We start from the raw sequence: 56847 nt of genomic DNA, 5'->3' as shown, positions 1-56847 counted from the left end.
TGGCCATCGTCGCGCTGCGCAACCGCTTTGCCCGTGCCATGGGCTATCGCGACTACTTCGATTACAAGGTGCACAAGAACGAGCAGATGAGCCCGGAGCAGCTGTTTGCCATTCTTGACGACTTCATCGCCCGCACCGATGCCCGCTTGCACCAGAGTCTGGCGGAGCTGAAAGCGGCCAAGGGGGAAGCAGCCCTGCTGCCCCACAACCTGCGCTACAGCGTGAGTGGTGACGTGACCCGCCAGCTCGACCCTTACGTGCCCTTCTCCCGGGCGCTGAAGGATTGGGTCGAGAGTTTCCGCCGGCTCGGCATCCAGTACCGCGGTGCCACCCTCACCCTGGATCTGCTGACCCGGGAGGGAAAATACGAGAACGGCTTCTGTCACGGCCCGGTGCCGAGCTTCTGGCAGGATGGGGAGTGGGTGCCGGCGGTGGTCAATTTCACCAGCCTGGCCAATCCGGCCCAGGTGGGCAGCGGCTGGAGCGGGCTCAACACCCTGTTCCACGAGGGAGGCCACGCGGCGCACTTTGCCAACGTCACCGGCAACGCGCCCTGCTTCTCCCAGGAGTTTCCGCCCACCTCCATGGCCTATGCCGAGACCCAGTCCATGTTCTGCGACAGCCTGCTGGACGACGCGGACTGGCTCAAGCGCTACGCCAGAAACGCGGCGGGAGAACCCATCCCCGATGCGCTTATCCAGGCCATGATTGAAGCGCGCCAGCCATTTCGCGCCTTCAACGAGCGCCAGATCGCGCTGGTGGCCTACTTCGAGCGGGATCTCTATGCCATGACAGAGAACGAGCGCACCCCGGCAGCCGTGCTGGCCCTGGCCCGCAGGTGGGAGCGCAAGATCCTGGGGGTGGATAGCCCGCGCCCGCTGCTGGCCATCCCGCACCTTCTGAACCAGGAGTCGGCCTGCGCCTATCACGGCTATCTGCTGGCGCTGATGGCGGTGGAGCAGACCCGCGCCTATTTCCTGAGGCGCGACGGCTATCTCACCGACAACCCGCGCATCGGGCCGGATCTGGCCGCCCACTACTGGGGACCGGGCAACGGCATGACCCACGACGAGACACTGCAGAGCCTCACCGGCGAGGGGTTCAGTGCGGTGCCGCTGGCAGAGGCGTGCAACCGGAGTGCCGCCGAGGCGTGGCAACAGGCGCAAGCATGCATGGCGGCCGCGCGGCAGCGCCCACCGGCAGGGGAGGGAACGCCCCTCGACGCCCATATCCGGGTGGTACACGGGGCCGAGCTCATCGCCGACAACAGCGAGTCCGAGGCGCGCATGCTGGCAGAGTTCGAGGCCTGGATCCGGCGCCTTGAGACCGCTGAACCAGTGACCCTGGCCTGAGCCCTGTGTCGCACCATGAAAAGAGCCCCATCAGGGGCTCTTTTTTGTGGGTTGAGATGACCTGACCCCATGGCGCCAGCCTTGGATTGGCTGGTGGACAGGCTCAAGTGTCCTTGACGGCGCTGCCCGCTGGTTTTTCTTCCTGCGCCATCTTCCTGGCCTTGACGACCTGCGCTGAGGCGCCCGGTTGCTGGCAAGAGGCGACGCCCTGCCCTTGGCAGGGTGTCTGCATGGCGGGCTGACGGCCATTTCCCCCTGCTGGCCACAGATATGTTTCTCCCGATATATTGAGTATTCACGGCGATCCCATATCATGGCGCTCGCTCGCCACCAGAGGGTGGCGGCATTCAGATGATTTGCTAACAAGAGAGCCCAGAAGGCTCGCAGAGGGATGGATAGTGAGAGCCGTATTGCTGTGTTTGCTGGGGCTGTGGCCCGCGTTGAGTTTTGCCACTCTGTCCGCCGATATGGTGGTGGTGAAGAAGTCGAGTTACAGCCTGACCCTGATGAAGGATGGCAAGGAAGTGAAGCGCTACTGGATTGCCCTGGGCCCGGCTCCCAAGGGACACAAGCAGCGTGAAGGGGATCAGCGTACCCCGGAAGGTCGCTATACCCTGGACTACAAGAAGAGCAACTCCGGTTTCTACAAGGCCATTCACATCAACTACCCGAATCTGGACGACATCAAGCGCGCCAACGAGCTGGGTGTGAACCCGGGCGGCATGATCATGATCCACGGCCAGCGCAACAGCCTGGGGGATCGCAGGGTGCAGCCGTCCAACTGGACCAATGGCTGCATCGCGGTGCTGAACCACGAGATGGACGAGATCTGGAACGCCATCGAGCCCGGCACCCCCATCATCATCGAGCCCTGATCCTGTCTGCCAACGCCCGCTCTCATGCGGGCGTTGCATTTGTCGCAGACCATGACGTGACACTGCCTCCTGCGCCGTGTTAGTTTTTCCGGTTCGCATTGGCTGTGACAAGGATGATCCCATGATGTCGGAAACCCGCCTCCCTGTGCCCGAGCGCACGGGGGCGCTCTGGTGGCGTGCCACCCTGGATATGCTCCCGCTCTCCATTTCCGTCATCCCCTGGGGAATACTGTGTGGCGCCCTGGCGCTTCAGGCGGGTATGAGCCCGCTCCAGGCACAGCTGATGTCGCTGCTGGTCTATGCGGGGGCGGCCCAGCTCTCGGCCACCACCTTGTTCGGGGCGGGGACGCCGCTGCTGCCCATCATGGGCTCCACCATGGTGATCACCTCCCAGCATCTGCTCTATGGCTTCACCTTCCGGCGCGACGTGCTGCCGCTCTCCCTGCGCTGGCGGGCCAGTCTCGCCTTCTTCCTGACCGACGAGATGTTTGCGGTGGCGCTGAAAGACAGGGAGCGCAGCGGCGCCTTCAATCCCGCCTATGCGCTCATCGCGGGCTTTGTCTTCTATCTGTTCTGGAACCTGGCGACCCTGCTCGGCATCGCCGCCGGCCAGTACATTGACGGGCTGGACAAGATGGGGCTGGATTTTGCCATCGCCGCCACCTTTATCGCCATGACGCTCCCCGCCATGAAGAACCTGCCCATGGTGGCGGCCACCCTGGTGAGCGGCGGGACGGCGCTCGTCACCAAGCCGCTGCTGGCGGAGATCCACATCATCGTCTCGGCCCTGGCCGGCATGGTGGTGGGCTATGTGCTGCACCGGATGAGGAGGTGATCATGGGCTGGCTGATGATAGGGCTGCTGGCTCTGATCACTTTCTTCAACCGTTTTGCCTTCTTCTCGCGGTTGACCCGCTATCAGCCGGGGGCCGAAATGGGGGCTTTCCTCAGCTTCTCGGCCCAGTCGGTGCTGACCGCCATCTGGCTGCCCATCGTCTTCAGCTATGAGCCCGGCCGCGGGCTGGACTGGGATCCGGACTACCTGGCCGCCACCCTGCTGGTGACGGTGCTGACCCTGCTGCGCCTGCCTACCCTGGTGGTGGTGGTCGTCGGCATGGGGGGCTTCTTCCTGCTGCGCTGGCTGGGGGGCGTGGCCCTGTTCTGGCCCTGGTGAAGGGCGTGCCCTGATCCGGCATGGCGGATGTCTTGATGGGATATCCGCCCTGTTGGGAATGTCACTTCAAAAAAGACCTCCCAAGTGTGAGGATTTTGGTTCCACCCGCCACGGAGTGAACCATGTCCTTCACCGAAACCTGCCAGCGCATCGTGCGCGACCCTCTGCTCTCACCGGCCCAGAAGGGTCGGGCCCTGGCGCTCGCCGCCGAAAACGCGTTGCCTTACCCCGAGTTGCCTGCCGCCGTGCAGGATGCCATGGCACAAGGGGTGCTGTGCGACATGTTCGAGGGACACGCTCCCCACAAACCGCGCTACGTGCTGCCGGATTACGCGCGGTTTCTGCGACAGGGCTCGGCCTGGCTGGAGCTGGCGCCACCCCTGGACTTCGACGAGGCCCTCGATGCCCTGCGCATCCTCTACCATCACGTGCCCTCCGTCACCGGCATGCCGGTCTGGCTGGGGCGCCTCGATCACCTGCTGCTGCCCTTCGTCGGTGAGCTGGATGATGAAACGCTCCATCGCAAGCTGAAGGCCTTCTGGATCTACCTGGATCGAGTGCTGCCGGATGCCTTCATGCACGTCAACATCGGCCCCGATGACAACCGGATCTGCCGGCTGATCCTGCACATTGACAGGGAACTCCAGCAGGTGACGCCGAATCTCAGCCTGTTCCACGACCCGGTGCAGACCCCGGACAGCCTGTTGCTGCAAGGAGTCGAGAACATCTCGGCCTGCAGCAAGCCCCACATTGTCAACTATCCGCTTCACAGGGACACCTTCGACGAACGCGGCTTTGGCATCGTCAGTTGCTACAACGCTCTGCCCCTGGGGGGCGGTGCCAATACCCTGGTGCGCCTCTCCCTCAAGGGCGTGGCCGGGCAGAGCGCAGGGGTTGAGGATTTCATGGCGCGCACACTGCCTCACTACTGCGAGCAGGCCTCGCGGCTCATCGAGGCGCGCGCCGCTTTCCTGCACCGGGAGTCGGGTTTCTTCGACAGCTTCCTGGTGGAGGAGGGGCTGATAGAGGAGGCGCGTTTCGTCCCCATGTTCGGCATCTTTGGCATGGCGGAGGCGGTGAACCTGCTGATGGAGAAGGGAGGCTTGCCGTGGCGCTATGGCCATGACGATGAGGCCAACCAGCTTGGCTATCGCATCTCGGCTCGCCTCTCCGAATGGGTGGCCAGGAGGGGCCAGACCCATGCCTGGGGCGGCCGCGCCCTGCTCCACTCCCAGGGGGGACTCAGCGTGGACAGGGGCGTGACTCCGGGGGTTCGGATCCCCTATGGCGAGGAGCCGGATCCCGCCAGTCACCTGCTGGCTCTGGCGCCCCACCACGACTTTTATCACTCCGGGATCAGCGAGATCCTGACCCTGGATCCCACCATACGCCAGAACCCTCAGGCGCTGCTGCAGCTCTGCAAGGGGGCCTTCGCCCTCGGCATGCGCGAATTCAGTGCCAACGTGGCGGACAGCGATCTGGTGCGGGTGACCGGCTATATGATCCGCAAGAGCGACGTGGCCCGCTTCGCGGCAGAAGGCTCGCGGCTGCAGACCACCTGCCTCGGCGCCGAGGCGAGCGAGCTGACCGAGATCCGCCAGCGGGCACCGCGGGTGGTGGCTATCGAGACCCTCTTGAATGAACACTGAGAACGGCAGGCAGAAGGGGGCCGAGTTCAGGGCGACGGTGAGCCGCTGGCTGCCCTTCTCCTGCGTGGACGGCCCCGGCAACCGGCTGGTGCTGTTTTTGCAGGGCTGCAACTTCCGCTGCCCCGGCTGCCACAACCCCCACACCATGGGGTTGTGCGATCACTGCGGTGACTGCGTGCCCGGTTGCCCGGGCAGAGCCCTGGCGATGCAGGAGGGGCGGGTGAGCTGGCAAGCCGAGCTTTGTACCCACTGCGACCGTTGCCTCGATGTCTGCCCTCGCCACGCCAGCCCCAAGACGCGCCAGATGTCGGTGGCCGAGGTGCTGGCCCTGCTGCGCCGTTATGGCCCGCTGCTCACCGGCATCACCGTCTCCGGCGGGGAGGCGACCACCCAGTTGCCCTTCGTGATCGCCCTGTTCACGGCCATCAAGGCTGCGCCGGATCTGGCCCGTCTCACCTGCCTGCTCGACAGCAACGGATCCCTGGGTGAAACGGGTTGGCAGCGGCTGTTGCCGGTGCTGGACGGCGCCATGATAGACCTCAAGGGGTGGCACGAGCCCGTGCATCTGGCCCTGACCGGGCGGGGCCGCGAGCGGGTGCTGGTATCGCTGCAACTGCTGGCGCAGGCGGGCAAGCTGGCGGAGGTGCGGCTGCTGATGGTGCCGGGGCGGAGCGATTTTCTCGATGCCACCGGCGCGCTGGAGGAGGCGTTGACGACCTTTTTGCTGTCGCTGGGGCCCGTGCCCATCCGCCTCAACGGCTTTCGCCACCACGGGGTGCGAGGGGAGGCGCTGTCATGGCCAGAAGCCGGGTCGGCTGACCTGACAGTGCTGGCCAACGCATTGAAGGCCAAGGGGTTTGGGTCGGTGATGCTGCCTGCGATCTGAGCTCTGCGGCACGTAGGGATGCTGTGACCCGATATGACGCAACTGTGAACTCTGTCTATAGGGGCTGTCCGAGGGGACGGCTAGAATGGGCAAACCGTCCATCACCAACAGATACCCATGAGTGAATCCAACGCCCTTTATCGAGTGCAGTTCATTTGTCACAGCGAGCGTTACGAAGTCTATGTAAGAGAGGTGAATCAGGGCCAGCTGTTCGGCTTCATCGAGATCGCCCACTTCGTGTGGGACAACCACACGGCACTCATCGTCGACCCCAGCCACGAGAAGCTGAAGAGCGAATTTGCCGACGTCACCCGCACCCTTATTCCCATGCACCACGTGCTGCGGGTCGATCAGGTGCGCAAGCAGGGGGCCGCCCGCATCACCGAGCTGGGCAACAACGTCACCTCTTTCCCAGGCCCCATCTATACCAAGAAGCCCTGATTCCTGCGGCCAGGCATCATTTTGGGGCGTCCAGCTCCCGGGCCAGTTGCAGGATGCGCTGACGGAACCAGCGCAGTGCGGGATCTTCCCCCAGGGGGCCATACCACACCAGGCTGTGGGTCACGGCGCCGTAATCGAAGGGGACAGGGCGGCTCACCAGCCCCTGGGTACAAGCCCGGGTAGCCCAGCCCTTCACGGCCGTGAGAATGAGATCGCTCTGGCGCAGCAGGGCGGCGGCGCTGCCAAAATCCGGCAGGGTGACCCCCAGTCTGCGCCGTACCTGGCGCTGGGCCAGACTCTGCTCGAAGAAGGGGTCGGCCAGCTCCTGATCGCGAATGGCGATATGGCGCCAGCTCAGGTAGGCATCGAGATCCCAGGGGCGCGTCAACGCCGGATGATCCGCGCGCATCAGGCAGACCAGCTCGTCCTCCCGCAAGGTTTCCCAGACGAGGCCGGGCTGATTGACCCCGGGCTGGCTCTGATCGTGGGGCAGGATCACGAAGTCGAGCTTGCCCGCCGCCAGAGCAGCCAGTCCCTGCTCGTCCTTGTTACGCACGACGGGCATCAGCCCCGGCACCTCCTGCATCAACTGACCCAGTACGGCTCCCATGGGCCAGATCATGCTGCTCTCCCGCATCGCCAGGTTCAGCTCCCCCTGCCAGTTGGCAGGGGCAAATCCTTCCTGGCTGGTGAGGCCGTTGAGCTCCCCCAGCAGGCGGCGCAGCGTCGGGCCGAGGCGCTCGGCAAACGGGGTCAGCAGCAACTGGTTGCCCTGGCGGTAGAGCAGTTGATCCCCCAGCAGTTCGCGCAACTGGTTGAGGGTCTTGCTGACGGTGGAGGGGGTGGTGCAGAGGCGCTCGGCGCTGCGGGTCACGCTGCGGGTGTCGAGCAGCAGATGCAGGGTCACCAGGTGGCGACCGCCGAGGCGGGAGAGGGCAATGAGATCCATCACGGTTCCACGGGCAAGGGGACAAATGAAAAGCCCCGCCTGAGCGGGGCTTGCGGGCTTAGCCCTTGAGCACGGCGGCCATGGCGTCGGCCACGTAGTCGACGTTGCGGCTGTTGAGGCCCGCCACGCACATGCGACCGGAGCGCACCAGATAGACGGCGAACTCTTCCCGAAGGCGGTCCACCTGCTCCGGCGTGAAGCCGGTGTAGCTGAACATGCCGCGTTGGTTGATGAAGTAGCCAAAATCGCGGCCCGGCACCTTGGCACTCAGCACCTCGAACAGCTTCTGGCGCATGGCCTTGATGCGGGTGCGCATCTCGGTCACCTCACCGACCCACATGGCGTGCAGTTCGGGCTGGCTCATTACCGCCGCAGTGATCTGACCGCCGTGGGTGGGGGGGCTGGAGTAGTTGCGGCGCACGGTGGCCTTCATCTGGCCCAACACCCGGCCCGCCTCTTCGGCATCCTGGCAGATGACCGACAGGCCGCCGCAGCGCTCGCCGTAGAAGGAGAGGTTCTTGGAGAAGGAGTTGCTGACGAAGAAGCTGACGCCGGCGGCCACCATGGCACGAATGGCGTAGGCATCCTCTTCCAGCCCGTCACCGAAGCCCTGATAGGCGATGTCCATGAAGGGGATCAGGTTCTTCTCGACCACCAGGGCGATCACCTGGTCCCACTGGGCACGGGAGAGATCCACCCCGGTCGGGTTGTGGCAGCAGGGGTGCAGCAGCACGATGCTTTTCGCTGGCAGGCTGCTCAGGCAGTCGATCATGGCGTCGAACTGCACGCCGCCGGTGGCCGCATCGTAATAGGGGTAGTCGTGCACCTTGATGCCGGCCCCCTCGAACATCGCCTTGTGGTTGTCCCAGGTGGGATTGCTGACCCACACCTCGGAGGTCGGGAAGTAGCGCTTGAGCAGATCGGCGCCGATCTTCAGCGCGCCGGAGCCGCCGATGGTCTGGATGGTGGCGATGCGACCCGCCTTGACCGCTTCGTGGTCGGCACCGAACAGCAGGTGCTGCACCGCGGTACGGTAGTTGGCGGCGCCTTCCATCGGCTGGTAGGGGCGCGGGGCCGGGGCGGCGGCGCGCTGCGCTTCGGCCTGCTGCACCGACGGCAGCAGCGGAATGCGGCCCTGCTCGTCGTAATAGAGGCCGATCCCCAGGTTGACCTTCTGCTCGCGGGTATCTTTGTGGAAGGTTTCGACTAGCGTCAGTATGGGGTCGCCAGCATAGGCATCGACGTGTTCAAACATGGGGGGTCCTTGAAGTTGACTGTCCAATTCGGCCGGCCATCAGCCGGGCCGATATGATGGCGCAATCCAGAGGTGGCCTCAAGTTGTTCGAGATGGCGACAGGGCTGACAAAGTCTGTCGCAGTGGTGAATGCGGGGCCCTTGCCAGGATCCTGCATCCCGTCTGCACGTTCCCCCCATTTTGTCAGAGAAGGCTGCCTTATCGGCATCGTTTGGATAATATATGGATGCATACGGCCCCTCTCATTCCCCTCCCACCCATCCGGGGGAGCCAGGTTCGGCGCCGCCTGAGACAAAAGAAATAGTTGCATAATAGTCAGGCTATTCTTTTGACAACCATTGCAGTGTGCCCGGCCCCTTCTGGGGGCCCACGATAACAGGTGACTCATCGCCGATGACCCGACATGTTTCTGATGCCGATTCCCCCTGGCTGGACTGGCACGGCCTGGGTGGCTGGAATGTCTATTTTCTTGCCAAGTTCGCCCTGCTCTGGGGGGGATATCTCAACTTCCACCCCCTGATCAACCTGGTGTTTGCCGCCTTCCTGATCTTTCCCCTGCCAAGGGCCGGGTGGCGCCGTGCGCGGCACTGGCTGGCGTTGCCGGTGGGGGCGGGGATCTTCTATCACGATACCTGGTTGCCGGGGATAGAGAGCATTCGTGCCCAGGGTAGCCAGGTCTTCTCCTTCACCCTGGATTACTGGGCTGAGCTGCTCGGGCGTTTCATCAATTGGGAGATGGTCGGCGCGGGGTTCGTGCTGCTGACGCTCTATCTGTTCATCGCCCAGTGGTTGCGCTTCACCCCCTGTATCCTGCTGGCGCTGCTCTGGCTCTGGGTCTCGCCCCAGGTGAGCAATCCCTTCGCGAGCAGCAAGGGGACGAGCGAGCACGCCCTGAACACGCCCCGGGAGGAGACCCGCCCCTCAGTGCTGCCCATGGAGGAGCAGCTTGACCAGAGTGCCCCGCCGCCCAACGAGAACCTCAACGCCTATCTCGATGACTTCTATCGGGAGGAGCAGGAGAGGCTGGTGCACTTCCCGGAGAGCCTGCCAGCCCAGGCGACCCCCTTCGATGTGCTCATCATCAATGTCTGCTCCCTGGCCTGGCGTGACGTGGAGGCGAGCGGCCTGACCGGGCACCCGGTCTGGTCCCACTTCGACATTCGCTTCAACCGCTTCAACTCCGCCACCTCCTACAGCGGCCCGAGCTCCATTCGCCTGCTGCGGGCCAGTTGCGGGCAGACCAGCCACCAGGGGCTCTATGTGACGGCGCCGAAGCAGTGTCTGCTGTTCGAGAACCTGGCCCAGCTCGGCTTTGCCAAACAGGTGGCCATGGATCACTCGGGGGATTTTGGCAACTACCTGACCGGCCTGCAGCAGTATGCCGGGCTGGATGTGACCCCCATGGACAAGAAGGGGCTGGCCCATGACCTCGCCTCCTTCGATGGCGAGCCCATCTATCGCGGGGATGCCCTGTTCGGCCGCTGGCTGAACGAGCGGACACAGAGTCAGGCGGCACGCAACGTCACCTTCTTCAACCTCATCGCCCTGCACGATGGCAACCGCTATGTGGCGAGCCGCCAGATAGCGCCCTACAAGGCGAGGCTCAAGACCCTGCTGGATCAGCTGGACGACTTCATGACGACGTTGGAGCAATCCGGCCGCAAGGTGGCCGTGGTGATGGTGCCTGAGCACGGCGCCGCTCTCACCGGCGACAAGATGCAGATGGCCGGGCTGCGGGACATTCCCAGCCCGAGCATCACCCAGGTGCTGGTGGGGGTTGCCCTGCTCGGTACCAAGGCGCCCCACGAGGCGACCCGCAGCGTGGACACCCCCAGCAGCTTCCTGGCGGTATCAGAACTGGTCTCCAGGCTGGTGGGGAAGGATGTGTTCGGGAGCGAGACCATCGATTGGGATGCCCTGCTGGGCGACCTGCCGCAGACCCCGTCGGTGTCCGAGAACCAGGGCTCGGTGGTGATCGAATATCAGGGCAAGTACCACATCAAGCTGGGGCAGGGGGACTGGGTCCCCTATCCCCAATGAGACCGGAGGTGACGATGCGCAGCGAACGGCAATCAGACATGCAGACCCCCTTCGGCGTCCCGGTGGAGGGCACGGTAATCAATGACGTGGCCATGGTCCAGCAGGCCTTTGGTGTCAGCCTCTCCTACCAGGATATTGCCGCCAGGGAGCGGCTCGCCGCCTTGTGCGCACGCTTCCCCCTGCTGGCGGAGGTGGCGGTGAAAGGGCCCGAGGGGACTGGCGAGGGGAGGTCTGCATGAAGGTGATCGCCCTGCAGGGGATCCGGGGAGGTGTGGGGACCACCGCCATCGTGGCGGGGCTTGCCCAGGCTGCCCATGAGCAGGGGGCAAGGGTGCTGGCGGTGGATCTCTGCCCGGACAACCAGCTTGGCATCCACCTTGGCCTGCCCCATGACGATCCAGGAGGCTGGAGTCGGCTGACCCAGCCGGCGCGGGAGTGGCGAGGTGCGCTTCACCGCCGGGAGGAGGGACTGGATCTGCTCTCCCATGGCGGGGGGGAGGGGGCGTCGGCCGAGTGGCTGGCGGGGATCGATGGCTATGATCTGGTGCTGCTGGATCTGCCCCGGGGCATGGCCCCCGTCATCCCCTGCAGGCGCTTGCTGGTGGTCAATGCGGATGCCAACTGCCATGTGCGGCTTCACCGCCACTCCTGGGCGGACGATGAGCGTCTGCTGGTGACCCAGTTCTCCAGCCAGCGGGCCCTGCAGCAGGGGTTGCTGGATCTCTGGCTGGCAGGGGGGCTCCCTCTGCTCAATCTTCATCTGCACAGGGACGAAGCCATGGCGGAGGCCATGGCCGCCAAGCTGCCGGTCGGCCGCTATGCGCCCACCAGTCTGGTTGCCCACGAGCTGGCCGCCCTGGCGACCTGGTGTCTGGCAGAGGGGGAGGCCCCCCGATGAGAGTGCGGCTGCTGACGCCGGCTGCGGGCCTCTGGTGCTCGCAGCGCTATCGCGCACTGCGTGAGCGGGGGGCTTCCCGCCCGGGGGCGGCCGCATTGACCCTGGGCTGGCTGCTGGCCTGGGCTCTCTTCCCCCTCGAGCGTCATGGCTGGCAATGGGTGCTGGGCCATGCCCGGGGGCTCTATCCCCAGCTGACGCACCCCCGGGTGGGGGATCCCCTGCGCGTTCTGTTGCAGAGCCTCTGGATGATAGTGCGTCGCCCACAGCCCATCCCCCTGCGCTGGCCTGCCTCCTGGCAGCGGATCTGGCACTGGGGCACACAGACTCTCGGCGCCTTCCTGGCCCGCCAGGAGGAGAAAGGGCTGGCCGCCGCCAGGGCCACGCCCCGCGAGGCACGCTGGAAGAGCGTGCTGCTCTGCGTGGTGGCCGGGAGCCTCTCCCTGCTCTGCGTCACCCAGCCGTTCACCCTGCAGGCGCAGCTGGTGTTCGTCCTCCTGCTGGCGGCCATGGCCTTCATCCTGCGCGCCGTGCCGGGCCGTTATCCCATGCTGATGATGATGGTGCTCTCCCTCACCATCTCCTGCCGCTACATCTGGTGGCGCTACACCTCGACCCTCGACTGGTTCGATCCCGTCAGCCTGGCCTGTGGCCTGCTGCTGCTGGCCGCCGAGACCTATGCCTGGCTGGTGCTGCTGCTCGGCTACTGGCAGACCGCATGGCCCCTGCACCGCCCCCCGGCACAACTGCCGGCGGATCCGGCCCAGTGGCCCAGCGTGGATCTGATGATCCCCACCTACAACGAGGATCTCGCCATCGTGAAGGGGACTGTCTACGCCGCCATAGGGCTCGACTGGCCCGCCGACAAGCTGACCATCTGGCTGCTTGACGACGGGGGGCGGGCGGCGTTTCGCGATTTCGCCGAGGAGGCGGGGATCCGCTATGTGGCCCGGTCGACCCATGAGCACGCCAAGGCGGGCAACATCAATCACGCCCTCAAGATGGCCACCGGGGATCTGGTCGCCATCTTCGACTGTGACCACCTGCCGACCCGCTCCTTCCTGCAGATGACGGTGGGCTGGTTCTACCGGGATCCCCGTCTGGGCGTGGTCCAGACCCCCCACCACTTCTTCTCCGCCGATCCGTTCGAACACAACCTGCAACGGTTTCGCAAGATGCCGAACGAGGGGGCTCTCTTCTACGGCCTGGTGCAGGATGGCAACGACATGTGGGACGCCAGCTTCTTCTGCGGCTCTTGCGCCGTCATCAAGCGCACTGCCCTTGACGAGATCGGTGGCATCGCGGTGGAGACGGTCACCGAGGATGCCCACACCTCCCTGCGGCTGCACCGCCTCGGCTACACCTCGGCCTATATCCGGATCCCGCTGGCGGCGGGACTGGCCACCGAAAGCCTCTCTGCCCACATCGGTCAGCGCATCCGGTGGGCGCGCGGCATGGTGCAGATCCTGCGTCTGGACAACCCCCTCTTCGGCAAGGGGCTCAAGCTGGGGCAGCGGCTGTGCTACTTCAATGCCATGCTGCACTTCCTCTCGGGCATACCGAGGCTCATCTTCCTGACGGCGCCGCTCGCCTTCCTGATCCTGCACGCCTACATCATCTATGCCCCGGCGGCGGCCATCGCCCTCTACATGTTGCCTCACATCTTCCACAGCGCCCTGACCAACTCCCGGTTGCAGGGCAAGGTGCGCCACTCCTTCTGGGGCGAGGTCTATGAGACGGTGCTGGCCTGGTACATTGCCAGGCCGACCACGGTGGCGCTCTTTGCACCCCACAAGGGGACGTTCAACGTGACCGCCAAGGGGGGGATGACGGAGGAGGTGTTCCTCGATCTGTCGGTCTCCCGCCCCTATCTGCTGCTGATCCTGCTCAATCTGTGCGGGCTGGGGTTCGGCCTCTGGCGCATCGGCACCGGCCCTGCCGACGAGGTGCCGACCCTGATCCTCAGCATGATCTGGACCCTCTACAACATGACCATACTGGGCGGCGCCCTGGCGGTGGCCTTCGAGTCGCGGCAGGTCCGTGCCAACCCCAGGGTGGAGATGGTGATGCCGGCGGCTATCAGGCTGGCGAACGGTCACCTCTACCCCTGTACCGTCAGGGATTACTCCAACGGGGGGGTCGGGGTGCTGCTCGAGGCGCCCCTGCCCCTGGCCGACAAGGAGAGGGTCTGGTTGCTGCTGCGCCATGACCAGCGGGAGCAGGCGTTCGCCGCCAAGGTGCAGCGGGTGTTCGGCTGCAAGCTGGGGCTGGAGCTGGAGCCCATGGCGCAGGCGCAGCATGTCGAGTTCATCCAGTGCACCTTCGCCCGGGCCGATACCTGGTCCCTGTGGCAGCAGCGTCTGGGCAAGGATCGCCCCCTCCACAGCCTGCTCGACATTACCCTGCTCGGCTGGGGGGCTTACTGGCGTCTGGCCCGTACCTCACCCATCGGCTTTGTTTGTATCCTCCTCGAGAAGCTGGCTCGCTGGCTCCTCTCCTTCGTTCCCCGTCGCGTCTCCCCAGATTTCCGGGCCGGGACTCCGACCTCACAGACAGTGAAAGGATGATGAAACCACAACGCTACCTTATTCCTCTCCTGCTGATGGCTCAGGGTGCGACCGCCGCCGAGGCCGTCGGCCCCCTGCCGCCCGTTCCCGCTCCGGTGCGCACCCAGGGGATGAGCTTCGAACAGATGGCATCATCGCCAGGCACCCTCTCCCTGCGCGGCAATGCGCCAGACGGACTGGCCGACTTCACCGTACGGCGGGACGAGGTGGTGACCCGGGCCACCCTGGACCTGAACTTCACGCCATCGCCCTCCCTGCTGCCGCTCATCTCCCAGGTCAAGGTCTATCTCAATGACGAGCTGATGGGGGTGACGGCCCTCAACCAGGATCAGATGGGGACGATGACCCATGCCAGCATCGAGCTGGATCCCCGCTATGCCAAGGATTTCAACCGCCTCAAGGTGAGCTTCGTCGGCCACTATCGGAAAGTGTGCGAGAACCCGGCGAGCGATACCCTCTGGCTCAACGTCAACCGGGACAGCAAGCTGACCCTGCAGTTGCAGACCCTGCCGGTGCGCAACGAGCTCTCCTTCTTCCCCATGCCGTTCCTCGACGTGCGGGACAATGGCAAGCTGACTCTGCCCATGGTGTTCACGGGCTCAGTGCCCCCGGAGCAGCAGCAGGCGGCGGCGGTGCTGGCCTCCTGGTTCGGCACCAAGGCCCAGTGGCGGGGCCAGCATTTCCCTGTGCTCATCAACCAGTTGCCGGATCGCAACGCAGTGATCTTTGCCACCAATGACGCGCGCCCCGATTTCCTGGTGGACTATCCCGAGGTGAAGGGGCCCACCATCGACATGATCAGCTCCCCCGACAACCCCTATGTGAAGCTGCTGCTGATCCTGGGGCGGGATCAGCAGGATCTGCTGACGGCGGTGCAGGGGCTGGCGCGAGGCGATGTCATGCTGCGTGGCCAGAGCGTCATGGTGGACGAGGTGAAGCCGCTCTCCCCGCGTCAACCCTACGACGCCCCGAACTGGGTGCGACTGGATCGCAAGATGCGCTTTGACGAGCTCACGGAGTACCCGGGCCAGTTGCAGGCAACGGGGCGCACGCTGTGGCCCATGAGCATGACGCTGCGCCTGCCGCCGGATCTCTATCTACTGGGGGAGAACGGCATCAGGACGGAGCTGAAGTATCACCACACCTCGCCCACCCTGCGCGACGGTTCCCGGCTGGATGTGGCGGTCAACGGCCAGCTCATGAAGTCGTTCACGCTCGAGCCCGGCGAGGTCAAGAGTGAGCGGTTGCTGACCCTGCCGCTCTGGTTTGCCGACGACGGCGACACCATGGCGCTGCGCATGCCCGGGCTCAAGACCACCCAGGCCAACAGCCTGAGCTTCTCGTTCGAGTATGCCCAGCAATACATGGGAGGGACGGAGGATGGCCGTTGCGACCTGGTGATGCCGCCTGCCCATCAGGTGCGCATCGACGAGGGCTCCACCATCGACTTCACCGGCTATCGCCACTTCATCGAGATGCCCGACCTCAAGGCGTTCGCCTATGCCGGCTTCCCGTTCAGCAGGATGGCGGATCTCGCCGACACCCAGATTGTCATGCCGGCCAGACCCCATCCCGGGCAGATCACCACCTTGCTCGATGCCGTCGGTGCCATCGGGGCCGAGACCGGGTATCCGGCGCTCTCCCTGCAGGTTCTGGACGACTGGGAGCGGGCGCGCACCGCGGATCGGGATACCCTGCTCATTGGCACCCTGCCGGAGGAGTTTCGAGGGGATCTGGCTCCCGACGCCCTGCTGCAATCCACGCGCAGCTGGGTCAACGAGCCAACCCGCCAGCACAAGGGGGATCTGCTGCACACCATGGCCGATCGCCAGCCCCAGGCCCGGGTGGGCATGACGGGCAACCGGGCCATCGCCGTCATCCTGGGGCTGCAATCGCCGACCCATGATCAGCGCAGCCTGGTGGCCTTGCTGGCGGATGGACCGGCGGGGGTCACATTGCTCAATGAGGCTCTGCAGACCCGTACCCTGCGCGATCAGGTGGCGGGCTCGGTGGCCATCATCCGGGAATCCGGGGTGAAGAGCCTGGTGGTGGGGGATCGCTACGAGGTGGGCTACCTGCCGTGGTGGGAGCGTCTCTGGCAACTGTTTGCCCGTTATCCGGTGCGTCTTGCCGGGCTGACCCTGCTCTGCATGCTGGTACTGGGCTGGGGCCTGCGGGTGTTGCTTGCCAGTGCCAGCCGCCGCCGTCTGAAGGAAGATTAAGATATGACTCAGATGAAAAATGTCTGTGGTGCCCTGCTCCTCTGGGCCCTTTGTTCCCTCCCGGCGCAGGCCGTCTGCCACTGGCCGGAGTGGGATCACTTTCGCCAGCACTACATCAGCGAAGAGGGCAGGGTCATCGACCCTGCCGACGGGCGCCGCATCACCACCTCGGAAGGCCAGAGCTATGCCCTCTTCTTCGCTCTGGTCAACGATGACAGGGAGACCTTTGCCCGCCTGCTCGACTGGACGGAGCGGCAGCTCGCCCGCGGGGATCTGACCGGCTTCCTGCCATCCTGGCTCTGGGGCAGGCAGCAGGACGGCAACTGGGGCGTGCTGGACGCGAACAGCGCGTCCGATTCGGATCTCTGGATAGCCTACAGCCTGCTGGAGGCAGGTCGCCTGTGGGACAACCACAGCTACTCTGCCCTCGGCACCCTGTTGCTGCGCCGCATCGCCCGGGAAGAGGTCGCCACGCTGCCGGGTCTCGGCCCCGTGTTGCTGCCCGGGGCGAAAGGCTATGAGGGGGAGGGACGCTGGACCCTCAACCCCAGTTATCTGCCCCCACAACTGCTGGCCAGATTCGCTTCCTTCAAGGGGCCCTGGGGCGAGATGCGGGCCCTCTTGCCCAAATTGTTGCAGGAGAGTGCGCCCCGTGGCTTTGCCCCGGACTGGGTGGACTGGCAGGCCGACAAGGGATGGCAGGTGACGGCGGACAAGGGCGACACCGGTGGCTATGACGCCATCCGCGTCTATCTCTGGCTCGGCATGCTGAGCGAGGAGGATCCCGCCAGGGCTTCCCTGGTGGCCCACTTTGCCCCCATGCTGGCGCAGCTGACCGAATCGGGTCATCTGCCCGAGCGGGTCTCCAGCCAAAGTGGTCAGGTTCAGGGCAAGGGGCCGAGCGGCTTTGCCGCCGCCCTCCTGCCCCTGTCACGGGGCTTGCCGGCGCAGGTCACCTTGCGCAAGCAGGTCTCCGATCACGGGCTGGATGCGGATGCCTACTACGGCAGCGTGCTGACCCTGTTCGGCGCAGGCTGGGATCAGGGGCGTTATCGCTTTGCCGCCGACGGTACCCTGCAGCCGGATTGGAGCGAGTCATGTCAGGCAGAGTAACTCTGGGGTGCCTGCTCGCCTGCCTGATGAGCGGAGCCCTGGCGCAAGGGACGGTACAGCCGGTGGCCTGGTTGCTGGAGCAGGTCAGGATTGGCGAGGCCCGTGGGCGGGAAGATCTCGTCAGCAACAGCCTCTATTCCCTCTCCCTGGTGGAGCCCGATCATCCGGAGCTGCTGGCAGCCCAGGCCCGTCAGGCCCTGCGCCAGGGCAAGGTCAAGGAGGCCGGGGCACTGCTGGCCCGCCTTGGCAAGCAAGACCCCGACTCTGCGCTCTATCGTCAGGGCATGGCCAACCTGGCCCTGAACGAACCGGCCAGGCGCCAGCAACTGCAACAAGCCAGGCTGCTGACCAGCGCCGGCCGGCTGGAGGAGGCCGAGCGTCTCTATCGCTCCCTGTTCTCCGGTGATTTGCCCCCCAATCTCGACGTGGCGGTGGATTATGCCCTGTTGCAGACACGGATCCCGGCCATGAAGGCGAAGGGGCTGGCGGCCCTGGAGGCACTCAACCGGCAATATCCGGGTGAGCCCAGAGTGCGGGGCGGGCTGGCTCGCCTCTATCTGGCGGAGGGTCGGCGCCAGGGGGCACAGAACCTGTTGCGCGAGATGGCGCGAGACCCCTATCAGCGGGACGAGGCCGCCGAGATCTGGCTCGCGGACATCGAATCCCTGCCCATCGGTCCCGGGAGCATCGCTGCCTTGCAGGAGTACATGGTGCTCTTTGGCGAAGGGGATACCACCAAGGCGGAACAGCTGCTCGCGGCCCAGGAGGAGAAGTGGGCCTCGCCCGCCTATCGTGCACGCCAGTCGGCGCTCGCAAGCACGGCGGGAGGTGGTGCCTCCATCTCCCGCTTGCAGCGTGCCCTGGCTGCCAACCCGGGGGATCCCGAACTCATGGGGGCCCTCGGGCAGGCCTACTCCCGCAACGATCAGCGAGCGCTGGCCATCGCCCAGTTTGAACGGGTGCTGGCACACCCCGAGGTGACCGACAAGGACAAATGGCGCAGCCTGCTGGCCACCAACCGCTACTGGCTGCTGGTGAGCCAGGGGCGCAGCGCCCTGGAACGGGAGCAGTGGGATGAGGCGGCGACCCTGTATCGCCGTGCCATCGCCCAGGATGGGCGTGAACCCGAAGCCTGGCTGGGGCTCGGAGACAGCGAGCGTGGCCGTCATCGCGATGCCGACGCGGAGTCCGCCTACCGCAAGGCGCTCGCCATGGGGAGCGCGCGGGAGCGGGCACTGGCCCGCCTGTTCGATCTCTACAAGGAGCAGGATCCGGCACGTGCCCTGGCCCTGCTGGAGCAGCAGGGCACCCCCGGGATGCAAGCCGAAGGGCGGCGGCTCAAGGCCGGGCTGTTGCAGGAGGAGGCCGATCAGCTCGATCGGGCCGGCAAGGTGGCGGCGGCGCTGCGCCTTCGCGAGCAGGCACTCGCGCTGACCCCGGAAGAGGTGTGGCTGGCCTATCGAGTGGCCGATACCCGGGCCCGCCTCGGGGAAGCCGGTAGCGGGGAGCGGCTCTTGCGGGAACGGCTGGCGGCGCGACCCCAGGACGCCACCCTGCGCTACGCCACCGCCCTCTATCTCTCGGGGCAGGACAAGACGGTGGAGGCGAGAGGGGTGCTGGCCGCCATCCCTAGGTCCGGCTGGACACAGGACATGGATGCGCTGGATCGGCGCCTCGCCCGCGGCGAGGTGCTCGCCAGGGCGAGGGCGCGTCACGAGGCCGGGGATGATGAGGGGGCCGAACGCCTGCTTCAGCCGCTGCAGCCGGATGAAGAGGTAAGCCTGATGCTGGCGGAGTGGTCCACGGATCGGGGGGCCTATGCACTGGCGGAGCAGCGCTATCAGGAGGTGCTTGCCCGCACGCCGCAACAGCCCGAGGCCAGGCTTGGCATGGCCGAACTGGCCCAGGCCAGGGGCGATCTGGCAAAGGCCCGTCACTGGCTGCCCGCCTGGCCGGTCAGCCCGCTGCCCCCGGAGGGGGCCAACTACTACCGCCGGGTAGCCAATCTCTATCAGGCGCTGGGAGAGGGCGAGACAGCCCGCGCCATCTTCACCGACTACGAACCCCTGGTGGCGATGCAACCGGCCTCCCAGCAGACGGCGCTGTTCTGGCGCGATGCCGCCCGTCAGCGCGTTGCCGAGCATGATGTGGAAGGGGCTCTGGTGCGGGATCGCAAGGGGCTGGTGGCCGCAGGTCTGGCCCCCCGCGAGGATCTGGAGGGGGGCGAGCTGACCCGGCTGGCCCGCAGTCAGGATGGGGAGGGGTGGCTGGCATCCGGCCTGCGCAGCGATCTCGACAGGCACTACCGGCAGAGCCAGACCACCTTCTCCCTCGACAGCGATTACTGGGGCTCCAGCGGTACCGGGGGCTACTCGGATCTGCGGGCGCTGACCCAGATGGCGCAACTGGATACGCCGCTGGCCGGTGGTACCGCTTTCGGCCGCCTTGAACTGGTCGACATGGATGCCGGAGATCTGCCGGACTCCCCTTACCGGGCGCAGTTCGGTACCTGTGCGGCCAGGGACTGCCGCGGGGACGCGCACCAGCAGAGCCGGGGGACCACCCTGGCGGCAGGCTGGCAGCGGGGGGCCTGGGCGTTCGATCTGGGGACCACGCCCCTCGGTTTCGAGGTGGTGGACTGGGTCGGTGGCGCCACCTTGACCGGTGACTGGCACACGCTGGGGTGGGGGATGACCCTCTCGCGTCGGCCCGTCAGCAGCTCGCTGCTCTCCTATGGGGGAACGGTGGATCCGGGCACGGGCATCAGCTGGGGCGGGGTGCGGGCGAACGGGATCCGCCTCGATCTCAGCCGGGATCTGGGAGGGGCCGTCGGGTTCTGGGGCAGCGCCCAGCAGCACCTGCTGACCGGCAAGAACGTGCCCGACAACTGGCGCACCCGGCTCATGGGAGGGGGCTATTACAAGTTCGTCAACGAGACCCATCGCCGTGCCAGCGTGGGGCTCAGCACCATGCTGTGGCACTACCAGCAGGATCTGGGGGGCTATACCCTGGGGCAGGGGGGTTATTACAGCCCGCAAGGGTACTTCTCGCTCTCGGTGCCGGTCAGCTACCGGCAGCGTACCTCGGACTGGTCATGGGAGCTGGGGGGATCGGGATCCTGGTCCTACGCCCGAACCGACGACAGCCGTCGCTACCCGCTGGAAGGCCTGCTGCCCGCCGGTTTGCCAGACAGAAATGCGCCTGTGAAAGGGGGCAGCAGCAGTGGATTCGGCTACACCCTGAATGGCGTGGTGGAACACAGGCTGACGGAACACTGGCGCATCGGTGGCCGGGTGGACATCCAGCAGGCGGATGACTATGCCCCCAGCCATGTCACCCTGTTCCTGCGCTACACCTTCAAGCCCTGGCAAGGGGATCTCGACATGCCGCCAAGGCCTCTCACCCCCTACGCGGACTTCGACTGACAGAGGCGCCCGTCATCACCGGGCGCCCTTATTTCAGATAGGAACGCAGTACCCTCACCACCTGATCCAGATCGTCCAGCCGCTCGGCATGGGTCGCCTCCTCGGCGCCAAGATGCTCGCGCATGTGCCCCTCCAGCACCTCCAGCATCAGGCCGTTGACGGCGCCGCGGATGGCGGCGATCTGCTGCAGGATGGCGGCGCAGTCTGTTTCCTGTTCCAGGGCGATCTCCAGGGCACCGGTCTGCCCCTTGATGCGCCTGACCCGTGCCAGCAGCTTCTTCTTGTCGTGAACCGTGTGTGACATGCAGGATCCTCTCGATCAATAAAACTATACTGGGGTATAGTATATAGCATCCTCGTTTTCAGGAGAAATCCATGCCATCCCTCGCCTCATCCCACTGCCATCACCCCGTCGTCCACGAAGGGAATCCCCTGGCCGAACAGAAGACCCGCTGGGCCGTGCTGCTCACCGTCGTCATGATGGTGGCGGAGATCGGTGGCGGCTGGTTCTACAACTCCATGGCGCTGCTGGCCGACGGCTGGCACATGAGCTCCCATGCCCTGGCCCTCGGCCTCTCGGTGCTGGCCTATCGCGCGGCCCGCCACTTTGCGCGGGATCACAGGTTCAGCTTCGGTACCTGGAAGATAGAGGTGCTGGGGGGCTTCAGCAGCGCCCTGCTGCTGGTGGGGGTGGCGGGGTTGATGCTGTTCGAGTCGGTGGCCAGGTTGCTGGACCCCAGCCCCATCCATTATCAGCAGGCGATCGGCATTGCCCTGCTGGGCCTGCTGGTGAATCTGGCCTGTGCCTGGCTGCTCAGGGACGATCACGGCCATCACCATGGTCACGACCACCATCACGGTCATCACGACCACTCGCACGATCACCACCACGGCCATCAGGATCTCAACCTGCGGGCCGCCTACCTCCACGTGCTGGCGGACGCGGCCACCTCGGTGCTGGCGATTGTGGCGCTGGTGGGAGGCATGTTGTGGGGGGCGGACTGGCTGGATCCCCTGATGGGCATCGCCGGGGCCGTGCTGGTGGCGGTGTGGGCCAGGGGGCTGCTGCGTGATACCGGGCGCGTCTTGCTGGATGCGGAGATGGATGCGCCCCTGGTGGACGAGATCCGCGAGGTGATTGCCGAGCTGCCTGGCGCCGAGATCCGCGATCTGCACGTCTGGCGGGTGGGGCAGATGCAGTATGCCGCCGCGATGTCGTTGCAGATGGCGACCCCGGTCCCGGCACAGGCGATCCGCGAGCGCCTCGCCATCCACGAGGAGCTGGTGCACCTGACCATCGAAGTGTCTGCCGACTGACGCCCCTGGCGGGGGTCAGCGGGGAGGCTCGCTCCCCTGATCTTGCCAGAGGGAGCCCAGCATCAGCCTCAGCAGCAGTCCCGGCGGGTCGTCGAGCAGGCGGCCCGGCTCCAGCAGCAGGTGGCCGTCGGCACGAAAGCCCAGGCTGGCGTGGACCTTGCCTTCCTCGCCACACACCTGGAGGAGGCCGTTCAGGGAACCCCCCTCGCCGGGTTGACAGCGCAGCCGCAGCTCCCGTGGTTCCCCCAGCAGGGTGAAGGCGCGGGCGAGGGGCGGGCTCTCTTCATAATCCGGCCAGTTGAAGAAGTGATAGCGTTCGGCGAGCACGCCGGCCTGCTGGCAGAACTGATCGAACAACTGGGCAATGCCCTGATACTCCTGGTCCAGCCGCCTGGCCTGCTCCTCAATCCGTTTCATCACCAAGCCCCCTCTATCCATTTGATTGGACATTGATTTCGTCACTCGCTCCCCTCTTCCCGCTGGTATGGGCCGAAAGCGGTGCCAGGTCTGTGAGCGCGATCGAGTTTTCGTTATGAAAACGTTATCTTGTTGATGCGGATTGGTTTTTTTTGCCCATCCGCTCACATTTACGGCAATTCCCGCTGATTAATATGACACCGCTCGGCAATGACCGGGTACTCGGATATCGAGACTAACTACAGCGGGAATTATAAAAAAATGGATATGAAAAAGACCAAAGTGGCGCTGGTAACAGCCTCACTGCTCGCGCTTTTGTCAGGCTGTAACGACAACAGTTCTTCTGCTCCTGCCCCTCAGGATGAGCCCGTCGCTCGTCTTCCCAACGTCCAGCCCCCGGCCGAACTGCTGACGGCCGGCCCCGACGAAGCGGTCATCGCCCTGGTGGATACCCAGACCAGCGCGGCGCGCGGTGTCACCGGCCCGTTCGCCAGCCACAGCCTGCACCTGTGGAACAACGACGCCTGCAACTCGACCTCGGAGGGCGGCCTCAACACCGGTTGGGATGACAAGAGCAAGACGCCGTCCGCGGCGGACAGTTTTGGTCCGGCCTGGGTCGTGCCGCTCTCCAAGATGGAAGGCTGCATCAACTTCATCGCCCGCAACGGCGATCTCGCGAACCTGACCGGCAGCGACATGAAGGTGGTCTTCAGTGATCACCCGGATCGCACCGTGGCCATCGTCGCCGGCAAGAACGAGATCTTCGGCAGCCGGGCGGAAGCCTTCACCGCCGCCTTCGGCGTGGCGGGGGCCAGTGCCCATCTCATCGACGACAACACCCTGATTTGGCAAGGGGGCAAGGACAAGCCCTATGTGCGCCTCTACTACACAGAGTCAGGCACCATCACGGCAAACAGCGAGGGTGTATTCGATTTCCCCTACCTCAAGCTGAGCCCGACCAGCCTGACCGAAGAGCAGCAGGCCAAATACCCGCACCTCAAGGATGCCGCCGCCTTCGCCCTGCCTGCGGGGAAAGATCTCAAGCCCCTGCTCAAGGGTGAGCTGGTCGCCATCGGGACCGATGCGGACGGCATCCTGCAGGGGGCGACCCTGGTGCAGAGTGCCGGTGCCCTCGATGCCCTTTACAGCGAGGCGGCCACCAAGCTGGCCTACGGCGCCGTGGTGGAGGGGGGCAATGTCACCTTCCGGCTCTGGGCACCGACCGCCAAGTCGGTCAAGCTGGCGCTGTTCGACGAGCAGCACAAGTCGCTTGGCGAGCGCGCCATGACCCTGGACGAGGCCAGCGGCAGCTGGAGCGTGCAGGGGGGCAGCGATCTTGTCGGCAAATACTACCGCTACGATATCCAGGTCTATCACCCGGTCAGCCGCAAGCTGGAATCCTATCAGGTGACCGACCCCTACTCCCTGAGCCTGGCGATGAACTCCGAGTTCAGCCAGGTGGTGGATCTCGACGATCCGGCCCTCAAGCCGGAAGGCTGGGACAGCCTCAAGGCGCCCCACAGCCAGAAGAACCCCGCCGACATCACCATCTATGAGGCCCACGTCCGGGATCTGACCGGCAACGACGAGTCGACGCCGGTGGATCACCGCGGCAAGTTCCTCGGGCTGACCGACAGCGACAGCGTGCCCGTCACCCACCTGAAATCCCTGGCCAAGAGCGGCGTCAGCCACCTGCATCTGCTGCCGGTGTTCGACATCGCCACCGTCAACGAGGATCCGGCCAAGGTGGCCAACATCGGTGATGACTTCAGCAAGCTGTGCGAGGTCAATCCCGAGGTCAAGAACTCCAGGTTTGCCAGCCACTGTGGTGGCGGCGAGACCATCGAAGCCGTGCTCGGTGATCTGCAAGCCAGCGACAGCAAGGAAAACCCCGTGGTGCAGGAGCTGTACGGCTATCTGCGCGGGGTGGACTCCTTCAACTGGGGCTATGACCCCTACCACTACACCACCCCGGAAGGCTCCTACGCCACCAATGCGGAGGGGACGACCCGGATCAAGGAGTTCCGCGAGATGGTGCAGGCCATCAAGCAGAACATCGGCATGAACGTGGTGATGGACGTGGTCTACAACCACACCAACGAAGCGGGTCTCGGTTCCAAATCCGTGCTCGACAAGATTGTGCCCTGGTACTACCAGCGCCTCAATCCGGAGACCGGTTCGGTGGAAAACTCCACCTGCTGCTCCAACACGGCGCCGGAACACGCCATGTTCGCCAAGCTGATGGATGACTCCCTGGTCACCTGGGCACGGGACTACAAGATCGATGCCTTCCGCTTCGACCTCATGGGCCATCACCCGAAAGATCAGATGGTGCAGGCCCTGGCCGAGGTGAAGAAGGTCAATCCGGACATGTACTTCTACGGCGAGGGGTGGAACTTCGGCGAGGTACAGGATGACAAGCGGTTCGTGCAGGCGACCCAGAAGCATCTGGCCGGTACCGGCATCGGCTCCTTCTCCGACCGGCTGCGTGACGCGGTGCGCGGCGGCAGCCCGTTCGACGGCGGCGAAGCCATTCGCAAGACCCAGGGCTTTGGCAACGGCGCCCTGGTGGATGCCAACGAGCTGGACGGCGTCGATCTCGCCACCGCCCTGCATCAGTCCGATCTGGTGCGCCTCGGCATGGCGGGCAACCTCAAGGAGTTCGTGCTGACCGACAAGGACGGCATTCCGAAGAAAGGCTCCGACATCGACTACAACGGTCAACCGGCGGGCTATGCCCAGGATCCGACCGAAATCCAGAACTATGTCGACAAGCACGACAACCAGACCCTGTTCGACAACCTGGCGTACAAGGCACCCGCCGGGGCCGACCTGGTGCGGATGCAGGGGGTCTCTCTGGCGACTGCCATGCTGGGTCAGGGCATTCCCTTCACCCACGCGGGTGTCGAACTGCTGCGTTCCAAGTCCATGGAGCGGGACAGCTACGACTCCGGTGACTGGTACAACCGGGTTGACTACGGCTTAAGTGACAATAATTTTGACAAAGGGCTGCCGCGCAAGGACAAGGACGAGGCCAACTACGAGCTGATCGAGCAGGTGCTTGGCCAGCACGCCAAGCCGGGTTCGGCCGAGATGCATCAGATGGTGAACTTCTACCAGGAGCTCTCCGAACTGCGTCAATCCTCTCGTCTGCTGCGTCTTGGCAGCGGCGCCGAGGTGATCAAGCGGGTCGACTTCCGCAACACCGGCCCTGAGCAGATCCCGGGTCTCATCGTGATGAGCGTGGATGACGGGGTGGGCGCCGGTGCGGATCTGGATCCGGCCATCGACGGCCTGGTAGTGATGATCAACGCCACCAATCAGCCCCAGAGCATCGGTGATTTCCGTGACGGCAAGGATCAGCCCATCGATCTGACCGGCATGGTCCTGAGCGGTGCCCACCGTGACTCCGACAGCATCGCCAGCGGTGCGGCCAATGACAGCGGTCAGCTGACCCTTGGCGCCTGGTCGGCGGCGGTGTTCGTCAAGCCGCAGAGCGGTGCCCAGGGCGCGGGGCTGCCGGTGAGCAAGAAGACGGATCTGAGCACCTTGCCTCCCTTCGGTGACACCGAGGTGTTCGTGCGCGGTTTCCTGAATCAGTGGGATCCGGTCAACAAGATGAACTTCAGTGGCAACTTCACCTATGAGTTCACCACCGAGGTGACGGCGGATCAGCTGGGGTCGACCCAGGTGAAGATCGCTGGCAACGAGTGGAGCGGCCCCGTCAATTACGGCAAGTGCAGCGATACCGACCAGCTTGCGACCGGCCAGGTCAATACGCTCTGTGCCAATGGCGGGGATCTGCCGTTCAACGTGGAGAAGGCTGGCACCTACAAGTTTGTCTTCACCGCCATGAACAAGGACAAGCCCACCCTGAGCGTCAGCTACACCGAACCGGCGCAGAGCTGCAAGGTGCTGGATACCGTCGCGGGCAATCCGCTCGGCTTCCCGCTCTATGTGCGCGGCAGTCTGAGCGACTGGAACGCCCAGCCGGCCTACCAGCTGAGCTACAAGGGGATGGAAGGCAACCTCGCCATCTATCAGGCCGCCTTCAACTACGCGGGCAGCTTTGACTTCAAGTTTGCCAACGACGATGGCAACTGGAGCAAGCAGTTCTTCGTGAAGGATGCCGGTGGCACCCTGATCGCACTGGAGCCCGAGCAGGTTTACCCGCTCCAGCACGGCGACGGTGGCATGGGCAACAACAGCATCACGCTGGAACAGGGTCTGTGGAGCTTCCTGGTGAAGGTTGACCCGACCCAGACTTCCGGCGAGGTGGGCAGCGTCATCATCCAGGAGTGCAGCGCCAAGTAAGTCTTTCCCATCGAGCCCGGGGCTGGCTCGGCAGCCCCGGGTTGAATTCCGCCTTGCCAAGGGCGGGATAACACCGAGAGAGTAAGCAAAGCGCGACTGCCGACCGGCAGCCGCGCTTTTTCTTTGCTCGTGGGCGAGGCAATAAAAAAGCCGCCCCATTGGAGCGGCTGTTGGTTGTACCGTTAACGGCCGGCCTAGCGTTTTCGCAGCAGGCGCAGGGCGTTGGCGGTGACCAGGGCGGTGGCGCCGGTGTCGGCCAGCACCGCAATCCACAGGCCGGTGATGCCGAGCAGGCTGGTGACCAGGAAGATGGCCTTGAGCCCCAGCGCCAGCGCGATGTTCTGGTGGATGTTGGCCAGCGCCGCGCGGGAGAGCCGGATCATGGCGGCGACCCCGCCGAGCTGGTTGTGGGTCAGCGCCGCATCGGCGGTTTCCAGCGCCACGTCGGTGCCGCCTCCCATGGCGATGCCGATGCTCGCCCGCTTCATGGCCGGGGCGTCGTTGATGCCGTCGCCGATCATCGCGACCTTTTGCGTCAGACCGAGCTTGGCGATCTCATCGACCTTGCCCTCCGGCAGCAGGCCGGCGCGCCAGCCCATGCCGAGCTCGGTGGCGATCGCCTCGGCGGCGCGGGGGTTGTCCCCGGTCAGCATGATGCTCTTGAGACCAAGCTGGTTGAGCTCTTGCAGCGCCGCAGCCGCCTCCGGCCGGATCTGGTCGCGCAGGGCCAGCAGGGCGGCCGGGGCGGCGTCAGGCTGACCGAGCACCACCACTGTCTTGCCTTGCTGCTCCAGGGTGGCGACCCGGGCCTGTATCGCGGCATCCAGGGTGGCGACCCGGCTCGGTGCCAGCAGCTGCCAGAGGGTGCCGTCGATGCGACCTTCCACGCCCATGCCGGGCAGGGCGCGCAGCGCCTGGGCCGCGGCGAGGCTGAGGCCCCGTTCGCTGGCCGCGGTCACCACGGCGCGGGCCAGCGGGTGGTGGGAGCCCTGCTCGATGGCTGCCGCCAGCGCCAGCAGTTCGGCCTCCGGCTGGCCATTGAGGCTCACCAGTTCGGTCAGCTGCGGCTTGCCCAGGGTCAGGGTGCCGGTCTTGTCAAAGGCCAGGGTATCGATGTGGGCCAACCGCTCCAGCGCTGCGCCCCCCTTGATGAGGGCTCCCTGCCGGGTGGCTGCCGCCAGCGCCGAGGTGACCGCCGCCGGGGTGGAGATGACCAGGGCGCAGGGGCAACCGATCAGCAGCAGCGCCAGCCCGCGATAGACCCACTCGTCCCAGCTCTGGCCGAAGGCGAGCGGCGGTACCAGCACCACCAGCAGGGCGACCAGCATCATGGCCGGGGTATACCAGCGGCTGAAGCGGTCGATGAAGCGCTCGATGGGGGCGCGCTGGGTCTCGGCCTCTTCGATGAGATGCAGGATACGGTCGATGGCGTTGTTGCCGGGCTCGGACACCACCTCGAGGCGCAGCACCCGATCCGCCGCCAGGCTGCCAGCGGGGACCTTGTCACCCCGGCGGCGCTCCACCGGGATGGATTCGCCGGTCAGGGCGCTCTCGTCAAAGGCGCCGAGGGGGTCGAGCAGGCGGGCATCGGCGGCCAGGCGGGCGCCTGGGGCGATTTCGATGATGTCACCGGGGCGCAGCTCATCGGCGCCGACCTCTTCGCGCACCTCGCCCTCGGCAGTGGTGCGGATGCGCAGCGCCTTGTCGGGCACCAGCGCCATCAGGGCGGTGACCCCGGCGCGGGCGCGGCCGGCGGCGTAGGCCTCCAGATGTTCACCCAGCATGAACAGCAGCAGCACCATGGCCGCTTCGGCGGTTTCGCCGAGGAACAGGGCCCCCACGGCGGCGACCGTCATCAGGGTCTCGATGGCGAAGGGGGAGCCGCTTCTGGTCAGTGCCCACGCCTTGCGGGCGACGGGCCACAGCCCCCAGAGGGTGGCCAGGGTAAAGAGCGGCTGACCGATCTGGGCCGGCAACAGGGCCGCCATCCCCATCAAGCCGGCGAGCGACAGGGGCTGCCAGTATTTGCCGAGCAGGTTACTGACCCTCTGCATCTGCGGGCTGCGGCCCGGTTCGCTGCGAGCCGTGTTCTGAGCGCCTCCTTTGAGCTGGAAGCCGGCGGCCAGCACGGCGGCGGTAACGGGGTCGGGGGAGAGGCCGGGGGCCAGATCCACCACCAGCTTCTCGGTGGCAAACAGCACCCGAGCCTGCTGTACGCCCTCCACCCGGCTGACGGCGGTCTCTATCTTGCGGGCACAGCTGGGACAATCCATGCCCAGCACCTGCCAGCTATGGCGGCGGCTGTTTTGCTCGGGGGTAGCCAGCGGCGGCTCGGTCGCGGCGGTCGTGTGGGCGTGCCCCTGCTCATGATGATCGTGGTCGTGGGCTGTGTCGGTGGCGCAAGCGCCTCTGGGGGGCTCTTCATCACCCGGGCCGTCTGCGCCACTTTGCCCCTGATGATCGTGGCGGGTCGGGTTGGCGACACCACTGGCCTGTGCCCCGTTGTCGCAGCAGTGGCTGGTGTGGCTGTGCCCGGCCTCTGGGGTGGCGGCCTTGCTGACGGCCTTGATGGGGGCGGCGGCGTGTTGATGGCTGCAGCAGGATTTGCTCATGATGCGTTCCTCTTGAGGGATCCCGCCCCTGCGGGATCCTGGATGACTGAGCCGAGTGTAAACCTTGGTGTAAAGTCCAAGGTCAAGTCCTCTTCTTCTCTTTGTCCGGGGCCATGACAGTGGCCGCTGATCTGCCCCTGGAGCAGGGGGATGCAAAGGGATGCCAAATCCCTTTCATTAGCGGGTGTTTGTCATCCCGTGGCGGGCCTATACTGGGGACCCTGGATCCCACATCAATCATCAAGGACCTAACATGAGCAATACCGTCACCCTGCAAGGCAACCCCGTCTCCGTCTCCGGCCACTTCCCCGTAGCCGGTGAGCAGGCCAAGCCCTTCTCCCTGGTTGCTGGCGATCTGTCCGATGCGACCCTGGCGACCTTCGCCGGCAAGCGCAAGATCCTGAACATCTTCCCGAGCGTCGACACCCCGACCTGCGCCACTTCCGTGCGCAAGTTCAACGAGCAGGCAAGCGCCCTGAACAACACCGTCGTGCTGTGCATCTCTGCCGACCTGCCGTTCGCCCAGGCCCGTTTCTGCGGCGCCGAGGGTCTGGACAAGGTGGTGAACCTCTCCACCCTGCGCGGTGTCTCCTTCCTGCAGGACTACGGCGTGGCCTTCTCCTCCGGCCCGCTGGTGGGTCTGGCTGCCCGTGCCATCGTGGTACTGGATGAGCACGACAAGGTGCTGCACAGCGAGCTGGTGGCCGAAGTCGCCGACGAGCCGAACTACGCCGCCGCCCTGGCCGTTCTGTAAGTCGCGCCACAGGCTGATTGCCTGACGGCCTGCCCCGTTCACACGGGGCAGGCCGTTTTTATTGCGCTCCCGAACCTTTTACTTATGGGGTGGGTCTGGCTAGACTTCGCCTCCACATCCTCGTTCAGCCTGTATCTGCGATCCCCATGACGTTTGACGAACTCGCCCTTGCCCCCGCCCTGTTGCCCCTGCTGCCCGCAGCGCTGGAAAAACCGACCCCCATTCAGCAGCTAGCCATTCCTGCTGCCTTGTCAGGACGGGATCTGCTTGCCCTGGCCAGGACCGGCAGTGGCAAGACCCTGGCATTCGGCCTGCCGTTGCTGCAGAGGCTGGACGCAGCCAGTGATCGGGTACAGGGATTGGTACTGGTCCCCACCCGGGAGTTGGCAAGCCAGGTGAGCGCCGCCCTGCAGGAGATTGCCGACGGGTTGGGGGTGCGCCTTCTGACCCTGTGTGGCGGGGTGGCCCAGGAGTGGCAGGAGCGGGAACTGGCTCTCGGCCCCCAACTGCTGGTGGCGACCCCCGGACGGTTGCGGGACTTGCTGGCCCAGCAGACGCTGGGGCTGGGTGCCCTGCGCATGCTGGTGCTGGATGAAGCGGATCGCCTGCTGGAGATGGGGTTCTGGCCCGATATCCAGTGGCTGATGAAGGCAATGCCGGAGGCGCGGCAGCAGATGCTCTTCTCCGCCACCTTGCCGGTCGAGCTGGAGAGCCTGGCCTCGGGCCTGCTGCAGGATCCGGTGCGCATCGAGGCCGAGCCGCTCAACAGCCTGGTGAACGACATCGAGGAGCGGCTCTATCTGGTCAACAGGAGCAGCAAGGTGCCTGCGCTGATCGCCCTGCTGGAGGCCGGAGAGTGGCCCCAGGTGCTGGTCTTCATCAGTGCCAGGGACGACGCGGACGGGGTGGCCAAGAAACTCGCCAGGGCTGGCATGACGGTGGCAGCCCTGCACGGAAACAAGGATCAGGCTGCGCGGGAGCAGGCGCTGGCGGATTTCAAGGAGGGCAGGGTGCGGGTGCTGGTGGCCACGGACCTGATGGCGCGCGGCATCCACGTGGAGGCATTGCCCGTGGTGATCAATCTGGATCTGCCGGAGCATGCGCCCGTCTACGTGCATCGTATCGGTCGTACCGCCCGTGCCGGACAGAGCGGTCTGGCCATCTCCCTTACCTGTCACGGGGATGGGGAGGCGCTCGAGGGGATTCGGGCCCTGACCGGTCGCCCCCTGCCCCTGGCGGCGCTGGCAGGTTTCCCGGTGACCGACAAACCCGCCAGCGGGGAGAGCAAACGGGCGCCAAGAGACAAGCAGGCGAACCGTCGCACCCAGGGCAAGCGCAGCATCAAGCAGTTCAAGGGCAAATCCTGAGACGGACTTCTTGCCCCCGGCGGGAGCCTGTCGTCGTGAAGGAGAGGAGAGATCGGCAGCGCGCCCGGGGGCGCGCCAAACTACACGGCAAGGGGATCAGTCGTGGAACTGGTTGATCAGGCGGGAGAGGTTTTGCAGCCGCTCCACCAGCAGGGTGATGCCATCGAGGGCTTGACGGCTGTTGTCCGCGGTGTGGCTCGCCAGTTGGTGGATCTGGTGGATCCCCTGATCCAGGGTGCTGGTGACATCCGCCTGCTGGCTCACCGCCTGGGCTATCTCGTCGCTGGTGTGGGTCACCCGGGCCAGCATCCGGTTGATCTGGTCGAGCACCTCGGCGGTGGCCCCCATGTGCTGCTGACAGAGCACTGATGTCTGGGCCCCCTGCTCCATGCCATCGGACAGTTGCCGGGTGCTCTGTTGCAGCGCCCCTATCATGTCGCTTATCTCGCCGGTGGAACTGCGGGTCTTCTGGGCCAGGGCCCGTATCTCGTCGGCCACCACCGCAAAGCCGCGCCCCTGTTCACCGGCCCGTGCCGCCTCGATGGCCGCATTGAGGGAGAGCAGGTTGGTCTGATCCGCAATCTGCCCGATCACCTCCAGAATGCCGTTGATCTTCTGGCTGTCCTGGGTCAGGCGCGCCAGCACGCCCTGGCTGGCGTCCAGCTCCTGATGAAGCCTGTCGACCGAATCCCGGGTGGTGGCCAGCGCCTGCTGGCCACTGGCGGACACCTGCTGGACCTCGCCCACCAGCGCATTGGCCTGGTGGGCATTGTCAGCCACATCGCGGATGGACTGGCTCATCTGGGTGATGGCCGCCGCCAGTTGCTCGCTCTGGGCCCGCTGCTGTTGCAGGTGAGTGTCTATGGTCTGGATATGCCCCCTGTCATCTTCCGCCGCCTGCAGGATCTGCTGGTTGGTGTCCGCGCTGCGACCTACCACGGCGCGCAGCTCCGCCTTCTTCATGCGCAGCAGCAGTTCAAGGGCGGCCAGGCTGTCCTGACGCCTGGCATAGAGTACCTGGCAAAGGGCGCTGCCCTGCTCCTCGCCCGCCATGGCCAGCAGCCTGGCCAGCCGCCGTTGCAGATGCCAGCCATGCCCCATCTGGGCCAGCAAGCAGAGCAGGGTGATGACGCCCCACCCCGGCTGGCCGGTGACCAGACTGGCCCCCATGCCGAGCAGGGCGGTGCCAGAGAGCAGTAGACACAGCTGCCCCGGCTCCAGAGTCAGCCGGGTCAGCCAGGGCAGTGCCTTGCCGTCACGGATCCGGGCATAGAGCTGCTCTGCCCAGGCGATGTCGTGATCCTGGGGACGGGTGCGGACAGACTGGTATTCGATGATCTGCTGCTGATCGTTGAGAATCGGCGTGACGTAGGCGTTGACCCAGTAGAACTGACCACTCTTGGCGCGGTTCTTTACCAGCCCCATCCAGCTCTTTCCTTGTTGCAGGCGGCGCCACATGTCGGCGAACGCGGCCTTGGGCATGTCGGGGTGGCGGACCAGATTGTGGGGCTCCCCTTCCATTTCGGTCGCGCTGTAGCCCGCCACATCGCAAAAGTGCTGGTTGGCATAAGTGATGTGACTGGCGGGATCCGTGGTCGAGATCAGTGATATGTGATCGGGGAAACGGATCTCCCCTTCGTGCCGGGTTGTGGTCATGTGCGCATCCTGAATGAGCCAAGTAACTGATAAAATTATTTTTTATTTTTGTGATTGTTACGGCGTCATTGTAGATGTGGACTGTTACACCACCTTGGCTTGGGTCAATAAATCAACACGGGAAAGGCTGAAAAAAGTCGTAGATGGCGGCTCAGCCGCGGGGAGTGAAGTCGTGGATCTCCCCCGTCCTCGGCTTGAAGCGGGGGTCATTGTCTTCTGTGCTGGCGACCCAGGCCATGGTCTGGCAGAAACTCTCCTGCTTGGCGAAGGCATCCCGGGCCTGATCGATGGCTCGTTCGGCATTGCGCCGCTCCATCTTGCTGGCCTTGCGGTCGCTGAACTGCTTCTGCTGGCTCAACATCCATTCGAGGAAGGCCTGGCGGCATTCGGTTTCATCGGCGGCCTTGGCGGGAAGGGCAACAAACAGGGCAATCAGGAGCAGAGCACGCATGGCAGGATCGGATCACGGGGTTGATGAATGAAAAGAGGCGGCATTTTATGCCGGGAACTTGAACAGGAACAGTGCCAGGAGGGGTCAGATGTCCCGACCCCTCCCCGGACTCAGTGTTTGACGAGGTAGAGCTGACGGCTGTAGGCCACGTCTTCCGGGTTGTTGATGGGATACCCCTTGAGCCAGGGCTTGATGAGCCGGGCATTGGTGTACTGGTAGATGGGGGCGATGGGGGCCTCCTTCTGCAAGATGGCCTCGGCCTCATCGAACAGGCGGGCCCGTTCTGCGGGATCCTGACTGTTGGCCGCCTGCGCCAGCAGCTTGTCGTAAGCCGGGTTGGCGAACCGGGCCATGTTGCCGCTGTGGCCCGATCCCCAGAGCCCGAGGAAGGCGGAGGGGTCGTTGTAATCGGCGACCCAGGAGGAGCGGATCACCTCGAACTGGCCGCTTTGACGGCTGTCGAGATAGGTTTTCCACTCCTGGTTGGTGAGCTCGACCCGGGCCCCCAGCTTCTGTTTCCACAGGTTGGCGATGGCCAGCGCCATCTTCTTGTGAATTTCCGCCGTGTTGTAGAGCAAGGTCAGCTTGAGGGGATTGCTTGGGCCGTAGCCCGCTTCTTTCAGCAGGGCTCTGGCACGCTCGTCCAGCGCCTGCTGACTGCTGGTGGAGAGCAGATTGGGCTTGGGGTCGAAGTCGGCGGTCACGTCCGGGGTGAAGTGGTAGGCCGGTTTCTCCCCGGTGCCCAGCACCTTGTCGGCAATCAGGCCCCTGTCGATGGTGTAGGAGAGCGCCTGGCGCACCCGCACATCATTGAGGGGCGGGCGCTGGGTGTTGAAGGCGTAGTAGTAGGTGCCGAGCTGTTCCGGGGTATAGACCTCCCCCGGGATCTGGGCCATCAGGCTCTGGTACTGCTCCTTGGGGAAGGATTCGGTGATGTGCAGATCCCCGGCCAGATAGCGGTGGGTGGCCGCGCTCTCCTGGTTGATGGGCACGAAGGTGACGCGGGTCAGCACCGTGTGGGCGCGATCCCAGTAGTAGGGATTGGGCGTCAGCTCCAGTTTCTCGTTCACCACCCGGTGACTCAGCACGAAGGCGCCGTTGCCCACCAGCTTGCCGGGCTGGGTCCACTGGTTGCCATATTGTTCCATGCTGGCCTGGTGCAGGGGCGACAGGCTGGGGTGGGTCAGCAGGCTCAGGAAATAGGGCACCGGCTGGGAGAGGGTCACCTTCAGGGTATGGTCATCGACGGCCTCCACCCCGAGCGCATCGGGGGCCAGCTTGCCTGCCACTATGTCGTCCACCTTGTCGAAGCGGGCGAGCTGGGCGAACCAGGCGAAAGTGGCGGCTTCCCTGGGGTCAACCAGCTTGCGCCAGCCATAGACGAAGTCGGCGGCGCGCACGGGGTCGCCGTTGGACCAGCGGGCATCCGGCCTCAGGTGGAAGGTGAATGTCTGGTTCCCCTCGTTGTCCCAGCGGGATGCCACCCCGGGCAGTACCTTGCCGTCCGGCCCCTGGGTCAGCAGCCCCTCGTAAAGGTCTCTGAGGACCTGCAGCTCCGGCAGTCCCACCAGCTTGAGAGGGCTCAGGCTCGCCGGTTCATCCTTGAGATGACGGACGACGGCCTGTTCGGCGGCGAGTGGGGTGCCGGGCGGCACATCGGCAGCCTGGACGCAGGCACAGCCCAGCAGGGCCAGCAGGGGGCTCCATCCTTTCATGGTGAATCCTTCAAAATGTGTGAAGCGGGGAGAAAACTCGGCGAGAATGCATCGCCGGCAGATGGGAAATCATGATATCCCCTTTGCTGGTCAGACCGCCAGCATGAGTCCCATTGATATCCGATGCGGCTGTCAACGAAGGGGCGCCGTGAGCGCTAGGAAAAGGAGAGAATGATGAGAGCATGGATCTTGTTGGTCTGCGTGCTGAGCCAGGGCGCTTGGGCGTTGGCCCCGTGCGAGAAGAGCAGCCCGGTGGGAAGCTGGTGCGAGGTGAACATAGAGGCGCTGCACCCCACCCAGGGCGGCGTGGGGCAGTTGCAGGTGGATACAACTGCCCGGGAGCTGGCGGACAAGAGCGAGAAGCAGCTCGACAAACTGATGAAAAAGAAAGAGATCCCCATCGTCATCGCGCCGGATGGGGGTTACTGGCTGGTGGACAGGCACCACCTGACCAAGGCGCTGTGGCAGCAGGGGGTGAAGCAGGTCAGGGTCAAGGTGATTGCACGGTTGCAGGACAGGGCCAACTTCTGGAGCCAGATGCAGAACAACCACTGGGCCTGGCTCAAGGATGAACGGGGTCAACCCCTGACTCCCGAGCAGTTGCCCGGTCATATCGGTGAATTGCCGGATTATCCCTACCGCACCCTGGCGGGGCTGTTGCAGGATGCGGGCTACTTCAGCAAGAAGGATCAGGTCTACTTCGTCGAGTTTGCCTGGGCCAGCTGGCTCGGCCAGCAGATGGCCTGGCAGCCGATCGATGAGGTCAACCTCGCGGATCGCCTCGCCGAAGCCAAACGGCTGGCGTGCAGCAGCAAGGCGGCGGATCTGCCTGGTTACCCCGGCAAGCAGTGTCGCGTCAATCAGCCCAGAACGGCGGGTTGAGGGATCCTGCACAAAGGGTCTGGTTGATATTTGTTCTCGATTGGCCATGATACAGACTCCACTCGTGTCGGCAAAGGAGAGGAACATGGAACATCAGAACTGGCAACGTTACATGCTGGAGGCGGAGAATGCCCTTGGCATGGGGGCTCTGGGCACGGCGATCTGCCTCTATCAGCAGGCCCTGGGGGAAGTGTATGAGCTGGCCTCCGGGGATCTGGACGAACTGGCCAGCATGCGGGTCGCCACCTGTCACCGCATGGCCGACTTCTGGCGTGCCATGGAAGAGCCCGCCTATGAACTGCGCTACCTCAAGCTCGCCTCCGAGCTGGTCACCGCCCTGGTGCCCCAGTGCCCCAACCGGGAGTGCGAATCTCTCATCAGCGAGCTGGGCTGCTGCCGCGCCGCCCTGCTCTCCTTCTTGAAGCGCCACCCCAATCCGGAGATCGCCCGGCTTATCCAGGTGCAGGACAGGGTGCAGGGCTGTGAGCTGATAGGCCGGTTCCGTCTCAACTGAGTTCAGCGCCGTTTTTGCAGCTTGCTGGCGATGCGGCTTTGCGCCTCTTCCCCTTGCAGGGCCTGGGCGAAGGCGCGCGCTTCCAAGTCGATGACGAAATGCACTGCCTGTTTGAGCTCCTGCTTGAGCAGCGCCTTGCTCTTCTGAAGCGCCATCGGCGGCTTGGCCGCTAGTTTCAGTCCCTGCTCCCGAGCGAAGGGGAGCAGGTCCGCCGGGGCCAGCACCTGGTTGGCGAGCCCGAGACGCAGCGCCTCTTCCCCATCGATGGCCTCTGCCAGCAGCAACAGCTCCGCCGCCTTGAGGTGACCGACGGCGCGTGGCAGCAGCAGGCTGGCGGCAAACTCCGGCACCAGCCCCAGCTCCACGAAGGGCAGTTGCAGCCTGGCGTTGTCCGCCAGATAGACCAGATCGCAGTGCAGCAGCATTGTGGTGCCTATCCCCACCGCCGGGCCCGCGACGGCGGCGATCACCGGCTTGGGAAAATCGGCCAGGGTGTGGAGGAACTGCAGTATGGGGTCGTCGGCCTCCAGGGTCTCCTTCCCCACGAAGTCCGCGAGATCGTTGCCGGCGGTGAAGCAGTCGGACTGTCCCTGCAGCAGCAGGGCATGCACGTGCTCGTCCCGGGCCGCCTGGCGCAGCGCGTCGGCAAGGGCCTGATACATCCCGGCGTTGAGGGCATTGCGCTTGTCCGGCCGGTTGAGGGTCAGGATGAGCAGGCCATCCTGCTGTTCGGTCAGAATTGTGAGGGGCATGTCTGAATCCTTGTTGTCGGGGCTGCCAAAAGCTTGCCATAGGGGGTAAGCTTCGCTTCGTTTAACAACATCATAAAAGGATTTCAACCATGTTCAAACGTGCGTTTTACTCCAGCCTGGCCCTGCTCTTGGCCGCACCGGCCCTGGCCAAGGTCGAGGCCGTCGACGGCTATGTGCGCCTGCTGCCACCGGGCTCGCCGAACACGGCGGCCTTCATGGTGCTCAAGAACGATGGGGACAAGCCGGTGGCGCTGGTGGCGGCGGCTTCCCCGGAAGCGGGTCGTGCCGAGCTGCACACCCACCTGCACGAGAACGGGGTGATGAAGATGCGCCAGGTGGAGCGCATCGAGATCCCGGCCAGGGGGGAGGCCGTCCTCAAGCCCGGCAGCCTGCACATCATGCTGTTCGAGGTGCGCGAGCTCTCCCAGGGGACCCCCTTCCCGCTGACCCTGACCCTGGACGATGGTCAGACGCTGTCACTGAGCCTGCCCGTGAAGCCGGTCGAACCCATGAAAGGGATGAAGCACTGACATTTATGGACGCTTGTTCAGCTTTTTACTCTAGGTATTCCGTGCACTCCGGGTAAAATGATGGCCTTTCCCGTCCATGATGGAGCCTTATGATGAAGAAGACCTTGATTGCCGGTTGTGTACTGGCCCTGTTCAGCCACGCCGCCACCGCCGCCGATGACTGGCGGTTTGCCGCGGGTGCCGATCTGTGGAATGCCCAGGGAAGTGGCCAGGTCAGCAGCGTGGGTGCCGATGGCAGCTACGACGAGAACTACAACTGGAGCGGCTACCTGCAACTGGAGCACGGCATCCTGTTGCTGCCCAACGCCAAGTTCGAAATGTCCGACTTCAGCAGCAGCGGCGGCAGCTTCAACAACGATCTGCTGGCTTACGACCTGAGCCTCTACTATCGCCTGTTCAACAACGACCTGTTCCAGATCGACCTGGGTCTGACCGGTCGTCGCTACGACGGTGATTTCAACACCCAGCACTACTCCTATGACAAGGATGTGCTGATGGCCTATACCGGCGCCGAAGTGCGCATCCCGGGGACCGGCTTTGCCGCCTTCGGCGATGCCCGCGTGCAGGATGCCGACAACTACGACTACCGTCTGGGCGGCTCCTACAAGTTCTCTTCCGTGCCGCTCAAGATCCGCGCCGGCTGGCGTGAGGCCGAGATGGACTTCGATCGCGTCGATCAGACCATCGACGGCTGGTTCATCGGTGGTGAATTCACCTTCTGATCTCCCTGAGGAGCACACATGGGCCACATCATAGTGACTGGCGCGGGGTCCGGACTGGGCCGCGCCCTGACCATAGGGCTGGTTGAACGCGGCCATCAGGTTTCCATGATGGGTCGCCGTTACCAGAAACTGCAGGAGCAGGAAGAGCTGCTCGGCAAGGCGGTGATCGGCATTGCCGCCGATCTCGCACACCACGAAGAGGTGGATGTCGCCTTTGCCGCTGCGGTGGAGTGGGGCGGTCTGCCCGACATGGTGATCCACTGTGCCGGTGTCGGCGAGTTCGGCCCGGTGGGTGTCTACACCGCCGAACAGATCCGCCGGGTGGTGGAGAGCAATCTCATCTCCACCATACTGGTGGCCCAGCAGACGGTGCGCCTCATCGGCGACCAGGGCGGCGTGCTGGCGAATGTGCTCTCCTCCGCCGCCCAGACCGGCAAGGCCAACGAGAGCCTCTATTGCGCCTCCAAATGGGGCATGCGCGGCTTTCTCGAATCCTTGCGGGCCGAGCTGAAGAGTGCTCCCCTGCGACTGGTGAACCTCTATCCGAGCGGGATCCGCAGCGAGTTCTGGGAGAATTCTGATCATGTGGATTCGAGTGGCTTCATGACGCCGGAAGACGCGGCAGCCTACATGCTGGATGCGCTGGCCGCGAGAAGCAGCTGCCATGTGACCGATCTCTTTATCGGTCGCAATGCCTGAAGCGCCGTGAACCGGCCCCGTCGCCAGATGACAAGGAAAAAAAGCGCGCCATTTGGCGCGCTTTTTCATTGATGTGCAGTGCTAAATTATCTGCTTGCCTGCCTCTCTTTACGCCGGGCCATCATGGATTTGAAGGCGGGTAAATTCAGTGCCGACATGGCACGGATGATTGATGATGCATCTCGGCACATATTATTTCCGAGTCGCATATTCCCGCAGGAAGGATGGAATCACCTGTTTTGGCTTCTTGCCAAGGGTCAGCAGCAATGCAAAGTCCGGGTCGATAATGCCATGTCGACACGCCAGCTCTTCCAACAAGGCAAGCCAGAGGTGAGCCGTCACCTCGGCATCCGCCAGGGCACGGTGAAACACCCCGTCATTGGGCAGGCTCCGGTATTGCACCAGGGTACCCAGCTTGTGATCCGGGGCATCGGGAAACAGGCGCCTCGATAGCAGCAGGGAACAGGCGAACTGGCCGCGGTATTGCGCCGGCAATCGCTCTATTTCCGCATCCAGAAAGCGCTTGTCGAAGGAGGCGTTGTGGGCGACCAGATTGTCATCACCGATAAAGTCGACAAAATCCGCCATCACCTCGTTACAGGGGGGAGCCTGTTTCAGCATGGCATTGCTGATCCCGGTATATTGCTCGATGAAGCTGCTCACGTTGAAGCCCGGATTCATCAATGCTGAGAAACGCTCACTGATATGACCATCCTTGATTCTGACGGCACCGATCTCGATGGCTCTATCCCCTTGTCCGGGTGAAAGCCCTGTGGTCTCGAAGTCGAGCACGACAACGGTATTGGCTGAGGCGATGGACATAACTTCTCGGGCAAGCTGGGTAAAGAGCGCCAGTCTAGGAAATCAGCCGTGCCGTGTACAGGGCAATGCAGTTATCTCATTGGTTCACGCTGGAGACGCATTTTTGTGCATCATGGCTGAGAGCCATATAAAAAGCCCCGAGTGCCGTGGCACTCGGGGCTTTCCTATGAAAAGCGAAAGGCGGTATGTCGCGTTATCAGCGACCCAGCTTGGCCTTGAGCAGGGCAACGATCTCTTTGATCGCCACTTCCTGCTTCTCGCCGGAGCGGCGGCACTTGTACTCCACCACGCCGTTGTCCAGACCACGGTCACCGATGACGATGGCGTGGGGCACACCGATCAGCTCCATGTCGGCGAACATCACACCCGGGCGCTCCTTGCGGTCGTCAAACAGCACGTCCACACCGGCGGCTTTGAGCTCGGCGTAGAACTGTTGTGCCTGCTCGGCCACGCGCTCGGACTTGTGCATGTTCATCGGCACGATGGCCACTTCGAACGGGGCGATGGCGTCCGGCCAGATGATGCCGTACTGGTCGTTGTTCTGCTCGATGGCGGCAGCCACCAGACGGGAAACCCCGATACCGTAGCAACCCATTTCCATGGTGACGGACTTGCCGCCTTCGTTCAGCACGCTCGCCTTCATCGCTTCGGAGTACTTGGTACCCAGCTGGAAGATGTGGCCCACTTCGATACCGCGCTTGAGCAGCAGCTTGCCCTGGCCGCACGGGCTCGGGTCGCCTTCTACCACGTTGCGCAGGTCGGCAACCTCAAAAGAGGTGATGTCGCGATCCCAGTTGGCACCGGTCAGGTGGAAACCGGTCTCGTTGGCGCCGCAAACAAAATCGCTCAGATGGGCGGCGCTGCGATCGACGATGATGCGACCGGCAAAGCCGACCGGGCCGATGGAGCCTGCGTCGCAACCGGCGGCCGCTTTGATCTGCTCGTCATTGGCGAAGGTCAGCGGGTTAGCCACGCCAGAAAGCTTCTCGGCCTTGATTTCGTTCAGCTCGTGGTCGCCACGCAGTACCAGAGCGATGACAGCCTGTTTTCCGTGCTCGTCTTCCTCGGCCAGTACCAGCAGGGTCTTGGCGATGGCGGTCGGCGCCACGTTCAGGAAAGCGGCCACTTCGTCGATGGTGTGGACGGCCGGGGTGGCCACCTTGGTCAGGGCTTTGGTCGCGGCAGGACGCTCGCCCGCCGGTGCCAGCGCCTCGGCCATCTCGATGTTGGCGGCGTAGTCGGAGCTGTCGGAGAAGGCGATCAGATCCTCACCGCTCTCGGCCAGCACCTGGAATTCGTGGGAGCCGGTGCCGCCGATGGAGCCGGTATCGGCCTGCACTGGACGGAAGTTCAGGCCCATGCGGGTGAAGGCGGCACAGTAGGCGGCGTGCATCTTCTCGTAGGTCTCGACCAGGGAGTCCTTGTCGATGTGGAAGGAGTAGGCATCCTTCATCAGGAACTCGCGGCCACGCATCACGCCGAAACGGGGGCGCACTTCGTCGCGGAACTTGGTCTGGATCTGGTACAGATTCAGCGGAAGTTGCTTGTAGCTGTTCACTTCGTAACGGACCAGCGCGGTGATCACCTCTTCGTGGGTCGGACCCAGCACGAAGGGGCGGTTGTGACGGTCGGTCAGGCGGCACAGCTCGGGGCCGTAGTCATCCCAGCGGCCGGACTCCTGCCACAGCTCGGCGGGCTGTACCACCGGCATGGATACTTCGACGGCACCCGCATTGTTCATCTCTTCGCGGACGATGTTTTCAATCTTCTTCAGGACCCGCAGGCCGGTCGGCAGCCAGGCGTACATGCCGGAAGCGAGTTTGCGGATCATCCCGGCGCGCAGCATCAGCTGGTGGCTGACAACTTCAGCGTCGGAGGGGGTTTCCTTGAGAGTGGAAAGCAGATATTGGCTGGTACGCATCGCGGTAGACCTTCGCTAGTTCGGGCGGCTTGGCCCTGGAAAATTTCAAGTGCGGAATTTTAACAGGCGAAGTCCCCCGGCCCAAGGGCTAAATTCAGCGGCGCTGGGGGGAGGGCGGGGGCCTTGCCCCGCCCGCACTAGACCCGAAATTGCGACAGCAACTGCTGTTGCTGCTGGCTGGCCTGATGGAGGGAGGAGGCCAGTTGCAGGCACTCCTGGGCTTCCTGTTCGCCCGTCTGGGCCTGCAGGCTGATATCCGAAACCTTGCCTGTGGTGTGTCCCAGGGTGTGGGAGAGCTGGCTGGTCGCCTCTGCCACCTGTTGCACCATGTCGGCGAGCTGATCGATGGCCTCTTCTACCTTGAACAGGATCTGTTTGGTGTTGTCGGAGTCCGCCATACCCGATTCCACGGTTTTCAGGTTGCGTTGCATCATCAGATAGGCCTGCTCTGTCTGCTGCTGGATGCTGTTGATCACGTCCGTTATCTCGGCGCTGGAGGTGGCGGTGCGATTGGCCAGGGTGCGCACCTCGTCGGCCACCACGGCAAAACCGCGCCCCATCTCGCCCGCCCGGGCGGCTTCGATGGCGGCATTGAGTGCCAGCAGGTTGGTCTGCTCCGAGATATTGCTGATGGTGGAGATGATCTGGCCAATCTGCCCTGCCTGCTCCTTGAGGGCGTTGATGGCGGTGGCACATTCACCCACCTCCATGACCACCCGCTGCATGCCGGCGGTGGCGGAGGAGACATACTGGCTGCTTTGCGTGGTGAGCTGGCGCACCTCATTGGCGTTGTGTGCCGCCAGGTTGCAGTTGTCCGAGATGGTGGTGGCCACCTGCACCATCTGCTCGCTGTCGTGGTGCAGCGCCTGGGCATGCGCTGCGGTCTGGCGGCTGCTCTGGCTGATGGCCTGGACCCGGTTGACCGAGGTGTGCACGTGCTGGTTGATGTGCTGGTTGTTGTCCATGGTGGCGCTGATCATCTTCTGCAGCTTCTCGATGAAGCGATCCACGCTGCCGGCCAGGGAGCCAATCTCGTCGTCGCGTGAGAGGTTGATGCGGGCATTGAGATCTCCCTCCCCGGCGGCGATGTCCTGCATGCGCTTGTCGACCTGGAGTAGCGGACGCACAATGGTGCGTACCAGCCAGAAGCCGCAGCAGGTGACGATCAGCAGGCTGAGCAGCAAGCCCCCCAGGATGAGTCCCCTGGTGTAGTCGATGATGGCGTTGAGCTGGTGAACCTGATCCTCGACGGTGGCGTCCCCCTGGGCCTCGACCTCGACCAGAGCCAGCCTGAGCTGGTCGGCACTGTGTTCGTAACGGGCCAGCTGGTTCTGATAAGCGCTCAGGGCTGTGGTCCATTCACGGATCAGGCGGGCATTGTCGGCTTGCAGGGCACGATACTGGGTGGAGAGCATTTGGCCTGCAAACTCCCCGTCGCCGGGCACATCGAACTGGCCGGTTGCCAGCATGCCGTCAACCGCGTCCTGATAGAAGCGGGTGGCTTGTGCCAGCTCGGCCTGGATGGCAGGAGTGGGGCCTTCGCTCTGCATCTTCTCCAACGCATAGAGCTGGCGCAGGAATCCGATGTTGGCCTCCATGCCGCCATCGGCCGCCTGCCAGCGGGTCGCGAGGCCGCCGTTCCAGCTGATGGCCTGATCCGGTGAGCGGGTGAGGCTCTCGACGGCCTCGTCACCGATCACCTCCAGCCTGGTCGAGAGGCGTGACATGCGTTCCGAACTGGCACGCAGCGCCTCATCGGCGCTCGTGAAGGTGCGATAGAGGGTCAGCAGCTGTGCCTGCTCTTGCTGATAGGTCTGCTCATGCTGCTTCAGCGTGGTAATGGCCGCCGCATCGATGAGCCCGCCTTGCTCCACCCGGCGCAAAGCGTCGCTGGCCGCCTCTTTTGCCCGTTGCAGCTCCGGTGCGTCGAGGGGGATCCCCGAGAGCATCTTCTGGATATAGAGCGACTGGTTGCCGAGTTCGATGGAGCCCTCCAGGCACCATCTGCCGTCTGCCAGGCGGCACCCAGGACGTAGGAGAGCAGATCAGCCAGCCGCTGGCTGCCATACCAGCCGATCGCCCCCATGCCCAGGGTGCAGCCGAGCAGAATGGTGAGTCCGAGGTTGGATGTGGTGACGATTTTCATGATTCAAGCCTTCCCTGGTGCCGAACAAGACCATTTCAGTGTTCAATCAATGACGAAGATGTGCCATCCCCGATGGAAAATAAAGTGACAGACTGTGTTCTGAACGAGGGAAATGGCCGGGTATGAAGAGCGGGTCATCCCATGTTCTGCATGGACCTATGCTGGATACTTATCCAGTTATTCTTTATGCTATGACCCAATTTGCGAGAGTCTGCGTGGCGAGGAAAAGAACATGATCGGTCGCTTGAGAGGCGTCATCATCGAGAAGCAACCCCCCGAGGTGTTGCTGGAAGTCGGAGGGGTGGGATATGAGGTTCATATGCCCATGAGCTGCTTCTATGATCTGCCCGAACTCGGGAAGGAGGCCGTCATTCACACCCACTTCGTGGTGCGTGAAGATGCCCAGCTGCTCTACGGCTTCAACCACAAGCAGGAGCGGGCGCTGTTTCGCGAGCTGATCAAGACCAACGGGGTCGGTCCCAAGCTTGCCCTGGCCATTCTCTCCGGCATGACGGCCACCCAGTTTGTGATGAGCGTCGAGCGCGAGGAGATAAGCTCCCTGGTCAAGTTGCCCGGCGTGGGCAAGAAGACCGCCGAGCGCCTGGTGGTGGAGATGAAAGACCGCCTCAAGGGCTGGGTCAGCCACGATCTCTTCTCCCCGGCCGAAATCACCCTGCCCGCGAAAGAGAGCCCGCTGCGAGCCCCGGATGCGAGCGAGGAGGCGGCCAGTGCACTGGTGGCCCTCGGCTACAAGCCGCAGCAGGCCAGCCAGATCGTCAGCAAGGTTGCCGCCGACGGCATGTCGGTAGAGGAGATCATTCGTGAATCCCTGCGCAGCCTGGTGTGAGGTAGACAATGATTGAAGCGGATCGCCTCATCTCGGCTGGTGCCGCCCGTGAGGACGAGATCATCGATCGGGCCATCCGGCCCAGAAAGCTGGCCGATTACACCGGACAGGATCACGTCTGCGATCAGATGGAGATCTTCATCGAGGCCGCCCGCCAGCGCGGGGAGGCCCTCGATCATCTGCTGATCTTCGGGCCTCCCGGCCTTGGCAAGACCACGCTGGCCAACATCGTCGCCAACGAGATGGGGGTCAACATCAAGACCACCTCAGGCCCCGTGCTGGAGAAGGCCGGCGATCTGGCGGCGCTCCTCACCAACCTGGAACCGAACGATGTGCTCTTCATCGACGAGATCCACCGTCTCAGCCCGGTGGTGGAGGAGGTGCTCTACCCGGCCATGGAGGATTATCAGCTCGACATCATGATAGGGGAGGGGCCGGCGGCCCGCTCCATCAAGCTCGATCTCCCTCCCTTCACCCTGATCGGTGCCACCACCCGGGCCGGCTCCCTCACCAGCCCCCTGCGGGATCGGTTTGGCATCGTGCAGCGCCTCGAGTTTTACAACGTCAAGGACCTGACCGACATCGTCTCTCGCAGCGCCCGTTGCCTCGGGCTCGACATGACGGAAGACGGCGCTCTCGAGGTAGCCCGTCGCTCCCGGGGGACACCGCGCATTGCTAACCGTTTGTTAAGGCGGGTACGGGATTTTGCCCAGGTGAAGTCTGACGGGCGAATTGACGGACCCATTTCGGCCCGTGCCATGGACATGCTGGACGTGGACAATGAAGGCTTCGACTTCATGGATCGCAAGCTATTGTTGGCCGTCATCGACAAGTTTATGGGGGGGCCAGTCGGGCTCGACAACCTGGCCGCCGCCATCGGTGAGGAGAAGGACACCATAGAAGACGTGCTGGAACCTTATCTGATCCAGCAAGGCTATCTGCAACGTACACCCAGAGGGCGGATCGCAACTCAGAGAGCCTACGCACACTTTGGCCTGGAACGACCGGCAGATCAGTAGACGTTGCGATATGAACCAAAAAGCCGCCCTTGAGGCGGCTTTTTGTTTTGCGGGCAAAAAAAAGCCCACGGCACAGGCGGTGGGCAAAGACAATTCAGGATGGATGTTCACAGACAGTGAGCGCGTCTGCAGACCGGTCGGGAAAAAACAGAGGAGCCGTCGCGAGGCTTCAGAGTCGGTTCATTTGATAGAGTTGAACGAAAGAAAGCTTGTAGTAACGGATGGTCTTGGCAACAAACTTTTTCATCATTAATCCCAACAAACAGGTTCGAAATGTTCATCGAATACGTACCGGGAACCCGGAATGACCGGCCTGTATTCAGAGGTATGCCCTCACTGCGAGGCGCATTGTAGGAGCTCTTTACGGGTGGGACAAACAAGAAAATCTATGGGCTTTTGATTAGATAAACTAATGATTTTGGTAGGGGTGCCAATCCGCATAAACATGTGTTTTTACTGGGTTTAAATTGATTTTTGGATGAGCCTGGCCATTTATTGAAATAATCGAGATGCGAAGGCTTTATTCCCGGGGTTGTGTATTTGTTTAACAGAATTGAAACTATTTTAGTGAGTCATAAAATTGATTTAAATCAATTATTTACGACTTGTCGTTTTTTGTGATGAAGCTCCCATAATTAATGGGAAAAGCCCTATAAGTTACCTTGAAAAAACATGTATTGAGGGTGGTTTTACATTGATTTCAATCAAATAAAGGTGATATAAAACAGCGATCATTATAGGCGGGAATAGAACCCTGGTTATTGTTTATTAGATGTTAAACATTAGCTTTTTTTGTTCCTGTATATTGCCTTGTTGTTAATGTGGTGGCAGTCGAATCCGGTCAGTCCGCGAGGGGTGACCGACCGTTCGGGGACTTCCAATGGAAGCTTTGTCCTTAAAACTTAAAATAGCCGTGCCAATAATCGGTGAGGAAACATCATGATTGCTGAGCATGTGGTAGACCTATCGCGGTTCCAATTTGCTGCGACGGCCCTTTATCACTTCCTGTTTGTACCCTTGACGCTGGGGATGGCCTTCATCCTGGCGATCATGGAGTCTGTCTATGTGATGACCAACAACACAGTGTACCGGGACATGACCAAGTTCTGGGGCAAGTTGTTCGGTATCAACTTTGCCCTCGGGGTTACCACCGGGCTCACCATGGAGTTTCAGTTCGGTACCAACTGGGCTTACTACTCCCACTATGTCGGCGACATCTTCGGGGCCCCGCTGGCCATCGAAGGCTTGATGGCCTTCTTCCTGGAGTCCACCTTCGTCGGTATGTTCTTCTTCGGTTGGGATCGTCTCAGCAAGCGCCAGCACCTGGCGGCTACCTGGCTGATGGCGCTCGGGACCAACCTCTCCGCACTGTGGATCCTGGTCGCCAACGGCTGGATGCAGAACCCGGTGGGTGCCGAGTTCAACTTCGAATCCATGCGCATGGAGATGGTGAGCTTCGCCGACCTGGTGTTCAACCCGGTTGCACAGGTCAAGTTCGTCCACACCGTGGCGGCAGGCTATACCACGGGTGCCATGTTCGTGCTCGGGATCTCCTCCTATTACCTGCTGAAGAATCGTGATGTGGCGTTCGCTCGTCGCTCCTTCGCCATCGCGGCCGCGTTCGGCATGGCCTCCATCCTCTCCGTGCTGGTGCTGGGTGACGAGTCCGGCTACGAGACCGGGGAAGTGCAGAAGGTGAAACTGGCAGCCATCGAGGCCGAGTGGAACACGGAGCCGGCTCCGGCATCCTTCACCCTGTTCGGGATCCCGAACCAGGAGGAGATGCGCACCGACTACGCCATCAAGATCCCCTATGCCCTCGGCATCATCGCCACCCGTTCCCTGGACGGTCAGGTGACTGGTCTCAAGGATCTCAAGAGCGAGCATGAGCTGCGCGTGCGCAACGGCATGACCGCCTACGACCTGCTGACCAAGCTGCAATCCGGTGACAAGTCCGACGATACCCGCGCCCGCTTCGACGAAGTGAAGCAGGATCTGGGCTACGGTCTGCTGCTCAAGCGTTACACCCCCAACGTGACCGACGCCACCGACGAGCAGATCAAGGCCGCCGTGGATGACTCCATCCCGCAGGTACTGCCGCTGTTCTTCGCCTTCCGTATCATGGTCGCCTGCGGCATCCTGATGCTGGTGCTGATCGGTCTGGCCTTCTATGACAGCACCCGCCACAAGATCGGCGAGCGCAAGTGGCTGCTCAAGGCGCTGCTGTACGGTATCCCGCTGCCCTGGATCGCTATCGAGGCTGGCTGGTTTGTCGCTGAATATGGTCGTCAACCCTGGACCATCGCCGAGATGCTGCCGACTTATGTCTCTGCATCCAACATTCCTGCGTCCGAGATCTGGTTCTCTCTGATCGGGATCTTCCTGTTCTACACCGTACTGCTGATCATCGAGATGTACCTGATGTTCAAGTATGCGCGCCTGGGCCCAAGCAGCCTGAAGACGGGCAAGTACCACTTCGAACAGAGCAAGGCATAAGGAGAGTGACCCATGTTTGATTACGAACTGTTGCGTCTGGTCTGGTGGGTGCTGGTCGGCGTGCTGCTGATCGGGTTTGCCATCACCGACGGTTTCGATATGGGGGTGGGCGCCCTGCTCCCCTTCGTCGGCAAGAAGGATGTGGAGCGTCGTGTGATGCTCAACACCATGGGGCCGCATTGGGAAGGCAACCAGGTCTGGCTGGTGACCGCCGGTGGCGCCCTGTTCGCCGCCTGGCCCATGGTCTATGCGGCGGCCTTCTCCGGCTTCTACATCGCCATGATCCTGACCCTGATGGCGCTGTTCTTCCGTCCGGTCGGCTTCAAGTACCGCTCCCTGCAGGAAGATGCCAAGTGGCGCTCCAACTGGGACTGGGCTCTGTTTGCCGGTAGCGCCATTCCCCCTGTTATCTTCGGGGTGGCGTTCGGCAACCTGCTGCAGGGTGTACCGTTCAGCTTCAACCAGTTCCTGATGATGACCTATCACGGCAACTTCTTCGGCCTGCTCAATCCGTTCGGTCTGCTGGCCGGTCTGGTGAGCCTCTTCATGATCATCACCCAGGGTGCAACCTGGCTGATGATGAAGACCGAAGGTGAAGTGCTGGCGCGCTCTCGCACCGCCGCCATGATCTTCTCCCTGCTGACCCTGGTGCTGTTTGCCCTGGCCGGTGTCTGGGTGAGCGGCATGGATGGTTATGTGATTGTGGGCTCCGTCGCCACCGACGCCGTCACCAACCCCCTTCACAAGGAAGTGGTGGTGCAGGCCGGTGCCTGGATGCAGAACTACAACCTCTATCCCTGGATGATTGCCGCACCCGTGCTGGGTCTGGTGATGTGTCTGCTGACCGCCGTGGCGGCCAAGCTGGACAAGGGTTGGGTGGCGTTCCTGTTCTCCTCCCTGGCCATCGCCGGCATCATCCTGACCGCGGGCTTCTCCATGTTCCCGTTCGTGATGCCCTCGAGCCTCGAGCCGTCCCAGAGCCTGACCATGTGGGATTCCACCGCCTCCTTCAACACCCTCAAGGTGATGACGGTAGTCGCAGTCGTCTTCGTGCCGACCGTGCTGGCTTACACCATCTGGACCTACATCAAGATGTTCGGCCGGGTGAGTAACAAGCACATCGAAGACAACCAACAATCGCTCTACTAAGAAGGTGCCCTGATATGTGGTATTTCACCTGGATCCTGGGGCTGCTGCTGGCCTGTGCGTTTGGGATTATCAATGCGCTCTGGCTGGAGCACACCGAGAACCTGGATCGTCAGATTGATGAAGACAAGTGACAGGCTCGCCCGGCTGGCCGCTCCTCTGGAGCGCCAGCCATGGCAAGGTCTGATGCTGCTGGCGGCGGCCCTGCTGGCTGTCGCCATCTTGCAGGCGCCCAACCTGGTCGCGGCCAACACCAGTGAGCACGGCCTCTGGCTTGCGCCCTGGCTGATGTGGGCGGTCTGTTGCGGTGTCATGCATGGACTGGGGTTTCACCCGCGCAGCCTGGTGGGTCGCGTGCTGTTCTTCCCCTGGCTAGCACTGCCCAGCCTGCTCTGCGGGCTCTGGCTGACCAGCAGCTACTACCTGCCATAAATGATGAAGGAGGTCGGCATCAGCCCACCTCCTTCTTCTTTTTTGAGGGGCGTGCCGTCGCCCGGTGAGAGCGACAGAACCTCGCTCGTCACGCCGCTCGCAGCCACTTCTCTTGTCCGCTTTTCTTGCGATGCTGACAGCCCTGTGGTCTTCGGCCTGTCGGCGCTGCAGCACGCCATAAAAAACAGGGGGAGAGGGGATTTCCCTGTCTCCCCCTGCTTCTTTCCTATTCAGCCCTGCGCTATGATAGCCCCCCATCTGACTGTCGAATGGATCACAGATTTTTATGGGGGAAGTCTCTGAGTTTCCGGTGCGTGTCTACTACGAAGACACGGATGCCGGAGGCATCGTCTACAACGCCAATTATCTCAAGTTTATGGAACGGGCCCGCACCGAATTCCTGCGCGCAGGCGGCATCGAACAGGATGTCCTGCTGCAGGCGGGGATCGCGTTTGTGGTGAGTCGCACCGAAATCGACTTTCGCGCGGCGGCCCGCTTCAATGAACTGCTGACCGTAATGACGCAAGTAACTGAAGTGAAACGCGCTTCCATGCGTTTTTCACAGCAGATCCTGGCGGCTGATGGACGGCTGATCACTCAGGCCATGGTACAGATCGCCTGTGTCAGTCATCCGCAAATGAAACCTGTTGCAATACCTGAAAATATCAAGGGAGTGCTGTTAAGTGCACGCTGAAATTTCGTTTATTGGCCTGTTCTGGCAAGCCAGTCTGTTGGTGAAACTGGTCATGATGACCCTGATGGGCATGTCGGTCGTCTCCTGGGCGCTGATCATCCAGCGCTCCAAGGCCATCAAGGCGGCCAACCTCGCCTCGGAGCAGTTTGAAGACAGATTCTGGTCCGGGGTCGACCTCAATCGTCTCTACCAGGAGTCCTCCTCCCGTCGTGACGACATCGAAGGCATGGAAGACATCTTCTACTCCGGCTTCAAGGAGTATGCCCGCCTGCTCAAGGCCGGTGCCCGCGGTCAGGATGCGGTGATGGACGGTACCTATCGTGCCATGCGCGTCTCCCTGTCCCGTGCAGTGGACGATCTCGAGTCCAACCTGCCGGTCTTGGCGACCATCGGTTCCATCAGCCCCTATATCGGTCTGTTCGGTACCGTCTGGGGGATCATGAACGCCTTTATCGCTCTGGGTCAGGTTCAGCAGGCGACCCTGCAGATGGTGGCACCGGGTATCGCGGAGGCGCTGATCGCCACCGCCATGGGTCTGTTTGCCGCCATTCCGGCCGTTATCTTCTACAACCGCTTCACCAACAAGGTCGAACGGCTGGAAAACGCCTACGCCAACTTCATGGACGAGTTCACCACCATTCTGAACCGCCAAATCGCACAGCAGGGTGAGAAGTAATGCAAACCTATCAGCGGCTCAAACGCAAAAAGGTCGCCGAGATCAACGTGGTGCCCTATATCGACGTCATGCTGGTGCTGCTCATCATCTTCATGGCGGTCACGCCCGTGATCACGCAGGGGGTCAAGGTCGACCTGCCTCAGGCGGAGTCCGAGCAGTTGCCGGAAGACTCCAAGCCGCCTTTCATCGTCAGCGTCAATACCGAGGGTGAGTACGTCATCAAGGCCGGCGAGGCGGATGACGAACCCGTACCGAGCGGCACACCAGAGGCGATGCAGCAGTACATCACCGAGAAGGCCATGGGCTATCTGGCCATCAACCAGAACGCGCCTGTGGTGGTCGCCGGTGACAAGTCCGTGCGCTACGAGGAGGTGATCCTGCTGATGGTGGCCCTCAAGAAAGCCGGTGTGCCTCAGGTTGGTCTGATGACGGATCCGGTGAACTGACGGAGATGGATGTGAAGCGTGGTATTTCCGGTTATCTCGTCGCGTCGCTGCTGCTGCATCTGATCATCGGCATCATCTTGCTGGTCGGTGTCGACTTCAGCAAACCCAAGCGCCCCGAGTCCAAGGGACAGATCGTCAATGCGGTCATGATGGACAGCGAAATGCTGGAGCAGCAGATGCAGCAGGTCCAGCAGCAGAAGCAGGCCCAGCCCAAGGCTGCACAGCAGCAGAAGGACAAGGAAGACGCTGAGCGCGTCAAACGCGAGCTGGCACAGGAGCAGGAGCGTCTGCGTATCGCCGAGACCAAGCGCAAGCAGGCCGAAGAGGCGACCCGCAAGGCCGAAGCCGACAAGCAGAAGAAAGAGGCTGAACAGAAGCAGGCGGAAGAGAAGGCCCAGAAAGCCGAGGAAGCCCGCAAGCTGGAAGAGCAGAAGACCAAGAAGGCCGAAGCCGAACGCAAGGCGGCGGAAGAGGCCAAGGCGCTGGCGCTCAAGAAGAAAAAAGAAGAGCTGGAGAAGAAGCAGGCTGAAGAGAAGGCCAAGGCGGAAGAGGCCAAAGCCAAGAAAGCGGAAGCCGAGAAGAAGGCCAAGGCCGAAGCCGAGAAAAAGGCGAAGGCGGAAGCCGAGAAGAAAGCCAAGGCCGAGGCCGAGAAGAAGGCGAAGGAAGAGGCTGACAAGAAGGCAAAAGCTGACGCAGAGAAGAAGGCGAAGGCCGAGGCTGACAGAAAGGCCAAGATTGAGGCGGAGCGCAAGCGCAAGGCGGCCGAAGAGGCCAAGTTGCAAAAAGAGATGGAAGCCATGATGGAGCAGCAGCTGGCCGCCGAGGCCAATGCGCGCAGTCAGGCAGCATCGGCAGCCGCCAAGGGCGAGGTCGACAAGTATGCCGCCCTCATCAAGGCCACGGTCGAGCGCTACATGATTTTGGATCCCACCATGCGGGGCAAAACATGTACTATCGGTGTCAAGTTGGCCAGTAGCGGCTTCGTCATCTCGGTGGACAACGGTCAGGGTGATCCGGCGGTCTGCCGCTCCGGCAAGGCGGCGGTTCTGAAGGCCAACCAGTTGCCGGTGCCGAAGGATCCGGCGGCATTCGAATTGATGAAGGATCTACGCCTTCAGCTAGCGCCAACGATTTAAGAGAGTGTTTCTGCTTTGATTGGCAAAGGTTGTTGATCAGAGAACTGAGTCTCAAATTGGAACTGAGAGTTTAAGCCATGATAAGAAAAGTGTTTTTTGCTTTGGTTGGCTGTTTGTTGCTGGGCCAGAGTGCTCAGGCGGCCTTGGATATCGTCATCACCGGCGGTATCGACAGTGCACGTCCCATCGCCATCGCTCCCTTCAAGTGGGAGGGCAATGGCCAGTTGCCGCAGGATATCGCGGAAGTGGTCTCCAACGACCTGATGCGCAGCGGCAAGTTCAAGCCGCTGGCCCGTGGCCAGATGCCGCAGACGCCGAGCACCAGCGGCGAGATCAACTTCGCACCCTGGGCTTCCCAGGGGGTCGAAGCCGTGGTGGTCGGCTCCATCGCCGCCGTGGGTGATGGCACCTACAAGATCAACTTCGAGCTGGTCGACGTCCTGAAAGGCCAGCTGGCCAAGACCCAGGGCGGTGAAGCGAACGGTTACATCCTGGACAGCCGCATGGCGACCATCCCGGGTGCCCAGATGCGCCAGTTTGCCCACCGCATCTCCGACATCGTCTACGAGCGTCTGACCGGTGAGCGTGGTGCCTTCCTGACTCGTCTGGCCTATGTCTCCGTGCAGCAGGGCACCCAGTTCCCGTATCAGCTGCGGATCTCCGACTACGACGGCTACAACGAGAAGACTCTGCTGCGCTCCCGTGAACCCCTGATGTCCCCGGCCTGGTCGCCGGATGGCAGCAAGCTGGCTTACGTGAGCTTCGAGAACCAGAAGTCCGAGATCTATGTGCAGGATATCTACACCCAGCAGCGCAGTCTGATCACCAGCTTCCGTGGCATCAACGGTGCGCCGGAGTGGTCTCCAGATGGTCGTCGTTTGGCTATTGTTTTGTCCAAAGATGGGCAGCCTGACATCTATGTCGTTGATGTTGCTAGCAAGCAACTCACTCGAGTCACAAATAACCGCACCATCGATACCGAACCCTCCTGGATGCCGGACGGTCAAACTTTGCTGTTCACCTCTGAACGTGGTGGCAAACCCCAGATTTATAGCGTAAATTTGGCGACTGGCATGACTCGCCGGATGACCTGGGAAGGGGATTCCAACCAGGGGGCATCCATCACACCGGACGGCAAGTCCATGGTGATGGTGACCCGGGTTCAGGGACAATATCGCATCGCTCGCCAGGATATGGAAAATGGAGCAATGCTGGTACTGACCCAGAGTGCTCTGGATGAATCGCCAAGTGTGGCTCCCAATGGCAGCATGATCATTTATGCCACCATCTATCAGGGTCGTAAGAGTCTTGCATTGGTGTCGACCGACGGTCGCTTCAAGGCAGTGCTTCCGACCAGTAGCGGTGAAATTCGTGCACCAGCTTGGTCGCCCTTCTTGAATTGATAAAAATCGATTGTTTTTTGTTTTGTTATAAAGGTTTAAGGAAATAGCATGCAACTCAATAAACTGCTCAAGGGTCTGGCCATCGCACTGCCACTGTTCACCCTGGCTGCCTGTAGCTCCTCTTCCGACTCCGACGCCGCTGGCGCCGAGTCCGGCATGACCGACGGCATGGGCGGTGTACAAACCGGCGGCGCCAACGGCATGTTGTCCCCGGAAGAGCAGATGCGTCAGAAGTTCGAAGCGCTGCAACGCGACAACGTGATCTACTTCCCGTACGATGGTTACGACATTCAGGGTCAGTACGCCGACCTGCTGGATGCCCACGCCAGCTACCTGCGTGAACGTCCGAGCGTCAAGGTACTGATCGAAGGCCACGCCGACGAGCGCGGTACGCCGGAATACAACATCGCGCTGGGTGAGCGTCGTGCCAAGGCTGTTGCCAAGTATCTGCAAACCCTGGGTGTGCAGGCCGAGCAGCTCTCCATCGTCAGCTATGGCGAAGAGAAGCCGCTGGATCTGTCCCACACCGAGGAAGCCTTTGCCAAGAACCGCCGTGCGGTCCTGGTTTACTAAGGTTTGAGTCGAACGAAGTTCGTTTATATGCAAGCGGCCATTTCGATGGCCGTTTTATTTGCACTAAACGTCAAGGTTTGATCCGAATGAAATCTGTATCAGCGAGCGACTATGCGCTGGCCGTTTTATTTGCACTAAACGCTAAGGTTTGATCCGAATGAAATCTGTGTACAAGCAAGCTGGTGTCGCGCTGGCCGTGTTGGTTGCTTTGAATGCGCAAGCGGCGGCACCGGTGAGCGATCTGAGCGGGGATTCTGGCAGCAGCGGCGTGGTGCTGAGCGGCAACAATGGTGCCATCGTACCGACCGGCAGCCTGGAAGACCGGGTTGCTCTGCTGGAGCGTACCCTCAACGCCCGTCTGCGTCTGCAGGCCGAACTGCAGCAACAGGTCGACTCCCTGCAAGGGGAGGTCTCCGAGCTGCGTGGTCAGCTGGAACAGCAGACCTACCAGATGGAGCAGTCCCAGGAGCGCCAGCGCCAACTCTACCAAGAGCTCGACAAGGTGGCCAACAGCCAGCCTGCCGCCGCGCCCGCAACACCTGCTGCAGGTGCTGCAACGCCTCCTGCCGCGGCTGCCAACTACTCCACCAACCAGGATGAGAACCAGGCCTACGACGCGGCCGTGAACATGGTGCTCAAGGAGAAGAACTACGACAAGGCCATTCCTGCCTTCGAAGGGTTCATCAAGCAGTTCCCGAACTCCGGCTATGTTCCCAATGCCCACTACTGGCTTGGCCAGCTGATGTTCAACAAGGGCGACAGGGCGGGGGCCGCGAGCCAGTTCTCCACGGTGGCGAACAAATACAGCAAGTCACCCAAGCGGGCCGATGCCCTGCTGAAACTCGGCATGCTCGCCCAGCTTGACGGCAAAAAAGCAGAGGCCAAGGCCTTCTATGAGCAGGTGATCAAGGGTTACCCCAACACCTCGCCGGCCCAGCTGGCCAAACAGAGTCTGGCCAAGCTGTGACATTGCTGCATGTCACTGTTTTCGTAACACTCTTGTAAATACCGCCGTGCTTTGTATGCGCAGTGAACAATCAGATTTAATTTAAGATTTTTCTATTGCGCCAGGATGATAAATCCGTAATATAGGCCGCCGTCAGAGCCGGAGCAGTAATGCAGTCGGCACTGGTCGTGGTGAGGGTCGTTAGCTCAGTCGGTAGAGCAGTTGACTTTTAATCAATTGGTCGCTGGTTCGAATCCAGCACGACCCACCATTTCTTCACAGTAGGTGAAGACAATATTCCCAGGTCGTTTAGCTCAGCTGGGAGAGCACCTCCCTTACAAGGAGGGGGTCACTGGTTCGAGCCCAGTAACGACCACCATGTTGTAACGCTGGCCGCCACATGCGGTTGGTGAAAAGTTCAGGATGTGGGTCGTTAGCTCAGTCGGTAGAGCAGTTGACTCTTAATCAATTGGTCGTAGGTTCGAACCCTACACGACCCACCACTCTGAACACAGAATCCCAGGTCGTTTAGCTCAGCTGGGAGAGCACCTCCCTTACAAGGAGGGGGTCACTGGTTCGAGCCCAGTAACGACCACCATG

The 56847-nt window shown here is 62.9% G+C and carries 48 protein-coding genes, 4 tRNA genes and 1 pseudogene (1 of these 53 only partly in view); 41 read left to right on the top strand and 12 right to left on the bottom strand.

Going from position 1 to position 56847, the window contains the following annotated elements; genetic code table 11:
- The 7 genes from AB5Y64_RS18740 to AB5Y64_RS18710 all read left to right on the top strand — a co-directional run.
- Positions 1 to 1352: the 3' portion of a M3 family metallopeptidase gene (locus AB5Y64_RS18740; RefSeq protein WP_161469991.1), read on the top strand. It extends 499 nt beyond the left edge of the window; only the last 1352 of its 1851 coding nucleotides appear in the window; its start codon lies beyond the left edge, outside the window; it ends in the stop codon at positions 1350 to 1352.
- 398 nt (positions 1353 to 1750) lie between these two features.
- On the top strand, positions 1751 to 2227 hold the full coding sequence (locus AB5Y64_RS18735) for a murein L,D-transpeptidase family protein (RefSeq protein WP_029313677.1): 477 nt from the start codon (positions 1751 to 1753) through the stop codon (positions 2225 to 2227).
- Between the two features lie 121 nt (positions 2228 to 2348).
- Positions 2349 to 3062 (top strand): AzlC family ABC transporter permease, encoded by a 714-nt coding sequence (locus tag AB5Y64_RS18730; RefSeq protein WP_049635962.1) that lies wholly within the window; start codon positions 2349 to 2351, stop codon positions 3060 to 3062.
- A gap of 2 nt (positions 3063 to 3064) precedes the next feature.
- The gene (locus tag AB5Y64_RS18725; protein WP_049635961.1) at positions 3065 to 3400 is read left to right on the top strand and encodes an AzlD domain-containing protein; all 336 of its coding nucleotides are present in this window, start codon (positions 3065 to 3067) and stop codon (positions 3398 to 3400) included.
- A 122-nt stretch (positions 3401 to 3522) separates the two neighbouring features.
- Positions 3523 to 5049, top strand: a complete 1527-nt coding sequence (locus AB5Y64_RS18720; protein WP_368204330.1) for a YjjI family glycine radical enzyme — start codon at positions 3523 to 3525, stop codon at positions 5047 to 5049.
- Positions 5050 to 5086: 37 nt separating this feature from the next.
- Complete coding sequence (locus AB5Y64_RS18715) at positions 5087 to 5935, top strand: YjjW family glycine radical enzyme activase (RefSeq protein WP_368204335.1); 849 nt, start codon at positions 5087 to 5089, stop codon at positions 5933 to 5935.
- 117 nt (positions 5936 to 6052) lie between these two features.
- Positions 6053 to 6376: a DUF1820 family protein gene (locus AB5Y64_RS18710; protein ID WP_010672837.1), complete on the top strand. Its 324-nt coding sequence runs from the start codon at positions 6053 to 6055 to the stop codon at positions 6374 to 6376.
- Between the two features lie 16 nt (positions 6377 to 6392).
- On the opposite strand, the gene AB5Y64_RS18705 is transcribed toward AB5Y64_RS18710, so the two are convergent.
- On the bottom strand, positions 6393 to 7325 hold the full coding sequence (locus AB5Y64_RS18705) for a LysR family transcriptional regulator (RefSeq protein ID WP_103858055.1): 933 nt from the start codon (positions 7323 to 7325) through the stop codon (positions 6393 to 6395).
- 58 nt (positions 7326 to 7383) lie between these two features.
- Entirely contained in the window at positions 7384 to 8580 is a 1197-nt protein-coding gene (locus AB5Y64_RS18700; RefSeq protein ID WP_113069628.1) for an amino acid aminotransferase, read from the bottom strand.
- A gap of 393 nt (positions 8581 to 8973) precedes the next feature.
- On the opposite strand from AB5Y64_RS18700, the gene bcsG reads away from it, so the two are divergent.
- The 7 genes from bcsG to bcsC are packed head-to-tail and all read left to right on the top strand — an operon-like array spanning position 8974 to position 20842.
- The gene (gene bcsG / locus AB5Y64_RS18695) at positions 8974 to 10620 is read left to right on the top strand and encodes a cellulose biosynthesis protein BcsG (protein ID WP_335829570.1); all 1647 of its coding nucleotides are present in this window, start codon (positions 8974 to 8976) and stop codon (positions 10618 to 10620) included.
- Positions 10621 to 10634: 14 nt separating this feature from the next.
- Positions 10635 to 10859: a cellulose biosynthesis protein BcsR gene (gene bcsR, locus AB5Y64_RS18690; RefSeq protein ID WP_010672842.1), complete on the top strand. Its 225-nt coding sequence runs from the start codon at positions 10635 to 10637 to the stop codon at positions 10857 to 10859.
- Complete coding sequence (bcsQ, locus tag AB5Y64_RS18685) at positions 10856 to 11518, top strand: cellulose biosynthesis protein BcsQ (RefSeq protein WP_113069629.1); 663 nt, start codon at positions 10856 to 10858, stop codon at positions 11516 to 11518. Before bcsR ends, bcsQ begins: the two co-directional genes overlap by 4 nt.
- Complete coding sequence (gene bcsA / locus AB5Y64_RS18680) at positions 11515 to 14082, top strand: UDP-forming cellulose synthase catalytic subunit (RefSeq protein ID WP_319894443.1); 2568 nt, start codon at positions 11515 to 11517, stop codon at positions 14080 to 14082. The genes bcsQ and bcsA overlap by 4 nt, the downstream gene beginning before the upstream one ends.
- A complete protein-coding gene (bcsB, locus tag AB5Y64_RS18675; protein ID WP_081844101.1) occupies positions 14079 to 16304 on the top strand; it encodes a cellulose biosynthesis cyclic di-GMP-binding regulatory protein BcsB in 2226 nt (741 codons plus the stop codon). The genes bcsA and bcsB overlap by 4 nt, the downstream gene beginning before the upstream one ends.
- 3 nt (positions 16305 to 16307) lie before the next feature.
- A complete protein-coding gene (gene bcsZ, locus AB5Y64_RS18670; protein WP_043155839.1) occupies positions 16308 to 17417 on the top strand; it encodes a cellulose synthase complex periplasmic endoglucanase BcsZ in 1110 nt (369 codons plus the stop codon).
- Positions 17402 to 20842 carry a cellulose synthase complex outer membrane protein BcsC gene (bcsC, locus tag AB5Y64_RS18665; RefSeq protein WP_081844103.1) on the top strand — a complete coding sequence of 1147 codons (3441 nt, stop codon included), beginning with the start codon at positions 17402 to 17404 and terminating at the stop codon, positions 20840 to 20842. The genes bcsZ and bcsC overlap by 16 nt, the downstream gene beginning before the upstream one ends.
- Before the next feature lie 28 nt (positions 20843 to 20870).
- Here bcsC and AB5Y64_RS18660 read toward each other — a convergent pair whose 3' ends face one another.
- Positions 20871 to 21146 carry a metal/formaldehyde-sensitive transcriptional repressor gene (locus AB5Y64_RS18660; RefSeq protein ID WP_041210999.1) on the bottom strand — a complete coding sequence of 92 codons (276 nt, stop codon included), beginning with the start codon at positions 21144 to 21146 and terminating at the stop codon, positions 20871 to 20873.
- Between the two features lie 71 nt (positions 21147 to 21217).
- Between AB5Y64_RS18660 and dmeF the strand changes: the two genes are divergently transcribed.
- Positions 21218 to 22159: a CDF family Co(II)/Ni(II) efflux transporter DmeF gene (gene dmeF, locus AB5Y64_RS18655; protein ID WP_043155840.1), complete on the top strand. Its 942-nt coding sequence runs from the start codon at positions 21218 to 21220 to the stop codon at positions 22157 to 22159.
- A 15-nt stretch (positions 22160 to 22174) separates the two neighbouring features.
- On the opposite strand, the gene AB5Y64_RS18650 is transcribed toward dmeF, so the two are convergent.
- Positions 22175 to 22576, bottom strand: coding sequence for a hypothetical protein (locus AB5Y64_RS18650; RefSeq protein WP_042014589.1), 402 nt, complete (start codon positions 22574 to 22576; stop codon positions 22175 to 22177).
- Positions 22577 to 22837: 261 nt separating this feature from the next.
- Here AB5Y64_RS18650 and pulA point away from each other — a divergent pair, with 261 nt between their 5' ends.
- Entirely contained in the window at positions 22838 to 26890 is a 4053-nt protein-coding gene (gene pulA / locus AB5Y64_RS18645) for a pullulanase-type alpha-1,6-glucosidase (RefSeq protein ID WP_139699975.1), read from the top strand.
- 194 nt (positions 26891 to 27084) lie between these two features.
- Here the strand turns inward: pulA and AB5Y64_RS18640 are convergent, their stop codons facing one another.
- Positions 27085 to 29502: a zinc/cadmium/mercury/lead-transporting ATPase gene (locus tag AB5Y64_RS18640; protein WP_368204327.1), complete on the bottom strand. Its 2418-nt coding sequence runs from the start codon at positions 29500 to 29502 to the stop codon at positions 27085 to 27087.
- A 253-nt stretch (positions 29503 to 29755) separates the two neighbouring features.
- Here AB5Y64_RS18640 and tpx point away from each other — a divergent pair, with 253 nt between their 5' ends.
- Complete coding sequence (gene tpx / locus AB5Y64_RS18635) at positions 29756 to 30256, top strand: thiol peroxidase (protein WP_010672853.1); 501 nt, start codon at positions 29756 to 29758, stop codon at positions 30254 to 30256.
- 146 nt (positions 30257 to 30402) lie between these two features.
- Positions 30403 to 31623, top strand: coding sequence for a DEAD/DEAH box helicase (locus AB5Y64_RS18630; protein WP_210539144.1), 1221 nt, complete (start codon positions 30403 to 30405; stop codon positions 31621 to 31623).
- A gap of 96 nt (positions 31624 to 31719) precedes the next feature.
- On the opposite strand, the gene AB5Y64_RS18625 is transcribed toward AB5Y64_RS18630, so the two are convergent.
- The 3 genes from AB5Y64_RS18625 to AB5Y64_RS18615 all read right to left on the bottom strand — a co-directional run bounded on the left by AB5Y64_RS18625 (position 31720) and on the right by AB5Y64_RS18615 (position 35445).
- Positions 31720 to 33279 carry a PAS domain-containing methyl-accepting chemotaxis protein gene (locus AB5Y64_RS18625; RefSeq protein WP_042864414.1) on the bottom strand — a complete coding sequence of 520 codons (1560 nt, stop codon included), beginning with the start codon at positions 33277 to 33279 and terminating at the stop codon, positions 31720 to 31722.
- Positions 33280 to 33430: 151 nt separating this feature from the next.
- Positions 33431 to 33730, bottom strand: coding sequence for a hypothetical protein (locus AB5Y64_RS18620; RefSeq protein WP_171865506.1), 300 nt, complete (start codon positions 33728 to 33730; stop codon positions 33431 to 33433).
- Between the two features lie 110 nt (positions 33731 to 33840).
- On the bottom strand, positions 33841 to 35445 hold the full coding sequence (locus tag AB5Y64_RS18615) for an ABC transporter substrate-binding protein (protein ID WP_045523355.1): 1605 nt from the start codon (positions 35443 to 35445) through the stop codon (positions 33841 to 33843).
- A gap of 174 nt (positions 35446 to 35619) precedes the next feature.
- Between AB5Y64_RS18615 and AB5Y64_RS18610 the strand changes: the two genes are divergently transcribed.
- Together AB5Y64_RS18610 and AB5Y64_RS18605 are read left to right on the top strand one after the other, a co-directional pair.
- Complete coding sequence (locus AB5Y64_RS18610) at positions 35620 to 36327, top strand: ParB-like protein (protein ID WP_052814963.1); 708 nt, start codon at positions 35620 to 35622, stop codon at positions 36325 to 36327.
- A gap of 85 nt (positions 36328 to 36412) precedes the next feature.
- The gene (locus AB5Y64_RS18605) at positions 36413 to 36841 is read left to right on the top strand and encodes a DUF2753 family protein (RefSeq protein ID WP_010672859.1); all 429 of its coding nucleotides are present in this window, start codon (positions 36413 to 36415) and stop codon (positions 36839 to 36841) included.
- Positions 36842 to 36843: 2 nt separating this feature from the next.
- Here AB5Y64_RS18605 and AB5Y64_RS18600 read toward each other — a convergent pair whose 3' ends face one another.
- Entirely contained in the window at positions 36844 to 37593 is a 750-nt protein-coding gene (locus AB5Y64_RS18600) for an enoyl-CoA hydratase-related protein (protein WP_128273765.1), read from the bottom strand.
- An 89-nt stretch (positions 37594 to 37682) separates the two neighbouring features.
- On the opposite strand from AB5Y64_RS18600, the gene AB5Y64_RS18595 reads away from it, so the two are divergent.
- The 3 genes from AB5Y64_RS18595 (at position 37683) to AB5Y64_RS18585 (ending at position 39544) form a co-directional block, all read left to right on the top strand.
- Positions 37683 to 38123 carry a copper chaperone PCu(A)C gene (locus AB5Y64_RS18595; protein ID WP_368204325.1) on the top strand — a complete coding sequence of 147 codons (441 nt, stop codon included), beginning with the start codon at positions 37683 to 37685 and terminating at the stop codon, positions 38121 to 38123.
- A 92-nt stretch (positions 38124 to 38215) separates the two neighbouring features.
- Positions 38216 to 38845 carry a TIGR04219 family outer membrane beta-barrel protein gene (locus AB5Y64_RS18590; protein ID WP_315627477.1) on the top strand — a complete coding sequence of 210 codons (630 nt, stop codon included), beginning with the start codon at positions 38216 to 38218 and terminating at the stop codon, positions 38843 to 38845.
- Between the two features lie 18 nt (positions 38846 to 38863).
- On the top strand, positions 38864 to 39544 hold the full coding sequence (locus AB5Y64_RS18585) for an SDR family oxidoreductase (protein ID WP_103244239.1): 681 nt from the start codon (positions 38864 to 38866) through the stop codon (positions 39542 to 39544).
- Positions 39545 to 39736: 192 nt separating this feature from the next.
- Here AB5Y64_RS18585 and AB5Y64_RS18580 read toward each other — a convergent pair whose 3' ends face one another.
- The 3 genes and pseudogenes from AB5Y64_RS18580 to AB5Y64_RS18570 all read right to left on the bottom strand — a co-directional run bounded on the left by AB5Y64_RS18580 (position 39737) and on the right by AB5Y64_RS18570 (position 44433).
- Positions 39737 to 40366 carry a PolC-type DNA polymerase III gene (locus AB5Y64_RS18580; RefSeq protein ID WP_049635944.1) on the bottom strand — a complete coding sequence of 210 codons (630 nt, stop codon included), beginning with the start codon at positions 40364 to 40366 and terminating at the stop codon, positions 39737 to 39739.
- A 196-nt stretch (positions 40367 to 40562) separates the two neighbouring features.
- Positions 40563 to 42287, bottom strand: coding sequence for a proline--tRNA ligase (locus AB5Y64_RS18575; protein ID WP_368204324.1), 1725 nt, complete (start codon positions 42285 to 42287; stop codon positions 40563 to 40565).
- Between the two features lie 137 nt (positions 42288 to 42424).
- Positions 42425 to 44433, bottom strand: a pseudogene (locus AB5Y64_RS18570) (methyl-accepting chemotaxis protein).
- A 232-nt stretch (positions 44434 to 44665) separates the two neighbouring features.
- Here AB5Y64_RS18570 and ruvA point away from each other — a divergent pair.
- From ruvA to AB5Y64_RS18480, 18 genes are all read left to right on the top strand, one after another.
- Positions 44666 to 45280 carry a Holliday junction branch migration protein RuvA gene (gene ruvA / locus AB5Y64_RS18565; protein WP_010672867.1) on the top strand — a complete coding sequence of 205 codons (615 nt, stop codon included), beginning with the start codon at positions 44666 to 44668 and terminating at the stop codon, positions 45278 to 45280.
- Between the two features lie 8 nt (positions 45281 to 45288).
- Positions 45289 to 46299, top strand: a complete 1011-nt coding sequence (ruvB, locus tag AB5Y64_RS18560; protein WP_041214526.1) for a Holliday junction branch migration DNA helicase RuvB — start codon at positions 45289 to 45291, stop codon at positions 46297 to 46299.
- A 10-nt stretch (positions 46300 to 46309) separates the two neighbouring features.
- Positions 46310 to 46552: a hypothetical protein gene (locus AB5Y64_RS18555; protein ID WP_029313687.1), complete on the top strand. Its 243-nt coding sequence runs from the start codon at positions 46310 to 46312 to the stop codon at positions 46550 to 46552.
- Between the two features lie 686 nt (positions 46553 to 47238).
- Entirely contained in the window at positions 47239 to 48795 is a 1557-nt protein-coding gene (locus tag AB5Y64_RS18550; RefSeq protein WP_010672869.1) for a cytochrome ubiquinol oxidase subunit I, read from the top strand.
- A 12-nt stretch (positions 48796 to 48807) separates the two neighbouring features.
- Positions 48808 to 49944, top strand: a complete 1137-nt coding sequence (gene cydB / locus AB5Y64_RS18545) for a cytochrome d ubiquinol oxidase subunit II (protein ID WP_010672870.1) — start codon at positions 48808 to 48810, stop codon at positions 49942 to 49944.
- Between the two features lie 14 nt (positions 49945 to 49958).
- The gene (gene cydX / locus AB5Y64_RS18540) at positions 49959 to 50075 is read left to right on the top strand and encodes a cytochrome bd-I oxidase subunit CydX (protein WP_005331536.1); all 117 of its coding nucleotides are present in this window, start codon (positions 49959 to 49961) and stop codon (positions 50073 to 50075) included.
- Positions 50062 to 50373 carry a cyd operon YbgE family protein gene (locus AB5Y64_RS18535; protein ID WP_039039483.1) on the top strand — a complete coding sequence of 104 codons (312 nt, stop codon included), beginning with the start codon at positions 50062 to 50064 and terminating at the stop codon, positions 50371 to 50373. Before cydX ends, AB5Y64_RS18535 begins: the two co-directional genes overlap by 14 nt.
- A gap of 286 nt (positions 50374 to 50659) precedes the next feature.
- Entirely contained in the window at positions 50660 to 51067 is a 408-nt protein-coding gene (ybgC, locus tag AB5Y64_RS18530) for a tol-pal system-associated acyl-CoA thioesterase (protein WP_160836590.1), read from the top strand.
- Complete coding sequence (tolQ, locus tag AB5Y64_RS18525) at positions 51057 to 51743, top strand: protein TolQ (RefSeq protein ID WP_010672873.1); 687 nt, start codon at positions 51057 to 51059, stop codon at positions 51741 to 51743. The genes ybgC and tolQ overlap by 11 nt, the downstream gene beginning before the upstream one ends.
- The gene (tolR, locus tag AB5Y64_RS18520) at positions 51743 to 52189 is read left to right on the top strand and encodes a protein TolR (protein ID WP_010672874.1); all 447 of its coding nucleotides are present in this window, start codon (positions 51743 to 51745) and stop codon (positions 52187 to 52189) included. Before tolQ ends, tolR begins: the two co-directional genes overlap by 1 nt.
- A gap of 5 nt (positions 52190 to 52194) precedes the next feature.
- Positions 52195 to 53325 (top strand): cell envelope integrity protein TolA, encoded by a 1131-nt coding sequence (tolA, locus tag AB5Y64_RS18515; RefSeq protein ID WP_010672875.1) that lies wholly within the window; start codon positions 52195 to 52197, stop codon positions 53323 to 53325.
- A gap of 77 nt (positions 53326 to 53402) precedes the next feature.
- Positions 53403 to 54728 (top strand): Tol-Pal system beta propeller repeat protein TolB, encoded by a 1326-nt coding sequence (tolB, locus tag AB5Y64_RS18510; protein ID WP_010672876.1) that lies wholly within the window; start codon positions 53403 to 53405, stop codon positions 54726 to 54728.
- Between the two features lie 48 nt (positions 54729 to 54776).
- On the top strand, positions 54777 to 55301 hold the full coding sequence (gene pal, locus AB5Y64_RS18505) for a peptidoglycan-associated lipoprotein Pal (protein ID WP_010672877.1): 525 nt from the start codon (positions 54777 to 54779) through the stop codon (positions 55299 to 55301).
- 157 nt (positions 55302 to 55458) lie between these two features.
- Positions 55459 to 56268, top strand: coding sequence for a tol-pal system protein YbgF (gene ybgF, locus AB5Y64_RS18500; protein ID WP_368204323.1), 810 nt, complete (start codon positions 55459 to 55461; stop codon positions 56266 to 56268).
- Between the two features lie 174 nt (positions 56269 to 56442).
- Positions 56443 to 56518 (top strand) — tRNA-Lys (locus tag AB5Y64_RS18495).
- A 32-nt stretch (positions 56519 to 56550) separates the two neighbouring features.
- Positions 56551 to 56626, top strand: a tRNA-Val gene (locus tag AB5Y64_RS18490).
- A gap of 48 nt (positions 56627 to 56674) precedes the next feature.
- Positions 56675 to 56750: transfer RNA gene (locus AB5Y64_RS18485), tRNA-Lys, on the top strand.
- A gap of 19 nt (positions 56751 to 56769) precedes the next feature.
- A tRNA-Val gene (locus AB5Y64_RS18480) sits at positions 56770 to 56845 on the top strand.
- Positions 56846 to 56847: the final 2 nt, after the last annotated feature.

The organism is Aeromonas sp. R5-1 (assembly GCF_040908265.1).
Taxonomy (GTDB): domain Bacteria; phylum Pseudomonadota; class Gammaproteobacteria; order Enterobacterales; family Aeromonadaceae; genus Aeromonas; species Aeromonas caviae.
Note: the sequence above shows the minus strand (reverse complement) of the source record. Positions and strands in the feature narration are given on the sequence as shown.

Bases quoted from the DNA above. Each gene is read 5' to 3' on its own strand.
- bcsQ (WP_113069629.1), top strand. From the start codon at position 10,856: ATGAAGGTGATCGCCCTGCAGGGGATCCGGGGAGGTGTGGGGACCACC.
- AB5Y64_RS18660 (WP_041210999.1), bottom strand. From the start codon at position 21,146: ATGTCACACACGGTTCACGACAAGAAGAAGCTGCTGGCACGGGTCAGG.
- pal (WP_010672877.1), top strand. From the start codon at position 54,777: ATGCAACTCAATAAACTGCTCAAGGGTCTGGCCATCGCACTGCCACTG.
- AB5Y64_RS18555 (WP_029313687.1), top strand. From the start codon at position 46,310: ATGAACCAAAAAGCCGCCCTTGAGGCGGCTTTTTGTTTTGCGGGCAAA.
- cydB (WP_010672870.1), top strand. From the start codon at position 48,808: ATGTTTGATTACGAACTGTTGCGTCTGGTCTGGTGGGTGCTGGTCGGC.
- tolA (WP_010672875.1), top strand. From the start codon at position 52,195: ATGGATGTGAAGCGTGGTATTTCCGGTTATCTCGTCGCGTCGCTGCTG.
- AB5Y64_RS18535 (WP_039039483.1), top strand. From the start codon at position 50,062: ATGAAGACAAGTGACAGGCTCGCCCGGCTGGCCGCTCCTCTGGAGCGC.
- AB5Y64_RS18700 (WP_113069628.1), bottom strand. From the start codon at position 8,580: ATGTTTGAACACGTCGATGCCTATGCTGGCGACCCCATACTGACGCTA.
- AB5Y64_RS18620 (WP_171865506.1), bottom strand. From the start codon at position 33,730: ATGCGTGCTCTGCTCCTGATTGCCCTGTTTGTTGCCCTTCCCGCCAAG.
- AB5Y64_RS18615 (WP_045523355.1), bottom strand. From the start codon at position 35,445: ATGAAAGGATGGAGCCCCCTGCTGGCCCTGCTGGGCTGTGCCTGCGTC.
- ybgF (WP_368204323.1), top strand. From the start codon at position 55,459: ATGAAATCTGTGTACAAGCAAGCTGGTGTCGCGCTGGCCGTGTTGGTT.
- bcsA (WP_319894443.1), top strand. From the start codon at position 11,515: ATGAGAGTGCGGCTGCTGACGCCGGCTGCGGGCCTCTGGTGCTCGCAG.
- tpx (WP_010672853.1), top strand. From the start codon at position 29,756: ATGAGCAATACCGTCACCCTGCAAGGCAACCCCGTCTCCGTCTCCGGC.
- bcsC (WP_081844103.1), top strand. From the start codon at position 17,402: ATGTCAGGCAGAGTAACTCTGGGGTGCCTGCTCGCCTGCCTGATGAGC.
- AB5Y64_RS18575 (WP_368204324.1), bottom strand. From the start codon at position 42,287: ATGCGTACCAGCCAATATCTGCTTTCCACTCTCAAGGAAACCCCCTCC.
- pulA (WP_139699975.1), top strand. From the start codon at position 22,838: ATGGATATGAAAAAGACCAAAGTGGCGCTGGTAACAGCCTCACTGCTC.
- AB5Y64_RS18625 (WP_042864414.1), bottom strand. From the start codon at position 33,279: ATGACCACAACCCGGCACGAAGGGGAGATCCGTTTCCCCGATCACATA.
- AB5Y64_RS18710 (WP_010672837.1), top strand. From the start codon at position 6,053: ATGAGTGAATCCAACGCCCTTTATCGAGTGCAGTTCATTTGTCACAGC.
- ybgC (WP_160836590.1), top strand. From the start codon at position 50,660: ATGGGGGAAGTCTCTGAGTTTCCGGTGCGTGTCTACTACGAAGACACG.
- AB5Y64_RS18610 (WP_052814963.1), top strand. From the start codon at position 35,620: ATGAGAGCATGGATCTTGTTGGTCTGCGTGCTGAGCCAGGGCGCTTGG.
- AB5Y64_RS18720 (WP_368204330.1), top strand. From the start codon at position 3,523: ATGTCCTTCACCGAAACCTGCCAGCGCATCGTGCGCGACCCTCTGCTC.
- AB5Y64_RS18595 (WP_368204325.1), top strand. From the start codon at position 37,683: ATGTTCAAACGTGCGTTTTACTCCAGCCTGGCCCTGCTCTTGGCCGCA.
- dmeF (WP_043155840.1), top strand. From the start codon at position 21,218: ATGCCATCCCTCGCCTCATCCCACTGCCATCACCCCGTCGTCCACGAA.
- bcsZ (WP_043155839.1), top strand. From the start codon at position 16,308: ATGACTCAGATGAAAAATGTCTGTGGTGCCCTGCTCCTCTGGGCCCTT.
- AB5Y64_RS18605 (WP_010672859.1), top strand. From the start codon at position 36,413: ATGGAACATCAGAACTGGCAACGTTACATGCTGGAGGCGGAGAATGCC.
- tolB (WP_010672876.1), top strand. From the start codon at position 53,403: ATGATAAGAAAAGTGTTTTTTGCTTTGGTTGGCTGTTTGTTGCTGGGC.
- AB5Y64_RS18550 (WP_010672869.1), top strand. From the start codon at position 47,239: ATGATTGCTGAGCATGTGGTAGACCTATCGCGGTTCCAATTTGCTGCG.
- tolR (WP_010672874.1), top strand. From the start codon at position 51,743: ATGCAAACCTATCAGCGGCTCAAACGCAAAAAGGTCGCCGAGATCAAC.
- AB5Y64_RS18590 (WP_315627477.1), top strand. From the start codon at position 38,216: ATGAAGAAGACCTTGATTGCCGGTTGTGTACTGGCCCTGTTCAGCCAC.
- AB5Y64_RS18650 (WP_042014589.1), bottom strand. From the start codon at position 22,576: ATGAAACGGATTGAGGAGCAGGCCAGGCGGCTGGACCAGGAGTATCAG.
- ruvA (WP_010672867.1), top strand. From the start codon at position 44,666: ATGATCGGTCGCTTGAGAGGCGTCATCATCGAGAAGCAACCCCCCGAG.
- AB5Y64_RS18705 (WP_103858055.1), bottom strand. From the start codon at position 7,325: ATGGATCTCATTGCCCTCTCCCGCCTCGGCGGTCGCCACCTGGTGACC.
- AB5Y64_RS18725 (WP_049635961.1), top strand. From the start codon at position 3,065: ATGGGCTGGCTGATGATAGGGCTGCTGGCTCTGATCACTTTCTTCAAC.
- bcsR (WP_010672842.1), top strand. From the start codon at position 10,635: ATGCGCAGCGAACGGCAATCAGACATGCAGACCCCCTTCGGCGTCCCG.
- cydX (WP_005331536.1), top strand. From the start codon at position 49,959: ATGTGGTATTTCACCTGGATCCTGGGGCTGCTGCTGGCCTGTGCGTTT.
- ruvB (WP_041214526.1), top strand. From the start codon at position 45,289: ATGATTGAAGCGGATCGCCTCATCTCGGCTGGTGCCGCCCGTGAGGAC.
- AB5Y64_RS18630 (WP_210539144.1), top strand. From the start codon at position 30,403: ATGACGTTTGACGAACTCGCCCTTGCCCCCGCCCTGTTGCCCCTGCTG.
- AB5Y64_RS18585 (WP_103244239.1), top strand. From the start codon at position 38,864: ATGGGCCACATCATAGTGACTGGCGCGGGGTCCGGACTGGGCCGCGCC.
- AB5Y64_RS18640 (WP_368204327.1), bottom strand. From the start codon at position 29,502: ATGAGCAAATCCTGCTGCAGCCATCAACACGCCGCCGCCCCCATCAAG.
- bcsG (WP_335829570.1), top strand. From the start codon at position 8,974: ATGACCCGACATGTTTCTGATGCCGATTCCCCCTGGCTGGACTGGCAC.
- AB5Y64_RS18580 (WP_049635944.1), bottom strand. From the start codon at position 40,366: ATGTCCATCGCCTCAGCCAATACCGTTGTCGTGCTCGACTTCGAGACC.
- AB5Y64_RS18600 (WP_128273765.1), bottom strand. From the start codon at position 37,593: ATGCCCCTCACAATTCTGACCGAACAGCAGGATGGCCTGCTCATCCTG.
- AB5Y64_RS18730 (WP_049635962.1), top strand. From the start codon at position 2,349: ATGATGTCGGAAACCCGCCTCCCTGTGCCCGAGCGCACGGGGGCGCTC.
- bcsB (WP_081844101.1), top strand. From the start codon at position 14,079: ATGATGAAACCACAACGCTACCTTATTCCTCTCCTGCTGATGGCTCAG.